51 protein-coding genes (2 of these 51 cut by a window edge) are annotated in these 57,157 nt (G+C 70.8%); 32 read left to right on the forward strand and 19 right to left on the reverse strand.

All coding sequences use genetic code 11. From position 1 onward, the window contains the following. Together ACZ6S0_RS42345 and ACZ6S0_RS42350 are read right to left on the reverse strand one after the other, a co-directional pair. Window positions 1-997 carry the 5' portion of a polysaccharide deacetylase family protein gene (locus ACZ6S0_RS42345; RefSeq protein WP_465924983.1) on the reverse strand. 1,268 nt of this gene lie to the left of the window's left edge, so the window shows 997 of its 2,265 coding nt (coding positions 1-997); it begins with the start codon at window positions 995-997; the stop codon falls past the left edge of the window. A gap of 174 nt (window positions 998-1,171) precedes the next feature. Then, window positions 1,172-2,182, reverse strand: coding sequence for an ROK family protein (locus ACZ6S0_RS42350; protein ID WP_465925066.1), 1,011 nt, complete (start codon window positions 2,180-2,182; stop codon window positions 1,172-1,174). A 97-nt stretch (window positions 2,183-2,279) separates the two neighbouring features. On the opposite strand from ACZ6S0_RS42350, the gene ACZ6S0_RS42355 reads away from it, so the two are divergent. The 6 genes from ACZ6S0_RS42355 to ACZ6S0_RS42380 all read left to right on the forward strand — a co-directional run bounded on the left by ACZ6S0_RS42355 (window position 2,280) and on the right by ACZ6S0_RS42380 (window position 9,430). After that, window positions 2,280-3,488, forward strand: coding sequence for an ROK family transcriptional regulator (locus ACZ6S0_RS42355; protein WP_465924984.1), 1,209 nt, complete (start codon window positions 2,280-2,282; stop codon window positions 3,486-3,488). Between the two features lie 151 nt (window positions 3,489-3,639). Then, the gene (locus ACZ6S0_RS42360) at window positions 3,640-4,677 is read left to right on the forward strand and encodes a substrate-binding domain-containing protein (RefSeq protein WP_465924985.1); all 1,038 of its coding nucleotides are present in this window, start codon (window positions 3,640-3,642) and stop codon (window positions 4,675-4,677) included. After that, window positions 4,674-6,206, forward strand: coding sequence for a sugar ABC transporter ATP-binding protein (locus ACZ6S0_RS42365; RefSeq protein ID WP_465924986.1), 1,533 nt, complete (start codon window positions 4,674-4,676; stop codon window positions 6,204-6,206). The genes ACZ6S0_RS42360 and ACZ6S0_RS42365 overlap by 4 nt, the downstream gene beginning before the upstream one ends. Then, the gene (locus ACZ6S0_RS42370) at window positions 6,203-7,189 is read left to right on the forward strand and encodes an ABC transporter permease (RefSeq protein ID WP_465924987.1); all 987 of its coding nucleotides are present in this window, start codon (window positions 6,203-6,205) and stop codon (window positions 7,187-7,189) included. The genes ACZ6S0_RS42365 and ACZ6S0_RS42370 overlap by 4 nt, the downstream gene beginning before the upstream one ends. Further along, window positions 7,186-8,166: an ABC transporter permease gene (locus tag ACZ6S0_RS42375; protein WP_465924988.1), complete on the forward strand. Its 981-nt coding sequence runs from the start codon at window positions 7,186-7,188 to the stop codon at window positions 8,164-8,166. Before ACZ6S0_RS42370 ends, ACZ6S0_RS42375 begins: the two co-directional genes overlap by 4 nt. Window positions 8,167-8,179: 13 nt before the next feature. Then, entirely contained in the window at window positions 8,180-9,430 is a 1,251-nt protein-coding gene (locus ACZ6S0_RS42380) for a Gfo/Idh/MocA family protein (RefSeq protein WP_465924989.1), read from the forward strand. Between the two features lie 15 nt (window positions 9,431-9,445). Here ACZ6S0_RS42380 and ACZ6S0_RS42385 read toward each other — a convergent pair whose 3' ends face one another. Further along, complete coding sequence (locus ACZ6S0_RS42385; protein WP_465924990.1) at window positions 9,446-10,885, reverse strand: beta-propeller fold lactonase family protein; 1,440 nt, start codon at window positions 10,883-10,885, stop codon at window positions 9,446-9,448. A gap of 136 nt (window positions 10,886-11,021) precedes the next feature. Beyond that, entirely contained in the window at window positions 11,022-12,422 is a 1,401-nt protein-coding gene (locus tag ACZ6S0_RS42390) for an LVIVD repeat-containing protein (RefSeq protein WP_465924991.1), read from the reverse strand. A 134-nt stretch (window positions 12,423-12,556) separates the two neighbouring features. Between ACZ6S0_RS42390 and ACZ6S0_RS42395 the strand changes: the two genes are divergently transcribed. Beyond that, window positions 12,557-13,435: a LysR substrate-binding domain-containing protein gene (locus ACZ6S0_RS42395; protein WP_465924992.1), complete on the forward strand. Its 879-nt coding sequence runs from the start codon at window positions 12,557-12,559 to the stop codon at window positions 13,433-13,435. Between the two features lie 259 nt (window positions 13,436-13,694). Here ACZ6S0_RS42395 and ACZ6S0_RS42400 read toward each other — a convergent pair whose 3' ends face one another. From ACZ6S0_RS42400 to ACZ6S0_RS42410, 3 genes are all read right to left on the reverse strand, one after another. Further along, window positions 13,695-14,858 (reverse strand): TolB-like translocation protein, encoded by a 1,164-nt coding sequence (locus tag ACZ6S0_RS42400; protein ID WP_465924993.1) that lies wholly within the window; start codon window positions 14,856-14,858, stop codon window positions 13,695-13,697. Continuing rightward, window positions 14,779-15,459, reverse strand: coding sequence for a SigE family RNA polymerase sigma factor (locus tag ACZ6S0_RS42405; protein ID WP_465924994.1), 681 nt, complete (start codon window positions 15,457-15,459; stop codon window positions 14,779-14,781). Before ACZ6S0_RS42405 ends, ACZ6S0_RS42400 begins: the two co-directional genes overlap by 80 nt. A 276-nt stretch (window positions 15,460-15,735) precedes the next feature. Beyond that, complete coding sequence (locus tag ACZ6S0_RS42410; protein WP_465924995.1) at window positions 15,736-16,203, reverse strand: MarR family winged helix-turn-helix transcriptional regulator; 468 nt, start codon at window positions 16,201-16,203, stop codon at window positions 15,736-15,738. Between the two features lie 75 nt (window positions 16,204-16,278). Here ACZ6S0_RS42410 and ACZ6S0_RS42415 point away from each other — a divergent pair, with 75 nt between their 5' ends. The 6 genes from ACZ6S0_RS42415 (at window position 16,279) to ACZ6S0_RS42440 (ending at window position 21,761) form a co-directional block, all read left to right on the forward strand. Next, window positions 16,279-17,172 carry an LLM class flavin-dependent oxidoreductase gene (locus tag ACZ6S0_RS42415; RefSeq protein ID WP_465924996.1) on the forward strand — a complete coding sequence of 298 codons (894 nt, stop codon included), beginning with the start codon at window positions 16,279-16,281 and terminating at the stop codon, window positions 17,170-17,172. Beyond that, on the forward strand, window positions 17,165-18,199 hold the full coding sequence (locus ACZ6S0_RS42420; protein WP_465924997.1) for an LLM class flavin-dependent oxidoreductase: 1,035 nt from the start codon (window positions 17,165-17,167) through the stop codon (window positions 18,197-18,199). The genes ACZ6S0_RS42415 and ACZ6S0_RS42420 overlap by 8 nt, the downstream gene beginning before the upstream one ends. Beyond that, window positions 18,196-18,879 carry an NADPH-dependent F420 reductase gene (locus ACZ6S0_RS42425; RefSeq protein ID WP_465924998.1) on the forward strand — a complete coding sequence of 228 codons (684 nt, stop codon included), beginning with the start codon at window positions 18,196-18,198 and terminating at the stop codon, window positions 18,877-18,879. Before ACZ6S0_RS42420 ends, ACZ6S0_RS42425 begins: the two co-directional genes overlap by 4 nt. A 70-nt stretch (window positions 18,880-18,949) precedes the next feature. Continuing rightward, complete coding sequence (locus ACZ6S0_RS42430; RefSeq protein ID WP_465924999.1) at window positions 18,950-19,996, forward strand: helix-turn-helix domain-containing protein; 1,047 nt, start codon at window positions 18,950-18,952, stop codon at window positions 19,994-19,996. 110 nt (window positions 19,997-20,106) lie between these two features. Next, a complete protein-coding gene (locus ACZ6S0_RS42435) occupies window positions 20,107-21,072 on the forward strand; it encodes an alpha/beta hydrolase (protein ID WP_465925000.1) in 966 nt (321 codons plus the stop codon). A 215-nt stretch (window positions 21,073-21,287) separates the two neighbouring features. After that, window positions 21,288-21,761 carry an NUDIX hydrolase gene (locus ACZ6S0_RS42440; RefSeq protein WP_465925001.1) on the forward strand — a complete coding sequence of 158 codons (474 nt, stop codon included), beginning with the start codon at window positions 21,288-21,290 and terminating at the stop codon, window positions 21,759-21,761. Window positions 21,762-22,017: 256 nt separating this feature from the next. Here the strand turns inward: ACZ6S0_RS42440 and ACZ6S0_RS42445 are convergent, their stop codons facing one another. From ACZ6S0_RS42445 to ACZ6S0_RS42455, 3 genes are all read right to left on the reverse strand, one after another. Continuing rightward, on the reverse strand, window positions 22,018-22,833 hold the full coding sequence (locus tag ACZ6S0_RS42445) for an SAM-dependent methyltransferase (protein WP_465925002.1): 816 nt from the start codon (window positions 22,831-22,833) through the stop codon (window positions 22,018-22,020). 94 nt (window positions 22,834-22,927) lie between these two features. Continuing rightward, a complete protein-coding gene (locus ACZ6S0_RS42450; RefSeq protein ID WP_465925003.1) occupies window positions 22,928-23,383 on the reverse strand; it encodes a (2Fe-2S)-binding protein in 456 nt (151 codons plus the stop codon). Between the two features lie 11 nt (window positions 23,384-23,394). Next, window positions 23,395-25,635 carry a xanthine dehydrogenase family protein molybdopterin-binding subunit gene (locus tag ACZ6S0_RS42455; RefSeq protein WP_465925004.1) on the reverse strand — a complete coding sequence of 747 codons (2,241 nt, stop codon included), beginning with the start codon at window positions 25,633-25,635 and terminating at the stop codon, window positions 23,395-23,397. A 586-nt stretch (window positions 25,636-26,221) separates the two neighbouring features. Here ACZ6S0_RS42455 and ACZ6S0_RS42460 point away from each other — a divergent pair. Then, a complete protein-coding gene (locus tag ACZ6S0_RS42460; protein ID WP_465925005.1) occupies window positions 26,222-26,797 on the forward strand; it encodes an EF-hand domain-containing protein in 576 nt (191 codons plus the stop codon). Window positions 26,798-27,373: 576 nt separating this feature from the next. On the opposite strand, the gene ACZ6S0_RS42465 is transcribed toward ACZ6S0_RS42460, so the two are convergent. Then, window positions 27,374-28,435 carry a DUF6461 domain-containing protein gene (locus tag ACZ6S0_RS42465; RefSeq protein WP_465925006.1) on the reverse strand — a complete coding sequence of 354 codons (1,062 nt, stop codon included), beginning with the start codon at window positions 28,433-28,435 and terminating at the stop codon, window positions 27,374-27,376. 247 nt (window positions 28,436-28,682) lie between these two features. On the opposite strand from ACZ6S0_RS42465, the gene ACZ6S0_RS42470 reads away from it, so the two are divergent. Together ACZ6S0_RS42470 and ACZ6S0_RS42475 are read left to right on the forward strand one after the other, a co-directional pair. Next, window positions 28,683-29,276 (forward strand): helix-turn-helix domain-containing protein, encoded by a 594-nt coding sequence (locus ACZ6S0_RS42470; RefSeq protein WP_465925007.1) that lies wholly within the window; start codon window positions 28,683-28,685, stop codon window positions 29,274-29,276. A gap of 133 nt (window positions 29,277-29,409) precedes the next feature. Further along, entirely contained in the window at window positions 29,410-30,294 is an 885-nt protein-coding gene (locus ACZ6S0_RS42475) for a class I SAM-dependent methyltransferase (protein WP_465925008.1), read from the forward strand. A 171-nt stretch (window positions 30,295-30,465) separates the two neighbouring features. Here ACZ6S0_RS42475 and ACZ6S0_RS42480 read toward each other — a convergent pair whose 3' ends face one another. From ACZ6S0_RS42480 to ACZ6S0_RS42495, 4 genes are all read right to left on the reverse strand, one after another. Next, a complete protein-coding gene (locus ACZ6S0_RS42480; RefSeq protein WP_465925009.1) occupies window positions 30,466-32,064 on the reverse strand; it encodes a hypothetical protein in 1,599 nt (532 codons plus the stop codon). A 393-nt stretch (window positions 32,065-32,457) separates the two neighbouring features. After that, a complete protein-coding gene (locus ACZ6S0_RS42485) occupies window positions 32,458-33,120 on the reverse strand; it encodes a bifunctional 4-hydroxy-2-oxoglutarate aldolase/2-dehydro-3-deoxy-phosphogluconate aldolase (protein WP_465925010.1) in 663 nt (220 codons plus the stop codon). Window positions 33,121-33,162: 42 nt separating this feature from the next. After that, window positions 33,163-33,945, reverse strand: a complete 783-nt coding sequence (locus tag ACZ6S0_RS42490; protein ID WP_465925011.1) for a hypothetical protein — start codon at window positions 33,943-33,945, stop codon at window positions 33,163-33,165. Further along, window positions 33,942-34,511, reverse strand: a complete 570-nt coding sequence (locus ACZ6S0_RS42495; protein ID WP_465925012.1) for an SDR family NAD(P)-dependent oxidoreductase — start codon at window positions 34,509-34,511, stop codon at window positions 33,942-33,944. The genes ACZ6S0_RS42490 and ACZ6S0_RS42495 overlap by 4 nt, the downstream gene beginning before the upstream one ends. 144 nt (window positions 34,512-34,655) lie before the next feature. Here ACZ6S0_RS42495 and ACZ6S0_RS42500 point away from each other — a divergent pair, with 144 nt between their 5' ends. Both ACZ6S0_RS42500 and ACZ6S0_RS42505 read left to right on the forward strand, forming a co-directional pair. Continuing rightward, window positions 34,656-34,832, forward strand: coding sequence for an AraC family ligand binding domain-containing protein (locus ACZ6S0_RS42500; RefSeq protein ID WP_465925013.1), 177 nt, complete (start codon window positions 34,656-34,658; stop codon window positions 34,830-34,832). A gap of 66 nt (window positions 34,833-34,898) precedes the next feature. Further along, the gene (locus tag ACZ6S0_RS42505) at window positions 34,899-35,378 is read left to right on the forward strand and encodes a helix-turn-helix transcriptional regulator (protein WP_465925014.1); all 480 of its coding nucleotides are present in this window, start codon (window positions 34,899-34,901) and stop codon (window positions 35,376-35,378) included. A 4-nt stretch (window positions 35,379-35,382) separates the two neighbouring features. Here the strand turns inward: ACZ6S0_RS42505 and ACZ6S0_RS42510 are convergent, their stop codons facing one another. After that, entirely contained in the window at window positions 35,383-36,276 is an 894-nt protein-coding gene (locus ACZ6S0_RS42510) for an alpha-galactosidase (RefSeq protein ID WP_465925015.1), read from the reverse strand. Between the two features lie 352 nt (window positions 36,277-36,628). On the opposite strand from ACZ6S0_RS42510, the gene ACZ6S0_RS42515 reads away from it, so the two are divergent. From ACZ6S0_RS42515 to ACZ6S0_RS42525, 3 genes are all read left to right on the forward strand, one after another. Next, complete coding sequence (locus ACZ6S0_RS42515; protein ID WP_465925016.1) at window positions 36,629-37,540, forward strand: multicopper oxidase domain-containing protein; 912 nt, start codon at window positions 36,629-36,631, stop codon at window positions 37,538-37,540. Window positions 37,541-37,767: 227 nt separating this feature from the next. After that, window positions 37,768-41,688: a ThuA domain-containing protein gene (locus tag ACZ6S0_RS42520; protein WP_465925017.1), complete on the forward strand. Its 3,921-nt coding sequence runs from the start codon at window positions 37,768-37,770 to the stop codon at window positions 41,686-41,688. Window positions 41,689-41,771: 83 nt separating this feature from the next. Beyond that, a complete protein-coding gene (locus tag ACZ6S0_RS42525) occupies window positions 41,772-43,406 on the forward strand; it encodes an OmpL47-type beta-barrel domain-containing protein (RefSeq protein WP_465925018.1) in 1,635 nt (544 codons plus the stop codon). A gap of 191 nt (window positions 43,407-43,597) precedes the next feature. Here the strand turns inward: ACZ6S0_RS42525 and ACZ6S0_RS42530 are convergent, their stop codons facing one another. Both ACZ6S0_RS42530 and ACZ6S0_RS42535 read right to left on the reverse strand, forming a co-directional pair. After that, entirely contained in the window at window positions 43,598-45,115 is a 1,518-nt protein-coding gene (locus ACZ6S0_RS42530) for an alpha-amylase family glycosyl hydrolase (protein WP_465925019.1), read from the reverse strand. Further along, window positions 45,112-45,768 (reverse strand): RraA family protein, encoded by a 657-nt coding sequence (locus ACZ6S0_RS42535; RefSeq protein WP_465925020.1) that lies wholly within the window; start codon window positions 45,766-45,768, stop codon window positions 45,112-45,114. Before ACZ6S0_RS42535 ends, ACZ6S0_RS42530 begins: the two co-directional genes overlap by 4 nt. A gap of 70 nt (window positions 45,769-45,838) precedes the next feature. Here ACZ6S0_RS42535 and ACZ6S0_RS42540 point away from each other — a divergent pair, with 70 nt between their 5' ends. From ACZ6S0_RS42540 to ACZ6S0_RS42550, 3 genes are read left to right on the forward strand one after another with little or no spacing between them, the layout of a single operon-like run. After that, window positions 45,839-46,585, forward strand: coding sequence for an IclR family transcriptional regulator (locus ACZ6S0_RS42540; protein ID WP_465925021.1), 747 nt, complete (start codon window positions 45,839-45,841; stop codon window positions 46,583-46,585). A gap of 9 nt (window positions 46,586-46,594) precedes the next feature. After that, complete coding sequence (locus ACZ6S0_RS42545; RefSeq protein ID WP_465925022.1) at window positions 46,595-47,353, forward strand: SDR family NAD(P)-dependent oxidoreductase; 759 nt, start codon at window positions 46,595-46,597, stop codon at window positions 47,351-47,353. A gap of 21 nt (window positions 47,354-47,374) precedes the next feature. Continuing rightward, window positions 47,375-49,114, forward strand: a complete 1,740-nt coding sequence (locus ACZ6S0_RS42550) for a dihydroxy-acid dehydratase (RefSeq protein WP_465925023.1) — start codon at window positions 47,375-47,377, stop codon at window positions 49,112-49,114. 53 nt (window positions 49,115-49,167) lie between these two features. Here the strand turns inward: ACZ6S0_RS42550 and ACZ6S0_RS42555 are convergent, their stop codons facing one another. Next, window positions 49,168-50,829 carry a CocE/NonD family hydrolase gene (locus tag ACZ6S0_RS42555; protein ID WP_465925024.1) on the reverse strand — a complete coding sequence of 554 codons (1,662 nt, stop codon included), beginning with the start codon at window positions 50,827-50,829 and terminating at the stop codon, window positions 49,168-49,170. 162 nt (window positions 50,830-50,991) lie between these two features. Here ACZ6S0_RS42555 and ACZ6S0_RS42560 point away from each other — a divergent pair, with 162 nt between their 5' ends. From ACZ6S0_RS42560 to ACZ6S0_RS42595, 8 genes are all read left to right on the forward strand, one after another. Continuing rightward, the gene (locus ACZ6S0_RS42560) at window positions 50,992-51,480 is read left to right on the forward strand and encodes a MaoC family dehydratase (RefSeq protein ID WP_465925025.1); all 489 of its coding nucleotides are present in this window, start codon (window positions 50,992-50,994) and stop codon (window positions 51,478-51,480) included. Then, the gene (locus tag ACZ6S0_RS42565) at window positions 51,477-52,322 is read left to right on the forward strand and encodes an HpcH/HpaI aldolase/citrate lyase family protein (protein WP_465925026.1); all 846 of its coding nucleotides are present in this window, start codon (window positions 51,477-51,479) and stop codon (window positions 52,320-52,322) included. Before ACZ6S0_RS42560 ends, ACZ6S0_RS42565 begins: the two co-directional genes overlap by 4 nt. Window positions 52,323-52,427: 105 nt before the next feature. Beyond that, window positions 52,428-53,231, forward strand: coding sequence for an IclR family transcriptional regulator (locus tag ACZ6S0_RS42570; RefSeq protein WP_465925027.1), 804 nt, complete (start codon window positions 52,428-52,430; stop codon window positions 53,229-53,231). A 146-nt stretch (window positions 53,232-53,377) separates the two neighbouring features. Beyond that, window positions 53,378-54,520, forward strand: coding sequence for a CaiB/BaiF CoA transferase family protein (locus ACZ6S0_RS42575; RefSeq protein ID WP_465925028.1), 1,143 nt, complete (start codon window positions 53,378-53,380; stop codon window positions 54,518-54,520). Continuing rightward, a complete protein-coding gene (locus tag ACZ6S0_RS42580; protein WP_465925029.1) occupies window positions 54,517-54,897 on the forward strand; it encodes a cupin domain-containing protein in 381 nt (126 codons plus the stop codon). Before ACZ6S0_RS42575 ends, ACZ6S0_RS42580 begins: the two co-directional genes overlap by 4 nt. Window positions 54,898-54,997: 100 nt before the next feature. Continuing rightward, on the forward strand, window positions 54,998-55,822 hold the full coding sequence (locus ACZ6S0_RS42585; RefSeq protein WP_465925030.1) for a hypothetical protein: 825 nt from the start codon (window positions 54,998-55,000) through the stop codon (window positions 55,820-55,822). A 200-nt stretch (window positions 55,823-56,022) separates the two neighbouring features. Next, a complete protein-coding gene (locus tag ACZ6S0_RS42590) occupies window positions 56,023-56,403 on the forward strand; it encodes a peptidase inhibitor family I36 protein (RefSeq protein ID WP_465925031.1) in 381 nt (126 codons plus the stop codon). Between the two features lie 46 nt (window positions 56,404-56,449). Continuing rightward, window positions 56,450-57,157, forward strand: the 5' portion of a protein-coding gene (locus ACZ6S0_RS42595) for a hypothetical protein (RefSeq protein WP_465925032.1). Its footprint extends 144 nt past the window's final position; the window shows 708 of its 852 coding nt (coding positions 1-708); it begins with the start codon at window positions 56,450-56,452; the stop codon falls past the right edge of the window.

Raw genomic sequence — 57,157 nt, forward strand, 5'->3', positions numbered from 1 at the left:
ACGTGCCGAAGCACAGCCCGGCCGCCCGGATGTCGTCGATGATCAGCGGCAGCGCCTCCATCAGCTCCGGCCCGGCGACGGTGTCGATGGGGCCGTCGTGCAGGAAGATGTTCCGCCGTCCGTCGGCGATGCCCTCGGCGACGTCGGCCCGCAACTGCTCGGCCGGCCGGTCGGGCAGCCAGTCCTCCGCGTCGATGTCACCGCTGACGACCGTGAAGCCCAGCCGCGCCAGCTCGGCGCTGACCTGGGCGTTCGCCGCGAGGAACGGCGGGCGCATGCCGACGAACGGCCGCTCGACGCCGGCCCGGTCCAGCGCCTCCTCGGTGGTCCGCATCTCGGCCTGGAGCCTCGATACGGTGACCTGGTTGAGGTTGGGGTGCTCGTAGGTGTGGTTGAGCACGAGGTGCCCCTCGCGCCGCTCGAACGCCGGAAGCCGCGGGTTGGCGTCGATCCTCATGCCCGTGTCGAAGAACGTCGCGGTGACCTGCTTCTCGCGCAGGATCGCCAGCGTCTGGTCGCGGTAGAACGACGGCCCGTCGTCGAAGGTCAGCGCCACCCGATCGGCGCAGGTGTTCGGGATCGAGTCGTCCTTCGGGCCGCCGGCGGCCGAACGGGCGGCGGCCGCGCGGATGGCGTTCGTCTCTTTCGCGGAGAGCAGGCCGAGGCCGCGGAACTCGCGGGTGGCGCGGACGACGGTGGCGACGAACTCGCCGTGGGTGGCGAACGGCTCCTCCTTCCAGACGGCGTCGAGCAGCGTGCAGCCGTCGTCGCGTCCCGGGTTGGGGATGCCGGTGTCGATACGCGGGGGCCCGAACCAGACCGTGGTCTCGGTGGACCAGCCGGCCGGGCAGGCGTCCGCCGTGGCCGCCGCCGGTCCTGGTGACCCGTCCAGCGCTTGCGCGGCGGGTGCGGCCGACGCCGTCCCGATCAGTGAGCAGGCGGTCGCCACCGCCAGCACTCCCGCCGTCACCAATCGTCCTGTCATCGTCCTGGACATTGCCGCTCCTTCGGGGGGTTGAGGGCATGCCGAGCGAGGGATCTGCTCAGGGAGAATCGAAACTCCGAGCGGATTGCTGATCTCTGTGAAGGTACTCGGGAAAGATTCCTCCCGGAACCCCAAACGGGAGAGAATGGACAGCTTTCTTGTCGCAGTGAGTGGGAACTCTCGGGATCAGGCCACGACGGCGGCGGCCAGCGCTCCGGCCACCGCCGCACGAGCCCCGAACGCACTGGTCCTGACCTGCAGCGAATCCCCCTCGGTCACGGTCAGCCAGCGCCGGGTCGCGGCCAGTGTCTCCGGCCGCGAGCCGATCCCGCCGCCCAGCACGAACGTCGCAGGATCGACGATCGCCCGGACCGCCCGCAGCGCCAGCGCGAGCAGCCGGCCCAGCTCGTCCAGCACCTGCACAGCCGCGCCGTCACCCTCCGCCGCGGCCGCGAACACCTCCGGCGCCGGACGCCGCCGGCCGGCCAGCTCACGGTAGCGGCGCTCGACGCCACCACCGCTGACCTGCTGTTCCAGCGGCCCGTGCACCAGGTTGGCCGGGTCGAACGGGTCCGCGCCGAACGGCAGGTCGGCCACCTCGCCGGCCAGGCCACGGGTGCCCGCGTGCATCCGGCCGCCCAGCACCAGGCCGAGCCCGACCCCGGTCCCGACCGCGACGAACGCCAGGTCGGCGCCGCCGCCCGGCTGCCAGACGTGCTCGCCCCAGGCGGCCAGGTTCGCGTCATTGTGCACCAGGGGCCGGGTGCCCAGACGGACCTCGAGGTCGGCGGGCACGTCCATCCGGTCCCAGCCGGGGATGTTGGGCGCGTGCCCGACCGCGCCGGTGACCGGATCCGGGGCTCCTGGGCAGCCGACGACCACCCGCGACGGCCGCCCCTCGCTGCCCGCGGCCGCCGTCAGCGACGCCACCAGCCCGGCGATCTGGCCGGTCACGGCCGTGCCGCCCCGCGGATCGGTGCGCTCGACGCGATCCAGCAGCAGGTGCCGGACGGGATCGTAGAGGACCGCGTGCAGCTTGGTGCCGCCCAGGTCGACGCCCACCACCGGCTCGGCCTCCGCCCCACGGAACGCCTCGCGGGGCAGGGCCGGCTCGGCGCCGCTCGCCGGCAGCCAGCCGGCCTCGGCGAGCGCCCGGCGCAGGGGGCCGGCCAGGCCGGTACGGTCGGTTCCGGGCATCACCACGGGCGGCGTCTCCAGTCTTCGGCCGGCTGGGGATTGAGTGCTGGGGATGAGTACAGTATCAGCTTGATAAAAAACTCCAGAGGGAGCAGCCATGTCGGGTCCGATCTCCTCGACGGCCAACGCCGGCACCGTCTCGCGGGTGAACCAGACCGCGATCCTCGACGTGCTGCGGCAGAACGGGCCGCTCTCACGGCAGGAGATCGGCGCCCGTACCGGTCTCAGCGCCGCCACCGTGAACCGCCTGGCCGGGCAGTTGCTGCGCAAGGGTCTGGTCGTCGCCGACGGGCACCAGCCGTCCACCGGCGGACGGCCGTCGATCCTGCTGCGCTACAGCGGGCGGGCCCATCTCGTGTCGGTGGTCCACGTGGGCGGCACCCGCACCGAGGGCGCGCTGGTCGACTTCGACGGGGCCATCGTCCACCGGGTCGGGCACCCGGTGGTCCCCGACGTGCTGCACGCCGCCGACCGCGCGACCATCCGCCTGGAGGAGGCGCTGTCCGTCGTCACCGAGCTGGGTGCGGTCGCCGCCGAGCGGGGCCAGCCCAGCCAGGCGGTGGGGGTCGCCGTCCCCGGCGTCGTCGACGGCGCCGACGGGCGCGTGACCTGGGCGCCCGCGCTCGACTGGCGTGAGGTGCCGGTCGGCTCGCTGCTGCACGACCGCACCGGACTCCCCGTCGTGGTCGAGAACGACGCCAACGTGCTGGCCGTCGGCGAGCACCACCGCGGCGCGGGCCAGGGCGTCCAGGACCTGGTCGCCGTCGTGCTGGGCACCGGCATCGGCGTCGGCATCGTCACCGGCGGCCGGCTGCACCGCGGCTCACGTGCGGCGGCCGGCGAGATCGGTTACATGCTGATCGACCGGTCGTCGCTGACCCGGCTGTTCCCCGGCTTCGGCGACCTGGAGAGCCGGGTCGGGTCGGTCGGGCTGGCCAGGCGGGCCCGCGAGCGCGGCATCGCCGGGCCCGCGGATCGGCCGCTCACCGCCGCCGACGTGTTCGACCTGGTCAGGAGCGGCAGCGTGGAGGCGCGGGCGCTGCTCGAGGAGACGCTCGACTACGTCGCGCTGGCCGTCGCCAACCTGTGCACGGTGCTGGACCCGGAGCTGGTCATCGCCGGCGGCGAGATGAGCGAGGCGGCCGATCTCATCACGCCCGGCCTGCGTGACCGGCTCGTCGGCCGGATCCCGCACGTGCCCCGGCTGGCCGCGTCCGCGCTGGGCGACGACGCCGTGATCGTCGGGGCCGCCGAGCTGGCCGCGCGCCTGGTGAGCGACTTCGCCTACGTCCAGGCCACCCGCTGACACGAGCCCTTTCCTGCGGGAAACATCACCGCGAACGGTAGACGGCACCCCTGCCTGTGGGGCACCATTAGGCCACTTATCGCTCGCACTGGATGAAAAGTCGCCGAGAAAGGGTGTGGTTCTGATGCCGAGACCGAGTCGAGGGTGGCGCGTGAGCGCCGCGGCCGGTGCCGTGGCCATGCTCCTGGCGGCATGCAGCTCGGGCGACGGCAGCGGCGGCGGCGCGGCCGCCGACCGGCCCTACACCATCGGGCTGAGCAACGGCTTCGTCGGCAGCGAGTGGCGTACCCAGATGGTCAAGGGCCTGGAGACGGCGTTCGCCGAGTACAAGAAGGAAGGCGTCGTCGACGAACTCGTCGTCGAGAGCGCCGACACCGACGTCAACGGCCAGATCCAGCAGATCCGCAACCTCATCAACCGCGGCGCCGACGCGATCATCGTCAACCCGAACTCCGAGACCGCCCTGGACGCCGTGTTCCGCGAGGCGTCCCAGCAGGGCATCGAGGTGTTCGCCGTCGATCAGGCGGTCACCTCCAAGGACGTCACGAACGTCGTCATCGACCAGGCCGAGTGGGCCCGCACCTCCGCCGAGTGGCTGGCCGGGCAGGTGGGCAAGGGCGGCGAGATCGTCGTCGTCAACGGCGTCGCCGGCCACCCGGCCAACGAAATGCGCTGGAACGCCGCCAAGGACGTCTTCGCCAAGGCCGGCGTCAAGGTGCTCACCGTCGCCGACGGCAACTGGGACCAGGCCACCGGGCAGCAGGTGATGACGAACCTGCTGGCCACCTACCCCGACGTGGACGGCGTCTGGGCGCAGGACGGCATGGCCGAGGGCGTGTTCCGCGCCGTCCAGGCGGCCGGCCGCCTGGACCAGATCAAGGTCTCGGGCGAGGCCAGGGTCGGCTTCATGCGCCTGTGGGACAAGGCCCGGGGCGACGACTTCGAGAGCATCGGCGTCGTGAACCCGCCCGGCGGCGCCGTCTCCGCGTTGCACGTGGCCGTCAACGTCCTCGAGGGCAAGAAGTTCGCCGCCGGCAAGATCAACGGCAACACCGTCACCGTCCCGATCCCCTACACCGTCGACACGTCGACCTTCGACAAGTACTGGGGCGAGGTCAGCGCCCAGGGCGACGCGTACTGCCTGGACGGCTCGCTCACCCGCGCCGAGGCCGCGGAATTCTTCGCGTGAACACGCTGCTGGAGATGACCGGCGTCCGCAAGCGGTACGGGGGCGTCCAGGCGCTCGACGGGGCGAGCCTCACCGCGGCGCGCGGTGAGGTGCACGCCCTGCTCGGCCCGAACGGCTCCGGCAAGAGCACCCTGGACAAGACGCTGGCCGGCACCGTCGTCCCGGACTCCGCCGAGATCCGGATCGACGGCGGCCGGGCGCGCATCCGGGGGCCACGCGACGCGCACGCGCTCGGCGTCGCCGCCGTCTACCAGCAACTGAGCATCGTCGGCGATCTGACGGTGACGCAGAACGTGGTGCTCGGGCTGGAGCCGGCTCGCCGGTTGGGGTTCCTCGACCACCGCGCCGCCCGCGACCGCGCCGCGGGCGCGCTGGAACGGTTCACCGCCGCGTTCTCCGGCCGGCTGCCGCTGGACCGGCCGGCCGGCTCCCTCGGTCCCGGCGAGCAGCAGATCGTCGAGGTCGCGAAGGCGCTGGCCCGCGAGCCCCGGATCCTCGTGCTTGACGAGGCCACCGCGTCCCTGCACAAGGAGCAGGTCGAGGTGCTGTTCGAGGTGGTCCGCGAGCTGCGCGCGGCCGGGGTCCTGGTGGTGTTCACGTCGCACCGGCTGGACGAGGTGTTCGCGCTCTGCGACCGCGCCACGGTGCTCCGCAACGGCCGCACCGTCGGCACCGTCGAGCTGGCGGCCACCGACGAGGACGAACTGGTCCGGCTCATGGTCGGCGACGCGCCGCACCAGGCGCCCCGGCCCGCGAGAGCGCGGCCCGTCCCAGACCGTACGCCGTCGGCGGCGGCTCTCGAGGTACGCGGGCTCACCACCGACCGGCTGCGTGACGTGGGCTTCACCGTCCGCGCCGGTGAGGTGCTCGGGCTCGGCGGGCTGCAGGGGCAGGGACAGTCCGAGCTGCTGCTCGCGCTGTTCGGCGCCGCGCGGATCACCGCGGGGCAGGCGCTGCTGGACGGCCGGCCGCTGCCGCTGGGCTCACCGGCCAGGGCCGCCCGCGCCGGCGTCGCCCTGGTGCCCGGCGACCGCGGGCGGCAGGGCATGTTCGCGCCCCGGCCGATCCAGGAGAACCTCTCGCTGGCGAGCCTGCACCGCCGGGCCCGCGCGAAGCTCGCGCTCAGCGCCACGGCCGAACGACACGCCGCCCGGTCGATGGTCGAGCGGCTGCACATCAAGATCGGCTCCCTGGCCGACCCGGTGTCCACGCTGTCCGGCGGCAACCAGCAGAAGGTCGTCATCGGCAAGTGGCTGCTCGACCGGCCGCGGGTCGTCCTGCTCGACGACCCCACCAAGGGCGTCGACGTCGCCGCCAAGGAGGAGATCTACGCCATCGTGCGCGGCCTGGCCGACGACGGCGCCGTCGTCATCCTCAACTCCAGCGACAACCGCGAGCTGACCGAGCTGAGCGACCGCGTGCTGGTGCTGTTCGAGGGCGCCGTCGCCGAGGAGCTGAGCGCGGAGGCGATCACCGAGAGCCGGCTGGTGTCCAGCGCGCTGCGGCTCGCTCCGGGAGAGTCGCTGTGAACGCCCCGCCCAGGAACAGGGCCTGGCCGCGCGAGATCCGGCTGCCCGGCGCCCAGTTGTCCGGCGCCGCGACGGTGGCGATGCTGGTGGTGGCCGTCGTCGTCAACACGGCGCTGCAGCCGAACTTCTGGAGCGGTTACGCGCTCACCTCGAACTTCGCGACGTTCGTGCCGCTGGTGGCGATCGCCGTCGGGCAGACGATCGTGGTGCTCAGCGGCGGCCTCGACCTCTCGCTCGGCGCACAGGTCACGCTGGCCAGCGTGGTCGCCGTCCAGGTCGTCGACGAGCGACTGGACCTCCTCCCGCTGGCCGTGGCCGCCGCGCTGGGCGTCGGGCTGGCCTGCGGTGCTCTGAACGGGCTCGTGGTCGCGTTGTTGCGGCTGCAGCCGATCGTCGCGACGTTCGCGACCAGCTTCGTGTTCTCCGGGCTGGCGCTGGTGGTGCTGCCGACCCCCGGCGGGTCGGTGCCGATCGAGGTCACGACGGCGTACCGCGCCGCCGTACTCGGGGTGCCGACCGCGCTGCTGGCGATCCTCGTGCTCGCGGTGCTCTGGTGGGTGCTGCGCCGCCACCGCGTGCTGCGCCACATCTACGCCGTCGGCGGCGACGCCGACGCCGCGTACGCCTCGCTGGTGCCGGTCGTCAGGACGCGCGTCTGGGCGTACGTGCTCGGCGGGGTGTTCGCGGCGTTCTCGGCGCTGGCGATCCTGGCCAACACCGGCTCCGGCGACCCGTTCGTCGGGAACGAGTTGACGCTCGCGTCGGTGGCGGCGGTGGTGATCGGCGGGACGGCGCTGGCGGGCGGGCGCGGCGGTGCGGGCGGGTCGATCCTCGGCGCCATGGTCCTCGCGCTGGTCACGAACATCGTGTTCTTCGCCGACGTGCCGACGACGTACCGGCAGCTCGTCAACGGCGTCGTGATCATTCTCGCATTGGCCCTGGCCGGTATCCCGGCGTTGCAGAAGAGGAGGCCGGCGGCATGAGCGCACCGACCGTGGAGGCGCCCCGGCGGGTCCTCGCCTGGCGGCCGGGGCCGGTGGCGCTGGCCGGCGCGGTCGCCGTCGTCCTGGTGATCGCCGGTGAGATCGTCTCGCCCGGGTTCGCCGGGTACGGCCAGTTGGTCAACCTCATGCGGGTGGCGGCGTTCCTCGGGGTCATCGCGATCGGCCAGACCATTGTGATCATCGCCGGCGGCGGTGGCGTCGATCTGTCCGTCGGCAAGGTGGCCACGTTCGCGGCCATCATCGGGTCGCGGATGATGGCCGGCGACGACGGCGAGATCGTGCCCGCCGTGCTCCTGGCCCTGCTGGTCGCCGCGGCGATCGGGCTGGTCAACGGGCTGGGCGTCACGCTGCTGCGGATCCCGCCGTTCGTCATGACGCTGGGTATGATCGGCGTGGTGCAGGGGCTGATCCTCGCCTACACCGGCGGGCAGGCCAGCGGCCGGGCCGCGCCCGCGCTCACGTCGCTGGTCAACGGGCGGGTGATCGCCGACCTGCCCGGTCTGCTGTTCCTGTGGCTGCTGCTCGGGCTGCTCGCCGTCTGGCTGCTGCGCCGTACCACGTTCGGCTGGAACCTGTTCGCCGTCGGGGCCAACCGGACGGCCGCGGAGCTGTCCGGTGTCCGGGTGAACCGTACGCTGATCCTCGCGTACGTGCTGTCCGCGACGTTCGCCGGGCTGGCCGGCATCCTGTTGCTCGGGTACACCGAGTCGGTCTTCCTCGACCTCGCCGACCAGTACATGCTGCCGTCGGTGGCGGCCGTCGTGATCGGCGGGACGCTGCTGGCGGGCGGCATCGGCGGCTACGCCGGCACCGCGGTCGGCGCGATCGTGCTGACCGTTCTGCAGAGTCTGCTCACCACGCTGGACATCGGCGGCGCCGGACGCACCATCGTCAACGGCGCCGTCCTGCTCGTCCTGCTGTCGCTCTACGGGCGGCAGCGACGCCTTCAGAGTTAGGGGTCCTTCCACCATGGAGAACAGCGAACGGCTCGGAGTCGGCATCGTCGGCGCCGGATTCATGGCGAACTTCCACGTCACCTCGTGGACCGGCGTCCGCGACGCCGACGTCGTCGCCGTACAGAGTCCGCGGGGCGAGAGCGCCCAGGCGCTGGCCGACCGCTGCCGCGAGCTGCGGGTCGGCGACGCGCGTGCCTACACCGACCTGCGCGAGCTGGTCCGCGACCCGCGCGTCGACGCCGTCTGGGTGGTGGCGCCGAACCACGCCAGGACGGCCGTCATCGAGACCATCGCCGAAGAGGTCACCTCCGGGCGCGCGTCCCTGGTCGGCGTCGCCGTCGAGAAGCCGCTCGGCAGAAACCTCGCCGAGGCCCGCCGCGTGCTCGAGCTGGTCGAGGGCGCCGGGCTGCTGCACGCCTACCTGGAGAACCAGGTGTACGCGCCCGCCGTCACCCGGGGTCACGAACTGCTGTGGGCCAGGGGCGCCGCGCTGGCCGGCACGCCGTACCTCGCCCGGTGCGCCGAGGAGCACAGCGGACCGCACGCCGCCTGGTTCTGGGACGGGACGCGGCAGGGCGGCGGCGTGCTCAGCGACATGATGTGCCACTCGATCGAGGCCGGCCGGTACCTGCTGACGCCGCCCGGCGCGGACCAGTCGGACTGGCTCACCCCGCTGTCGGTGAGCGCGCAGATCGCCTCGCTGAAGTGGTCGCGCAAGCGGCACGCCGCGCAACTGGCCGAGCGGTACGGCGACGCCGTCGACTACGCACGGCGGCCGTCCGAAGACTACGCCCACGCGACCATCTCGTTCCGCAACGGCGACGGCGAGGAGGCGGTCGTCGAGGCGACCACGTCGTGGAGCTATGTCGGGCCCGGGCTGCGGCTGACGTTCGAGCTGCTGGGACCGGAGTACTCCATGAGCGCGAGCACGCTGAACACCGAGGCGCAGCTCTTTCTCAGCCGTGAGATCCGCTCCCCCGAGGGCGAGGACCTGGTCGAGAAACAGGGCGCGGAGCAGGGTCTGCTGCCGATCGTGTCCGATGAGTCGCTGACCTACGGGTACACGACGGAGAACCGCGCGGTGGCCGCGGACTTCCTCGCCCGCCGGCAGCCGCGAGAGAGCCTGAAGCACGGGGTCGAGGTCAGCGAGCTGATGATGGCCGCGTACCTGTCGGCCGAGACGGGTGAGACGGTGCGCTTCCCCGTGGCCGGCCTGGACACGTTCGTACCGCGGGTGGCCCAGGGGACGTGGCGCCCGGCGTGACCCGGACGGTCGGGCTCAAGGGCGGACGACGACGGTCTGGGCCGCCCGAGCCCGGGCGGAGCCGTTGCAGCGCACCGTGGTTCCGGTGAACACCCGGCTCGACGAGCAGTTCTCGTCGTCGGTGACGGTGACGGTCGCGGTGAACCTCCCCGGCCGCCGGTAGGTGTGGGCCGATACGGGGCCGCCGTCGCGCAGGATCGTGCCGTCGCCGAAGTCCCAGTCGTAGCCTGCGACCCGGCCGTCGGGGTCGGTGGCGGCCGAGGCGTCGAAGCGGGTGGCCTGACCGGCGGGCCGGGCCTCGACGGTGAGGGCGGCGACCGGGCCCTGGTTGGGAAGAACGGCGAGCGAGTGGAACCGCGGAGCCGTGCCGCCGGTGAGGAGCGGCGGGTTCGTGATCGGATCGAGCCGGCCGTCGGACCCGACGGCGAACGCGGACAACTGGCCGGGGCCGGGGTTGCCCGCCACGAGCAGGCGGCGTCCGTCCGGGGTGGTGTCGATGCCGACAGGTCCCTGCCCGGCGAGCAACGGCGAGCCGGCGGCCTCGGTGAGGGAGCCGTCGCCGTTGATCGCGTACACGGACACCCCTCCGGGGTCCTGTCCGGGGTTGTCCTGGTCGCCGGGACTGGCGATGAACAGGTGTCGTCCGTCCGGCGCGATCGCGGCGCCTTCCGCGTTCGTCAACGCGTCGAACGGGCTGCCGGGAACCGGCGTCAGGTCCCCGTCCTCGCCGACGCGGAAGCCGTCGACCTTGGCCTCGAACTGGGTGGCGGCATACAGGAACCGCCCGTCAGGCGTGAACACCATCCCGGCCGCCGAGGGGCTGGTCGGGACCGGGCGGCCCACCCGGTGAAGCGTGCCGTCCGCCTTGATGGCGAAGCGGACGATGACATCGGGTCCTGGCCGGGCGGGCATGCCGTGCCCTGCGTAGAGGAAACGGCCGTCGGGGCTCACCCCCAAGCCCCGCGGAAGGGCGAAACCGGTCCGAACCGGGTCGCCCACGCGCTTCAACGTCCCGTCAGCGTCGACCGTGAAGGCCGTGACCGTGCCGGACATGAGGTTCGCGGCGAACAGCAGCCTGCCGTCGGGCGCGATCGCGAGGCTGAACGGCCCGCTGCCGGCACCGGTCGGTTCGGCCGCCAGCGGTGTCAGCTCACCGCCGGGGCCGACCCGGTAGGCGGCGACCTCCTGGACCGCCCGGTTCGCCACGTAGGCCGTACGGCCGTCCGGGGCGAAGAGGATGCTCGCGGGCCCTGTGCCGTCGCCGGTCCCGACCAGCTCGCCGACGCGCTCCGGCCGGCCGTCGCGGCCCAGCCTGAACGTGGCGATGTCATGGGTGAGCGCGTGGGTCACGTAGAGCGTGCGACCGCTCGGGGCGTCGGCCGCCTCGGCCGCGGGAGACAGCAGCGCGAGGCCCAGGCAGAGGACCGCGGCGAAGGTACGTGTTCGTAACAGCATGACAGGCTCCCGACAGAGGGGACACAACCTCTCATCGGAATCCAGCGCAGCCTGGATCACCAGCGATCGGGACTCGTGCCCGCCCCGCGCAAGCGCCCCGGCCGGCGACGTCACCCACGGCGCGCGTCACGACAGGTCAGCGCGGGCCCACGTAGCGGAGGATCCAGAGCCCCTGGTTCTTGTCGGTGATGTAGATGTGGCCGCGCCGGTCCACGACCACGTCCTCGGTCTGCACGACCAGGTCGCCGGCGGGCAGCGGCCCGTACCGCTTGCGCGGCTCCGGCGGGATGAAGTAGCCGATCTCGCGCGGCAGCCGCGGGTTCGACACGTCGTAGACCCGCAGTCCCGCGTTGAAGTGGGCCAGGTAGAACAGGTTCGCCTGCTTCTCCACGTCCGGGTGGTACTGGTGGTGGTTGAAGTTGTGCGGCCCGCACCAGCCTCCCCTGCCGGCGAAGTCCTGGTACGGCGCCTCTTTCGGCGGCACGGGCGCCGGCAGCAACGACAGCAGGAACGGGTTCGCCGGGTCCTTGATGTCCACGATCGAGGCGTGGTGCGCCGGGCCCTTGCCGTAGGAGATGTCCTCGGAGTTGGCGAAACCGATGCCGCGCTCGGGGATCGGCAGGAACCCGTGCACGCCGAACTGCGCGTGGAACGGCGGGCTGAACGGCAGGTGGCCGACCTGCCGGGGACGGGCCACGTCGGAGATGTCCAGCACGATCAGGCCCGCCGCGCCGTACGGCAGGTAGACGTGGTTCCCGGCCGGGTACGGCGGGCCGTGCAGCGAGACATGCGCGCCGGACCCGCAGCAGAACCCGTGCAGGTGCGAGGGCTCCGGCGTCTGGCCGCCCTTCTCCTGGCCGGGGACCCACCAGCGGCCGGCCTCCACCGGGCGGGCGGGGTCGGCCATGTCCAGGATCACGTAGATGTTGCCGGTGAAGCCCTTCATGTTGGCGGCGAGGTGGGCGTAGCGGCCGCCGTCGTACAGGTTGCGGTGGGTGCCCGTGCCGCCGTCGGTCCTCCAGTGGGTGATCCTGCGCGGGTCGGCGGGGTCGGAGACGTCCCAGATGAGCACACCGTCGTGGAACGGCCCGTCCGGGTCGGGCGCGGCCTCCACCGGGAAGACCTTCTCCACCGCGGTGACCAGGATGTCGCCGCCCAGCGTGACCTGGTTGCCGAGCGTGTTGGTACGCGGCTCGGGCGTGGGAAGGAACTTCAGCACGCGGGCCCTGGCCGGGTCCGTCACGTCGACGACGCTCCAGCCGGGGTCCCAGAAGTGGCCCATGTAGAGGTACCAGCGGCCGGCCTTCTGCCGGATCGCCATCTTGAAGCCGGGGCGCTCGTCGAGGTCGCAGTAGCCGATCACCTCGACATTGCGCGCGTACGCGCCCCTGGGCGGGCTGACCGGCACGTCCCCGGAGGTGTCGCGGCTTTCCGCGTGCGCGGGGCCGCTGCCCAGCGCGGCGGCCAGACCGGCCGCGCCCGCCGCCGTCACCGTGCCGCGCAATGCGGCGCGGCGGGAAATGTTCTGCTCGGACACAGGCTCTCCTCAGTGACCTCAGCGATCTCAGCGAGTGGTGTGTCCAGGCTTGACGATCAGCGAAATGCCTGTCCAATATTTGTTTTCGCCCCGAAAAATACGGATCGGATATTAGTGTGTCTGACCTGCGGCGTATGGAGTACTTCGTGGCGGTCGCTGAGGAGCTTCACTTCGGGCGGGCCGCCACCCGGCTGCACATGTCGCAGCCGCCGCTGAGCACGCAGATCCAGCGGCTGGAAGAGGAGGTCGGGGTCGAGCTGCTCCGCCGTACGAAACGCAGCGTCCAGCTCACGGCGGCGGGCAAGGTGTTCCTGGAGGAGGCGCGCGCCACGCTGCGCCAGGCGCGCCGGGCCACCGACCTGGCGCGCAGGGCCGCCAGGGGCGACCTCGGCCGGCTGTCCATCGGGGTGATCGACTCGGCCCTGTACGCGCTGGTGCCGCCGGTGGTGCGCCGGTTCACCGAGCGATATCCCGACGTGGAGATCACGGTCACCGAGCGGCGCATCCACGAGCAACTCGACCTGGTGGCGCGCGGAGTCCTCGACCTCGGCTTCGTTCACCCTCCGGTCGAGCGCCCGGAACTGGCGGCGGAGGCGGTGCACCACGAGCCTTTCGTGCTCGCCGTACCCGAGGGGCATCCGCTGGCCGGGGCGCAGGACGTGTCGCTGGCGCAGGCGTGCGCGCAGCCGCTGATCCAGCCGCCCAGGGAGCTGAACCCGATCGGTCACGACAGCCTGCTGGCGATCTGCCACCAGCACGGGGCGCACCCGAACATCGTCCGCGAGGCGTCGCCCAAGCAGACGATCATCGCCTTGGTGGCGGCGGGGCTGGGCGCCTCGGTGCTGCCCGAGGCCGTACAGCACTCGGGCTTTCCGGGGGTGGCGTACCGGCCCATCGAGGGCGGGCGTTTCGGCATCACCACCTCGGTCGTCTGGGCCCGCGACGCCCTCGGGCCCTCCGCCCGCCTCTTCCTCGATCTCCTCCTCCAGCCGCCCGCGTCACACCGGGCGTAAACCCCCCTGATTCCTGCCGGACGGCCCTGTGTCTGAGGATCTTGCAGGCCGCGCCCGTCATGGTGAATGCCCTGATGCTTCAGGACGTTCTTGCCGAGCCGGAGTGATCCGCCCTGTTCACCCCGGTCGACCGGCGCGGCCTGACCCCGCCGTTCTGAAAGATTTCGCTCCATGGCGTCCTGGCCGCTGGCCGCTGGCCGCGGTGGGCGGTCAGGACGGCTCTGGCGCATCTCAGGCGTGGTGGCGGCGGTCGTGGTGGTCATCGGGCAACGGCCATCAGGTTCACCACGGTGTACTCCTTACCGCCACCACGCGTCTTGACGACGCAGCCGGTGCTTTGGCCGCACTCTTCGTAAGACTCCTGGTCGGCGTCCCAGTAGACGGTGGTGGACGGCGAGGAGGAGGACGCGCCCACCGTCATGCTGCCGGACAGCGTGCCGACTGACCGGCTGCCGAGTCCGGCAGACAGGCCGGTCGCCAGGTCGTACACCACGGCGATCGGCACCCCGCTCTTGTTCCGATCCGGCTCATACACCTTGAACACCGCGTATCGGTCACCCAGCAGCGAGCGGACGTGGTTCAGGCGCAGCCCCTGAGGCAGGCTCTTGCGCTCGGACCCGTCGACGCGCTGCACGACCACGTGCCCGTCCAGGGCGCCGACGCACCACTGCGCATGACACTGCATCGTCTGCACACCTTCGGGCAGGGTGACCTCGAATGACTGGCCGGTCTCCAGGTTGACGAGACGGTTCTGGTTCGCGTCCGGACGCTCGCCGGCCCGGCCCGCGGCCCACGGCCAGGCAGTCAGGTGAAGCCCGTCGGTGCCGGGTCGCCGCTCGGGGGCGCCACCGCTCAGCGGCATGCGGTAGATACCGCCTTCCTTCACCGACCACACGACGAAGCCGTCGGTGACGGCGATCTTCTCGACGTCGGCGTCGACCTCGCCGACGCGCCGGGCCGTGCCGCCCTGTCTGGGCATGATCCAGAAATCCGCCCAGTCGTCGGAGTCCTGGGGCGTCTCGCCGAACCAGGCGATGTATTCGGAACCCACCGCGAACAGTTGAGGGTAGTACTTCTTCTGAGGACTGGGGAGGGAGCCGAGCACGCGGGTCCTCCCGGAGGCCGAGTCGAACACCTCGAGCCGCCCGGCTTTCTCGAACCGGGATTCCGCGACCAGCAGCACCTCGGTGGCGCTCAGGCCGGTCACCGGTTTCACCTTCCAACCTTCAGAGTTCTTCAACGGGACCTTGATCATCGCTTGCGGCCACAACTCGGCGGCCGACTTCGACTCGGGCACGAACGCCTCGGAGACGGACGGCGAAGGGCTGACCACCACGGCGGGCTCAGGCTCCTTCCGGTCCTCGCCCGACAGGACCGCCGTCACGCCACCCGCGACCGCCACCACTGCCGCCGCCGCGAGCACAACCTGCACCCGCCGCCTGGTACGCCTGGCGCGCCGCCGTCTGGCCACGCCCTCGACGAGATCGCGGCGACTCACCTGATCGGCGGCTGCGCGCAGGGTCTGGATCAGATCCTGTTCGTCTCTCATCGTGCCTCCTGAAAAGCATGCTTGATAGCTTGTCCAAGGCGCGAGCGGCCTGGCTGCGTACGGTCCCCCGGGAGACGCCGAGGATCTCGGCGATCTCCTGGTCCGGCAGGTCCTCGTAGTAGCGAAGAACGATGACGGCTCGCTGTCTGCGGGGGAGTTCCTGAAGCGCGGCCCACAGAGCGGCGTCGCTGTACTGGTCGAGCCCGCCACGCTCGGGGACCGCGGCGACCAAGTCCTCACGGTGACGACGACGCCACGATTTGACGTGCAGCCTGACCATGATCGTGCGCACGTACCCCTCGGGGTCGTCCTTCTTACGCACCCGGAACCAGGCATCACCCAGCCGTGCCAGCGCCTCCTGCACGAGATCCGCCGCGTCCTCGGAGTTGCCGGCAAGCACGTAGCCGTAGCGGAGGAGCGCGTCCCCCCGCGCCTGGATGAACTCGTCGAAATCTTCCACGAACCCAAGGATCAATAAGTGTGCCTGCCTGTTGCACGCGACCAGTAGACCGCCGGACACAGACCAGGGCGGGCTCGCCGCCAGCGACCGGACACTGCTGCCCGATCACGCTCTCGCCCCCCTGGACAGGGCCCCGATCTCGGCTGCCTAGGCAATCCGTTGAACATTCCGCCCGCCAGGACCACTGGAACCCGCATCGCGGGCCGACGGCTGACAGCCCACCTCATCCAGGACGAGCGCATGGGCGCGCCCGAGCCGGCCGCGCACGCCCAGCCGTGGCAAGGCGGAGCCTCATCCATGCGACGACGTCATATGTGCGCGGAGTGCCGCGGCCAGGTCGCCCGCCGCCGCGACCTGCTCCGGCGTCAGCGCGTCCACGAACAGCTCCCGTACCGCGCGCAGATGCGGAACCGTGGCCCGGCGGAAGGCGTCCTCCCCTGCGGAAGCCAGCACCACCTCCGCCCCCCGGCTGTCGGTGGTGCAGTCTTCGCGCCCGATCAGCCCGCGCTTCTCCATGCGCCCGAGGTGGTGTGACAGGCGGCTGCGTTCCCAGTGGATGTGCGCCGCGAGGTCGGAGGAGCGCATCCGGTTGCCCTCGGCCTCGCTCAGCGCGAGCAGCACGGCGTAGTCACCGGGCGAGAGCGCCGACTCGCTCTGCAGCCGCGAGGAGAGCACGGACCTGAGCGCCTCCGCCGTCTCGATGTAGTCACGCCATACCCGCAGCTCATCGACCGTGGGCAGGCTGCGCTTCCGCGTCATCGCACCCTCCTGATTGACATGTCAATCACATCATACATAATTGACATGTCAATCACATGGGCCGCTGGAGGAACCATGGAGTTCGGACTCAACTCGTTCGGGGAGGTGGCCGGCGACGGCGAAAGGGTGCTCAGCGACGCGGAGACGGTCCGGCTGATCGTGGAGGAGGCACGGCTCGCCGAAGCCTCAGGACTGGACGTGTTCAGCGTCGGCGAGCACTACCGCGAAGGCCACAACGATTCGGCGACGCTCGTCCTGGGGCGTGCCTCGGCGACCGAGTCGTTCCCGCTGTTCGGCTACGACCTCGCCGACTACGAGCAGCTCTTCGAGGAGAAACTCGACCTGTTCATGCGGCTGCAGCGCCAGGAGAACGTCACCTGGTCCGGCACCGTCCGCCCACCTCTCACCGAGCAGCGGCTGCACCCCAGGATGCGGCCGGGAGGCATCCCCACCTGGATCGGCGTGGGTGGCAGTCCGGGCTCGGTGATGCGCGCCGCCCGCTACGGGCTCCCGCTGATGCTCGCGATCATCGGAGGGCGTCCGCAACGCTTCTCCGGCCACGTGGAGCTCTATCTCAAGGCACTGGAGCAGTTCGGGCACGCCGTACAGCCGGTCGGGCAGCACTCGCTCGGCCTCGTCGCCGACACCGACGAGGAGGCCGTCGAGACCTGGTGGCGGTACTGGGAGCCGGTCGTCACGGCGCTCGCCCGCGAACGCGGCTTCTACCAGCCCGACCGCGATCGCTTCGAGAAGGAGCTCAAAGGCGGCGCGCTGTTCGTCGGCTCGCCCGAGACGGTCGCGCGGAAGATCGCGACGGTGGCCCGCGAGCTGCGGCTGAGCCGCTTCGACCTCAAGTACGACATCATGCGGCTGCCTCGCGAGGCTCGCGCGCGCAGCATCGAACTGCTCGGCCGCGAGGTCGCGCCGCGTGTCCGGAAACTGCTCGCGAAGGAGCCCGCCCATGTCTGACCTCGTGTTCGGCCTCGACACCTTCGGCGACCTGCCGGAGGACGACGCCGGGAACCTGCTCTCCCATCCCGAGGCGATCCGGCAGGTCGTCGACGAGGCGGTACTGGCCGACGAACTGGGCGTGGACGTGATCGCGCTGGGCGAGCACCACCGCCCGGAGTACGCGATCTCGAGCCCGGAGACCGTGCTGGCCGGCATCGCCACCCGGACCAAGCGCATCCGGCTCTCCTCTGGCGTGACGGTGCTGAGCTCCGACGACCCGGTCCGGGTGTACCAGCGCTTCGCCACCGTGGACGCCCTCTCCGGCGGGCGCGCGGAGGTCATCCTCGGGCGCGGCTCGTTCACCGAGTCATTCCCGCTGTTCGGCTACGACCTCGCCGACTACGACGCGCTGTTCGAGCAGAAACTCGACCTGTTCGTGAAGCTGCTCGACGAGCGGCCGGTCACCTGGAGCGGCACGATGCGCGCCCCGCTCCAGGACGCCGACGTCTTCCCGAAGACCGCCGCCGGGCGGCTGCCGACCTGGGTGGGCGTCGGCGGCTCACCGCAGTCGGTCGTCCGCACCGCCCAGTACGGCCTGCCGCTCATGCTGGCCGTCATCGGCGGCCCGCCGTCCCGCTTCGCCCCGTACATCGAGCTGTACCGGCGCGCCGCCGAGCAGCTCGGCACCACCGCGCATCCGGTCGGCATGCACTCGCCCGGCTTCGTCGCCGACACCGACGAGGAGGCGCAGGAACTGTTCTGGCCCCGCTACCGCGTCCTGCGCGACCGGATCGGCGCGCTGCGCGGCTGGCAGCCGATCCGCCGCGAGGAGTACGACGCCGAGATCGAGCACGGCTCCCTCTACATCGGCTCGCCCGAGACCGTCGCCCGCAGGATCGCCCACGCGGTCGAAACCCTCGGTGTCGGCCGCTTCGACCTCATCTACACCGCCGGGTCACAACCGGCCGGCGCACGGATGCGCGCCGTCGAGCTCTACGGCACCAAGGTGATCCCGATGGTCCGAGACCTCCTGGAGAACACATGAACGAAACCATCGCCATCCTCGGCGCCGGCAAGGTCGGCACCGTGCTCGCCAGGCTCGCCCTGGCCGCCGGATACAAGGTGCTCATCGCCGGATCCGGCGACCCCGCCAAGATCGCCCTCACCGTCGACGTACTCGCCCCCGGCGCGCTCGCCACCACCGCCGCCGACGCGGCGGACCGGGCCGGCCTCGTCATCCTCGCCCTCCCCCTCGGCAGACACCGCGAGGTGCCCGTCGCGCACCTGAACGGGAAGCTCGTGGTCGACGCGATGAACTACTGGTGGGAGGTGGACGGCGTCCGCGACGACCTCACCGGCCCGCGCACCTCCTCCAGCGAGATCGTCCAGGCGTTCCTGCCCGGCTCCCGCATCGTCAAGGCGTTCAATCACATGGGCTACCACGATCTCGAGGACGAGGCCCGCACCGCCGGCGAACCCGGGCGCAAGGCCCTCGCGATCGCGGGCGACCACCCTTCTGATCTCGCCGCTGTCGCCTCCCTCGTCGACGCCCTCGGCTTCGATCCGGTCGTCGCCGGACCGCTCGCCGAAGGAGACCGTCTCGAACCCGGAACCGACCTGTTCGGCGCCAACGTCGACGCCGGCGAGATCCGCGCCAGGCTCGGCCGCTTCCCGGAGTCCGAGCGCGGCAAGATCATCGCCCGCGTGCGGGCCGCGAAACAGTGACCGCGGGCCGCACCCCGGACCGCCCGGCCCGCGCATACCCTGTCGTCAGGTCGGTCGGTTGGAGCACGTGATGAGAGAGCTGGTCTCGCAGGTCGCGGCGGTGGATCTGGCCGCCGCGGAGAGCCTGAAGGTGATCGGGCTGTTCGACGCCCTCGTGGAGAGCCGCGCGCCGCTGGAGGGGCTGGTACGAGCCGCCGCGGCCTTCGCCGCCTCACCCGCGGGCCTGCTGCACCCCGACCGGCAGGTGGCCATCCGCGTCGACGCCGACGGCGGCAGGATGGGCAGCACGACCTCGCAGGCGGAGATCGAATCCCGCTGGCTCTCCCGGCCGGCCCAGGGCGGCGCTCTGGTCTGGGTGGAGCGCGCGGGTCCGGCCACCCCCCGCGATCTGCTGCTCCTGGAACGCCTGGCCGTGGCCGTGCACCTGTCGCTCGACCGGCTGAGCGGCGGCCTGCCCGACACCGCCGCGGCCGTCGCCGTACTGCTGGACGCCACCGCGCCGGAGGAGGTCAGGGCCCGCTCGGCCCGGTCGCTGGGGTTCCCGGCCACCGCGCACGCCCGCGTCCTGCTCCGCCCGCCCGGCCCGCGCGGGGCCGCGCTGCCCGCCCGTACGGCCATCGTCCAGACCCCGGCGGGACCGGTACGCGCGACCGTCGCGCCGCTCACGGAGAAACCTCCGGCGGACGGCCGGACCGGCGTCGGCGCGCCCTCGCCGGTGACCGCGCTGCCGCCCTCGCTGCGGGGTGCGCTGGCCGCCCTCCAGCTCACCTCGGAGCAGCACCCCGTGCTGTCGGCCGACGACCTCGGCCTGCTGGCCTGCCTCGACCCCACGCCCCCGCTGAACCGGGCGCTGAAGGAGGCCGTCGCGCGGATCGGCCGGGTGATGGCCGAGCCCTGGGGCGCCGACACCCTGCGCGCGCTCGCGACCACCGACAGCGTCCGGGCCGCCGCCGGGCTCTGCGCCGTGCACCACTCGACCGTACAGGCCCGGTGCGAGCAGATCTCGGCCCGCCTCGGCTACGACGTCCGTGGGGCGACCGGACGGCTCCGGCTCGCCCTCGACCTCACCGCCCACTGCCTGACGACCACCAGGTTCGGCTACGACGAGACCGGCTGACCGCCATATGGCGGGTGACCGTACGAATCCGCGCCGCGGTGGCGGTCACGACCGTGCGGCCACGGGAGCAGACTTGCCGCATACCACCGGATGTCCGCCTGGAGGCAGCCATGTCACGCGTACGACCGCCCTACGACCCCGAGCTCGCCGCCGCCCTCGAAACGTCCGGCCTCGCCTCCGCCCTGGACCTCGGTCTCGATCGGATCGCGGAGATCCGCGCGAACACGCCGTCCTTCGGCAGGCCCATCGAGGAGATCGTCGCAGCCACCGGCCTGGAGCATGTCGAGCTGACCGTCCCCGGCCCCGAGGGCGCACCGGAGGTGACACTGTCGGTGGTCCGGCGGCCGGGCGCGGCGCGGGCGACGCCCTGCGTCTACTACATCCACGGCGGCGGAATGATCCTCGGCGACCGGTTCGTCGGGGCCGAGGCGTTCCCGCTCTGGATCGAGCGGTTCGGCGTGACCGTCGTGACGGTGGAGTACCGTCTGGCGCCCGAGCACCCGCACCCCGCGCCGGTCGAGGACTGCTACGCGGGACTGGTCTGGGTGGCCGAACACGCCGCCGAACTGGGCATGGACGCACAGCGCATCCTCGTCATGGGCGGGAGCGCGGGCGGCGGCCTGGCGGCCGCGGTGGCGCTGCTCGCCCGCGACCGCGGCGGCCCGCACCTCATCGGTCAGCTCCTCCTGTGCCCCATGCTCGACGACCGGGACCAGACCGTCTCCACTCTCCAGTACGACGACGTCCTCATCTGGAGCCGGCAACACAACGCCATCGGCTGGACGGCCCTGCTCGGAGACGCCAAGGGCACCGCCGGCGTCTCGCCCTACGCCGCCCCGGCACGCGCCACGGACCTGTCCGGCCTCCCGCCCGCCTTCATCGACGTCGGCTCCGCGGAGGTCTTCCGCGACGAGGACGTGGACTACGCCTCCCGGATCTGGGCGGCGGGCGGCCAGTGCGAGCTGCACGTCTGGGCCGGGGGCTTCCACGGCTTCGGCCAGTTCGCCCACACCACGGTCAGCCGCGCCGCCCACGAAGCCGTCCTGAGCTGGATGTCCCGCACCCTCGGCTCCTGACCACGCTGAACGGCCCCGCGCCGACCTTGCCGGGTTCTCCCCTCCGGCCAGGTCCGAAGGGTGTCGCTCAGGAGAGCACTATCTGCGATAGTGTCGCGCCGTCCTGGGAGAACGCTCCGCCGTGGTGGTTGTCCCGTCTCACCTGCACGAGGCAGCCGGCGCTCCGGGCGTCCGGCTCATCCGGGCTCGTTTCACCTGCAGACGGAGGATCAGAGATGGGTGACGTTCTCGCCGTTGACGAAGCCGGGAACCTCCTGACCGCGTTCTATCCGTCCGCGGAGGCGGCTCGCTTCGACGACGGTCCCATGCCGCTGGCGCTGGTGGCGGTGTGGCGCGGTGAAGAGCTACTGCTGGCCTTCAACCGCCGGCGTCGATGCTGGGAGCTGCCCGGTGGCATGATCGACCCGGGCGAGACACCACGCATGGCGGCCGTACGAGAATTGCGGGAAGAGACCGGCCTGAACGTCGCCGACCTCGTGTTCGCCGGACACGCGCGCTTCCTGCTTGGCCCCGAGCGGCGCGTCGAATACGCGGCCCTCTACACCACGCGCACCAGCGCGCGCCCGGACTTCACCCCCAACGAGGAGATCAGCGCGACCTGCTGGTGGGACGGCATCCAACCTCTTACTGACCACGTCCAACCGCTGGACGCCTATCTGGGAGAGCTGACCAGGGCCAGGTGGCTGTGACCACGCCCTTCCGGAACGAAGAGACTCGATGCGTCTCATGCCAACTGGGGCGCCGCAGGCAATGTCCTGGTTCGCGCGGACGGGCCGCCCGATGCGCGCCTGATCGACTTCGAGTTCGCCCGGTTCACGCGTACGGCGAGTGACGACAGCCGTGCCCAGCTCGTCTCGACCCTGGAGGCCGCGGCTTCCACCGCCCGGGAACATCATGCCCTGATTCTCCGCCGGAGGCGCCGGCAGCGGCCCGGTGCGGCGATCGTCAGGGGACGCGTCCGACGCCGCCGAGGAAGCCTGCGCCCCCCGGGCCGCTGATCGACAGTTGCCCTGGGCCGTCGGCGCGCCAGACCGCCGGCGCCACCAGCCCCGGCTCCAGCAACTCCAGCCCCTCGAAGAAGGACGCGATCTGCTCACGCGAGCGCGGTGCCAAGCCACCCGACGTGGTCCCTCGATAGATCGCGCGGCCCTTGCCGACGTCCTCACCGTTGAGTTCGCCCGCCGTCACGTGGGAGAGGATCAGAAGGCTGCCGGAGGGAAGAGCTTGACGGATGTCACGCGCGATGCCGAACGCCTCGTCGTCGTCGGGGATGAAGTGCAGCACGGAGACCAGCAGCACGGCCAGAGGACTGTTCAGGTCGAGATGCTGGGTGATCTTCGGATGACCGAGAATGGACTTGGGGTCGCGCATGTCGCCGTTGACCACGATGGTGCCCGGCGTCGTCGCCAGCAGGGCGCGAGCATGCACGAGCACGATCGGATCGTTGTCGACGTAGACCACCCGAGAGCTGGGATCGGCACGCTGCGCCACCTGGTGGACGTTCTCCTGGGTCGGCAGCCCGGTGCCGATGTCGAGGAACTGGCGGATGCCGAGTTCGCCGACCGCGCGTACGGCGCGACCCAGGAACGCCCGGTTGTCTCGCGCGATCTCCTTCGCATTGGGCGAGATCTTGATGATGCGCGCGGCAGCCTCGCGGTCGGCGGCGAAGTTGTCCTTGCCGCCGAGAAGGTAGTCGTACATCCGGGCGACGCTCGGCACGCTGGGATCGATACCTGCTGGAGCCCGTTCCTGCTCGGTCATGCGACTCCTAGTCTGACAAGGACGATGATCTCCACCACCTTACCCACGATCCACCCAAAGATCATTCGGGCCCACAAAGGCCGCACCAGGACCACTACATCTTCGCCGCCGCGCTCTTGATCGCCTCCCGGATCCGGAAGTACGTGCCGCAGCGGCAGACGTTCTGGATCGCGTCGATCTGGGCATCAGTGGGATTCTTGGTCTGCCGCAGCAGCGCCACCGCGGCCATGATCTGACCCGGCTGGCAGAAACCGCACTGCGCGACATCCTGCTCCAGCCACGCCTCCTGCACCGGGTGCAGCCGATCGCCCTCGGCGAGCCCCTCGATCGTGGTGACCTCCCTCCCCTGGGCCTCGGACACCGGGACGACACACGGGTTGATCGCCTTTCCATCGAGGTGGCTGGTGCACGCCTTGCAGACGTCGATGCCGCAACCGTACTTCGGGCCCGTCACGCCGAGCCGGTCACGCAGCACCCACAGCAGGGGCAGGTCGGCCGGCGCCTCGACGGCGACGGCCTTCCCGTTCACCGAAAAGGTGTATCGGGGCATCTCGTGGCTCCTCAGCGAGGGAAAGGGGTGAAGTCGACCTCGAAGTCGATCGGAAAACTGCGCGGCTTGGTGCCGGTGGCCCGCGCGTAGGCGTTGGCGATGGCGCCGACCGCGGCGGGCACGCCCAACTCGCCCGCGCCCCCGGGCTCGCCGCTGGCCGGCATGATGAAGATCCGCACATCGGTCGGAGAGTCCTGCTGCCGCGCGTAGTGGAACTGCGAGTAACTGCCTTCCAACGGCAGCCCCTTGTCGATGTGCAGGCCCGCGCGCAAGGTGGTGGAGATCGCGTCGGTCAGACCGCCGAGCAGTTGCGCCTCCAACCCGCGCGGGTTGATCGGACGGCCGACGTCGGCCGCGATGACAGCCCTGACCACCCTCGGCCGGCTCGGATTCCGCACGTCGATCTCGACCAGGCAGGCGGTGCAGGACTTGTACTCGTCGTGGAACCCCACGCCCTGCGCACAGCCCGCCGGCATGTCGCGGCCCCAGTTCCCCTCCTTCGCCACCTTGTCGAGCACGGCGCGCTGCCGGGCGGTCTTGAGGAACTCACGGCGGAAGGCCACAGGATCCTTGCCCATCTTCCGCGCCAGCTCGTCGACGATGATCTCCTCGGCACCCCGGGTGTTCGCCGACCACACCGACCGCCAGCTCGCCGTGTGCATTTTCAGCGGCACCTCGTTGAGCGACTCCGTGACGACGCCGAACCGGTAAGGAACCTTCACCGTCAGATGGAAGACCGTCTTGGCGAAGCTCATGTTCCCGGCCACCGGCAGCCTGGTCGCGGCGGCGGTGAGAAACTCACCGACGCCGTGCCGGAAATCCGTCTCCACGGCGGCCACCCTGTGCTCGTACGTCAGCACCTTGCCCCGCGTGTGGGTGACACGGATCTTGTGGTGGCTCGCCGGACGGGCACGACCGTGCCGCATGTCGTCCTTGCGCGACCACATCAGCTTGACCGGCCTGCCCATCGCCTTCGAGATCCGCGCCGCCTCGACCACCGCATCCGGGAACAACTTGCGGCCGAACGAGCCGCCGCCCTGCGTCACGTGCACGGTGACCTGCCGCTGCGGCAGGCCGAGCGCCGCGGCGACGTCCTGCTGCGCGAGGATCGGCGACTTCAGACCTGCCCAGATCTCGGCCCGGTCCTTGCGCACATCGGCAATCGCGCAGTTGGTCTCGAGCGGCGCGTGGCTGACGAACGCGAAGTCGAACTCCGCCTCAATATGGTCGGTCAACGGCGGCACCGCGGGAGGCGGCGCCGCGGCCCGCAGGCGCTTGCGGATGTCGGCGTCGGACAGGGCATCGATCGTCCCGGCCTTCCAAGTGACATCGAGCGCCTCAACGGCGTCGATCACCTGCCCGAACGTCTCACCCATCACCGCGACACCAGTCGGAATGACGGCCAGGCCGATCACACCGGGCATGCCACGAACGGCAGCCTCGTTCCGCACCGACCGCACGGTACCGTTGATCGTCGGCGGACGCCGCACCATCGCCGGCTTGGCGCCCGGCACGTCGACGTCGAGCGCGTACCGCAGTTGGCCGGTGACCATCGCGCGGGCGTCCACACGCGAGGTCGCGGTGCCCACCAACTTGTGCTCCGACTCCGGCTTGGGCCTGGCCGTGATCCGGGACAGGGGAAGTTTCGCCGCACGGGTCGTGAGCGAGCCGTACGCCGCTCTGCGCCCGTCCGGTGCGACCACCACGCCGTCCCGGGTCACCAGGCGGCCGGCCGGCACGTCCCACAACTCCCCCGCCGCCGCGACCAGACGCGCCCGCGCGGCGGCAGCGGCCTTGCGCACCGGATCGTAGAGCGAGCGGATCGAATTGGACCCCCCGGTGAGCTGGTTCAGCAGCAGTTCGGGCCGTGCGTCAGCGAGCCGGACGCGCACCTTGCGCAGCGGAAGGTCCAGTTCCTCCGCGACCAGCATCGCCACCGCCGTGGTGATGCCCTGGCCGACTTCGGCCCTGGGCAACTCGACCTGAACCTCGCCGCTCTCAGTCACCTCCAGGACCAGCATCAGGTGCGCGGTCGGGGTTCCGGCGAGGATGAGCGCGTCGCCGGCGTCCAGGAGGTCGGCGGGTTGCGGAACGATCGAACCGGCTTCCGCGGGAGCCGCCGTCGCGCCGAGCGCGAGCGTCAGGGTAGGCGCGGCGACCAGGACTGTCAGAAAGCGGCGCCGGTCGACCGCGTCGTCCTCGTGCCGGGTGGAACTCGGGGCAGGACCGCCCATCTGATCCCTTCTGAACATGATTACTACCCTTCCTGACAGGAAGAGAAAAGTCGGAGAGATCGGATAGGTTACATCGGCAAGCCCCGCACCCGCCATGCGTTGACGGCAGAACGCTCGCCAAGATCGAAAGTCGGCATCTCGGGGGACGCCCGCCCCATGGCCATGTCCTGGTCGACCTCGATCTCGACCGCATCCGGACCCGGCCGAGGCGCGGACGGCGGTAAGCGGTTGCACGGACTGGGCCTCGATACCTATCAGGGACCGGCCTTGGCCCAAGGGCCCCAAGCGGCGAGGTCGCCTGCCACCTCGACTCGGCTCGGACACCACCGTCCCGGCCCGTCCTGCCGACTCAGCCGGGCCTCAAGGCGGCGTCCGCCATGGCGACCCGCCAGGCACATTTTCTCCGCCGGACCTCCGTAAAACGTTTCTTCCAGGGGAAACACATGAATTTGCCTGAGGCGAAGGGCGTATATCCGGTTGTTCGTAATCCCGCCACAAAAGCGCCCTAACGTGCGCTCACCCGACCGTCGAGACCAGCGGCGATGGCCATCGCCGACTTGTTCTTACAGGTGATCGAGGTCATATTTCTTGTGAGGGAACTACCTTGACCTTCGGAGGGCTCGTGGAAATCACGCCGTTCCTGGACCGCAAGCTGGCCCGTCGCTTCCGCACCTTCGACACCGACGGCGACGGGTTTGCCGAACGCGAGGATTTCGAGGCGTCGGCATCTCGCATGATTGCGGAGTTCGGACAGGAGCTGGGCTCGCCGACCGCGCAGCGACTGATGACGCTCTCGCTTGGCCTGTGGCAACACCTCGCCGACGTCGCCGATGCCGACGCCGACGGTCGGATCAGCGAGGCCGAGTACAAGAAGGCGTTCGCCGCCGGGTTGCTGGAGACGCCCGAGTCGTTCGACGCGAACTACCGCCCGTTCCTTGATGCGATTATGGCCATCGCCGACTCGGACGGCGACGGCAGACTCACCGAAACCGAGCAGATCCGCTGGACCGGCTCGCTCATGGGGCTTCAGGAGGAACACGCTCGCGAAGTGTTTCGGCGCCTCGACGAGGACGGCGATATCTTCATCACCACCGAAGACCTGCTTGAGGCCATCCGCGAATACTACTTCGACGATGACCCCGATTCGGCAGGAAGCTGGCTCCTCGGCCCGCTCGACTAACACACCCAAGGAAGCCTGCAGCGCTCAGCCCATACCCGACCTTTCCGTTCGAATCGGCCCGCAGACCAGAACCCTCGGGCACCAACTCGTTCGTCCGAGGGGCGCACCATCTGGCCCTGGGGCTCCAGCCCGCTCATCTCTCCCCGCTCATCTCTGGAGTGAGGCGTGGCGACGGGAAGACCGGACACTAGTTCGGGCCGCTAGACGATGTGGAGCTGACCTTCGAGCTGATGGTGGGCGTCATGCAGTCGGCGCTGCGTCGCGTGGTGAGCGACCCCGAGCCGGCATGCTCTAATCACGGCCCTAGGAGCGGTTTTTGGGGACGTGTGCCGGGGCTGTGACGTTAAGGGCGGCAATTGAGAGCTTCCCCATCCCATCGCCTTTACAAAGTAGATTTCCTGCGAGTAGACAGTGGCCACCTGTCAGGCCCGGTAGATACACACCGTCTCAACGAGCCCTTGGCGGGCCCGGCGGTGGCTGCTGGTCCCCCGCCGAGGACATGGTCCAGGCGCAGGTCGGGCAGGGAGTGGGCAACTCACGAGAACAGAGCCGTCGTTGCGTCTGTCCAAGGCATACCTATTTGAACGGTTGAGGAGCGCGGGTGGACGATGAGACCCGCCCTTCGGCGATCATGGTTTTGATCTGGGCACGCAGCGCCGGCCACATGTCGCCGAGGATCGTGGGCGCGTTGACGAGCGCATCCAGGCGATCAGGCCAAGTGCGTCCCGGCATGGCCTCGTCCAGAGCCCGGGCCGCCCAGAAGCGGCGCGAAACAGGATGGTTCTCCGCAAGAACCGCTCCTTGCTCGTCACGCCTATCTCCCATGAGCCGGGCCAGGAGCGGCGTCAGGCCGGCCCCTGCCCGCCTTGCATCACCGCCGCCGGTGACGAGGCGGTCGAGCGCCTCCCTGACCATCGGTTCATCCGCCAGGCCGGTCGCCGTGACGTAGGCGTTGACGACGCGATGGATCACCGCGGTCTGTACGGGTTCGGGTGCCAGGCGCAGCCGAACGTCCAGATCGGGATCGACGCCACCCAATGTGCTCGGAGCACGCGGGTCATCTGGGATGGTCTCCTCCAGCAGCAGTCGTGGCGCGCTCGCGTCAGGCAGATCCAGTCTCACTCCGGTGACGGCTTCGACGACGGCCATTGCCGCCGCCTGCCATTCGCCAGGTTCGGCCGCCGCCTCCAGAACCGTGAGCTCTGTATCAAGTACGTGCGGAGTCTTACCCCATCGCTCACCGGGAAACTTCGGGTCCAACGCGGTGACAATCGTGCCGTAGGCGGCGTATGTCAGCCTGGCCGTCCCGTTGACGTTCCAGAAAAGGCTCATCGCGCGGGCTCCGTCACTCAGCCACCGCAACACCTCCGGACGGTTGCCCTGGTAGCCGTTGTTCTCGTAGAGGATGAACGACGTGTCGTCGTGGCTGATGTAGAAGGCCCCTTCGTAGTCGGATTCGTCCACATAGTCGTCGGGCTCGGGCTCCAGGTCCTCGGCCCGTCCGCCGAGTCGTTCGGCGAGGGCCTCGACGGTTAAGGGAGAGTCGATCGGCTGTACGACAGTCCAGCAGGTGGCCTGTGCGAGATAGGGGTTGCGCTGCAGGAAATCGGCATACCGGCGCTGCGTCTCGTCAATCACTGGGGCAGTATGTCCACCCTCACCGACAATTGGGCAGAGCGCATGAATGTGTTTGCCGATGTTCAGGCCGGAGCGAGGTCGAGCGGCACCTCGCCGAGGGCGGTGCACACTGCCATAAACAGCGGTGTTACGTCTTTCTGTACAGACACGTCCTGGCCCCCTCTCCTTCGTGCATGGCCGTAGCCGATCCGGGCCATCTACGTGCGACGATTGGCCCGTCTTGCATCAGGAGCATAGGATGTTGCCTATGGAGCAAGTAGACGCAGACCTGGACAGCCTCGTACGCAAACGCATCCGCGCCCTGCGGGTCGCGCAGGGCTGGTCCCTGGAAGAGCTGGCCACCCGTGCCCGCCTCAGCCAGTCCTCGCTGAGCCGCATCGAGAACGGCCAGCGCCGTCTCGCGCTGGATCAGCTCGTCACCCTCGCCCGCGCCCTGGACACCTCCCTCGACCAACTGGTCGAGACCGCCACCGACGACGTCGTCACCAGCCCGATGGTCGACGGCGCCCACGGCCTGATGCGCTGGCCCATCAAGGGCGATCCCGGCATGACCGTGATGCGTCAGCGCATGACCGAGCCGCCGCCTGACAATCCCGCCCGTATGCGCGCCCACCCAGGCCGCGAATGGCTTGTCGTCCTGTCCGGCACGGCGATCCTCATGCTGGGCCACCGCCGCTTCCGTCTCGAGGTCAACCAGGCCGCCGAGTTCCCCACGATGATGCCGCACGCCATCGGCGCCGAAGGCGGACCGTGCGAGATCCTGGGCATCTTCGACCGCGACGCTCGACGCGGACACCAGCGCGAGAACGGCGACGGCGATGCCCGAGGCGGCCGCGACTGACGACACGAAACCCGCCTGGCGCGGCAGCGCGCGCAAGGGTAAGCCTTGCGCGTCCGGCAGCATCAGCGGCCATCATCTTGCGCAAGACGAAAGGAGTTATGTCGAGCACGCATGATTGTCTTAACGTGGCGCCATGCCCCAATCTCACCCGCACACCCCACGCCCTGGCCACCACAGCGCCCAACTCGGCCACCACGACCAGCAGCATGACATCGACAGCCAAGAAGAGATCCTCGACCTGGACGCGGAAGTCCTCGCCGAGCACATCACCGCCATCACCGAGTGGCTGCCCCTGACGACCAGCCCGCGCCATGTCGTGGACGTGGGCTGCGGCACCGGAGCGGGCGCCTTCGCCCTCCTCGACCGCTTCCCCGAGGCGCGCGTCATAGCCGTCGACACCTCCCCCCGACACCTGGAGCGCCTGGACGAGAAGGCGCGCGTCCGCGGCATGGATGACCGCGTGCGCACTGTGCATGCCGACCTCGACGACGCCAACTGGCCCGACCTCGGCACGCCCGACCTCGTATGGGCGTCGGCCTCGATGCACCACATGGCCGACCCCGACCGCGTCATACGCAACATCCACGACCTGCTCGCGCCCGGCGGCCTGTTCGCCGTCGTCGAACTGGCCGGCTTCCCCCGCTTCCTGCCCGACGGCGCACCCGAGGACCGGCCCGGCCTGGAAGACCGATGCCACGCCGCGACCGACCACTTCCACGCCGAACACGTGCCCCACCGTGGCGCCGACTGGGGGCCGATGCTGACCGCCGCCGGATTCGCTCTCGACGGCGAACGCACCGTCACCGTGAACATCGAGGGCTCCCGCAGCGAGGCGATCGGCCGCTACGCCCTCGCCGCCCTGCGGCGCATCCGTGGCGCCGCCATCGAGGCGCTCTCGCCCGAAGACCTCGCCGCGCTCGACCGACTGCTCGACACCAGCGGCCCTCACAGCATCCTGCGCCGCGGCGACCTCGCAGTACGCACCGAACGCACCGTCTGGGCCGCACGCCGCAACTGACCTCACCGGCTGCTCAGACTTGCTCGCCGACGGGAGGGAAGGCGGGGAGGTCCGGGCGAAGGTCGTAACGATCCGGGCCGCCAGGAAGTCAGCGCGCACCGTTACGCCCCTCCTCGCTCAAAGCGGTGCGGTCCGCTTCGCCGCCGAGTTGAACGCCTGCGCTCGGCGAGGTCAGCCGCGCGGGCGGTGGACGACCTTGTCCGTCGAGCGGCCGGGATAGACGACGAGCAGGTGCTCCTCCAGTGGCGCGTCGGGGTCGTTCTCGTCCCATGGCAGCGTGCGGGCGTAGATCCGCAGGCGGTAGTGGCCTGGACCGGCGACGGCCAGGTCGGGCAGCGGTCCGGCCGCCCCGCTGCCGCCGCCCTCGGGGTAGGTGGGCACGACCAGGCGGCCGCTGCGGCTGGCGATGCCCACCTCGACCACCCGGTCCCAGCCGGTGAGCCGGAGCGGCGGGGCGCGGTTGAATACCTTGACCGTCAAGCACATCGCCGCGTCCCCGCTGGTCACGATGGCGGCGCTGCTGCCCACGACGTCGATGAAGCCGTCCTCAACGGCGTCGAAGATGTCGGCGACCTCGTCGTCGCCGCCGTAGATGTCCCCAGGATCGCCTGCGCTGTCGTCACGGTCGTCGAAGACGGCATAGCCGCCGCCTTCAGACAGCATGTACGCGGCCGTGCCCTGCCGCCTGGCCCGCGCCCTGGGCCACGGGTCGGCGCACCGGGCGTTCGCCTCGGCCTTCCACGCGGCTTCCTGCCGGTCGCGCTCGGCCTGCCGGCGATGGGCGTCGGCGTTCTGGCGAGCGACGATGCCGGGGCACAGGTACTCCAGAGCCGCGGCCAGCTCGATGGTGCCCGCCGTGCCGCCCGCCCGCTCGTGCAGCGCGTTCCGTTCCCGGTCGCCGGGCAGCGTGCACAGCCGCGAGCCGTAGGCGAGGACGCGCTGGTCGGCCAGGTCGTCGGGGAACATCGAGTCCGCCGCGAAGGTCTCACCTCTGGCCAGGCAGAGGAACGACCGCCGCCGTTCCCCGGGCTCGAGGCCGGCCGCGGGCCGGAGCCGGTCGCGGCAGCCCTCGTCCGCGGACGTGTAGGTGAGCCGGGCGTCCCCCTCGGCGCCGACCACGGCCATCGGCAGCACGAGCACGACAACGACGGCGAGCAGCCGGGGCCTCCGCCCGGTTCCTGGCACCGCGACGCCCGGCCCGGGCGCGGCGAGCTCGTGCGCGGTACGCGCCGCCCACACGACGATCAGCCCGTCGAGCGCGTGCACCGTTAACGACAGGCCGTCGAACGCCGCCCGTCCGGCCTGGAGCAGCGAGTAGACCTGCGGGACGAGCAGGGCGGTCCAGCCGATGGCGACCGTGACGGCGCTGAACCGCCCGTCGCGTCCCTGCCCGGCCATGATCATCGCCTTGCAGCCGAGGGTCGCCATCGCCACCAAGAACGACGGCGTCAGCAGCGGGACCTCGGCGAACTGCCGCAGCGCCGCGGCCAGGACCCCGATCAGGCCGAGCCCGAGAGCGATGATCCGGAACCGGGCCGATACCCCGGCCAGGGCCCGCACCAGCAGGACCATGGTGGCGGCCCACACGGCCCAGCTCGCGGCGTACCCCGCGAAGTCGGACACGTCCTCGAGGAGTTCCCAGAGCAGCAGGTCGCCGGCCACGTCCGCGTAGAGCAGGCGCCGCAGCCACACCACATCACGCGGCAGCGCCCCAGCGCGCGGCGCGGCCGGACCGCGCAGGATCTGCCACAGCGCCCACGCGTTGAGCACGCCGATCGCCGCCGGCAGGAGCCTGGCCCCGTCGTCCCACGGCCAGAAACCCGCCGCCGCGACGACGACGAACCACCGCCCGCCGTCGTACCAGGTGGCGACGGCGGCGGCAGTCAGGTAGAGCGCGACGACGGCGGCGGCCGGACACCCGAAGCGGTAGCGGGCGACGGCGGCCCGGAGTAAGGCTACGATGCGGATGATCTTATTGGACCGGACGCGCCCCGGGGCCTGGTCAGAACAGGACGGCGGCCACCCGGCGGTCTATACACGTGACTGGACAGCCCGCTCCCCGCGCCCTGTCGCCCGTGCTTCCAGCGCGTTGGTGACGATGTCGCGGACGCCTGGATGCCGTCGCCGAGCCGGAGGCGGCGGGCGCGATGTCGCGGACGGCGTTCACAGCGCCGACCGGAAGTCCCGGATCCGGGTGCGCAGTGCGGCGAGGTCTCCCCCGGCGGGGGCGTCGCCGACCAGCGGCGAGCCCACTCCGACGGCGACCGCGCCCGCGGCCAGATAGTCGGCGGCCTCGGCCGCCCCGACCCCGCCGACCGGTACGAACACCACGTCGGGGAACGGGTCGCGCAGCGCGCGCAGGTGACGTACGCCGCCGAGGGACGCGGGGAACAGCTTGACCGCCGTGGCCCCGGCGGCGAGCGCGCCGACCACCTCCGTCGGGGTGAGCGCACCGGCCAGCACGGGCAGGCCCAGCGCGTGCCCGGCCGCGACCGCCGGGCTCACCGCCGGAGTGACCAGGAAGGACGCGCCCGCCTCCGTGGCCGCGCGGGCGTCGTCCTCGGTGACGACCGTTCCGGCGCCGAGGCGGGCTTGCTCTCCCAAGGCGGCTCGCGCGTCCCGGATCACCTCCAGTGCGCCACGGGTGACCAGGGACACCTCGATCAGCTCGACGCCTTCCTCGGCCAGCGTGACGACCGTGCGAAGCGCGGCGCCGGCGTCCGGGCCGCGGACGATGGCGAGCAGCCGGTGGGCGGCCAGGGCCGCCAGGAAGGCGCTCTGTCCGGCTGTCGACGCGGCCGTGTCACGGCCATGAAAGGAGTTCATCAGCACGTCCGTTCCGCGGCCAGTACGAGCCGCCAGGTCAGCTCACCGGACAGAGGGACCACCGCCGCCTCGCCGGGGCCGGCTTCCGCCAGGTCGAACACCGCACCGAGCATGGGTACCATCCCGATGCTGCGATACGGCGTTTTTTCGGGAAATCCTCTGAGATTGCGCCACAGAGCGGTGCCGACCGGGGACTCCCAGCGGCGCCTCCAGCCGCAGGTCGAGGACGTCGGCCTGGTCCTCCACCCGTACGGCGGCGCATCGCAGCACGGCGCCCACGGCCGTGCCGTCGTCGGGGCCGAACCGGTCGAGTTCCAGCCCGAGCGGCGCGGGCCAGTGCCCGTCCAGGTGGGCGGCGCCGTCCGGCCAGGCGACATCCAGCAACGGCGCCGCCTCGGGGAAGATCCGTACCGGGGTCTCGTCCGCCGCGACGAGCCGCGCCTTCTCGCTGAGGTCGAGCAGGGCATGAGCGGCCCAGAGGAACCTGAACCCCGGGTCGGCGGACAGCCGGTAGCTCGCCACCACCGCCCCGGCCTCCTCGCCGATCGCGCGGGTCAGCTCGAACCCGTCGCAGCTCACCGCGCTCCGCGCCGGGGTGCCCGTCCAGGGGCGACACCACACGTCACCGTGGTCGGGCAGCCCGCGGACGGTGGGCACGCACTCCTCGAGACCACCGGCGTCGACGAACGCCATCCCCGGGACGACCGTGGACCTGGCGGGATCGTCCCGGGACCACAACCATTCGCGGCCGCCTCCGGACAACGACGTCCACCGGCCTCCCCTGGCGAGGTCGAAGCGCGCCGACAGGGGAATCGTCGTCGTCACCACTCGGCCACTCCCCCGTCGTCCTGTCTCCAGACCGGATTGCGCCACGCGTGTCCTGCCCGGTCGGCGCGCCTGACCGCGGCCTCGTCGATCTCCACCCCGAGTTCGGGCGCCTGCGGACGGGCGACGTACCCCTCGGTGAAGTGGAAGACGGCGGGGTCGGCCACGTAGTCGAGCAGGTCGGCGCCCCGGCTCTCCCGCAGCAGCCCGGCACAGGCGTTGACCGCCAGATACGTGGCCTTCAGGTTGACCGAGAGCTGCCGGTCCCAGTCGTCCTCCGACATTTCGTGCGCCGGTGCCCGTACCACCGTGCTGGCGTTGCTGTGGAGCACGTCCAGCCGCCCGAACCGGGCCCGCGCCGTGTCCGCGACCCGCGACCAGGTCTCGGCGGCGGCGACGTCCCCCCTGATGGCCAGCAGGTCGGGCCGGTCGGAGCTGTGGTCGACCAGGTCCACCGCGATCACGCGTGCGCCGTCGCGCAGAAAGCGCTCCACCACCGCGGCGCCGATGCCGGAGGCCGCGCCGGTCACCACGGCGACCTTGCCCGGCAGCAATCCTCGTCCCATGATCTCCACTCTTGTCGCTTCATCGAATCACGCTTCGGACGCGACGCTGATCAGCGGGGTGCCTGGAGGACGGCACCGCACGAGAGGACAGCGTTGTCGTCCTCGACAGTCAACACCCGGACGCCGGTCGCCGCGGATCACCTGATGAGACGGCCCGCCCCGATCGAGGAGACCATCCTCATCCTGTGCGCGGCCGGCGTGGGATGGGCGAACATCGGGGCGGCGCAGTACCGCGTGGGATCGAACGCGGCCCTGGTGATCCCCCGGAGGACCCCGCACGCGTACGGCGCCCCCGCTGACAGCCCCTGGACGATCTGGTGATGCCACCTGCGCGGCACCGACCTGCCCGAGCTGATCGAGGCGATGGGCGCGGGCCCGTCAAGACCGGTGGTCTCCATCCGGCGACTCGATCGGGCCGTCGCCCTGCTCGACGAGATCGTGACCATCATGGAGCGGGACCATTCACCGGCCAGCCTGATGGGCGCCGCGGGCACAGCCTGGAAACGGCTCACCCAGATCGTCGCCGACCGCGCCATGCCCGCGCCCGGCGACCCGCTGCAGCGCGCGATGGCCTACCTGGCCGAGCGGCTCGGCAGCACCGTACGCGTCGCCGACCTGGCCGCGCTGGTCGGCGACTCGCCCTCCCATCTGCGCGCGCTGTTCCGCCGCGCCACCGGCGGCGGGGTGCTCGCGCACCACACGGCCCTCCGGATGGCGCAGGCGCGCAACCTCCTCGACACCACCGACGCGAGCATCGCCGACATCGCCCGCGAGGTCGGCTACCCCGACCCGTTCTACTTCTCGCGCCACTTCAGACGGATGCACGAGGCCAGCCCCACCGAATACCGCAACCGCGCGAAGGGCTGAGCGGCTACCGTCCAGCAGGCGCGCCCACCACCCGCAGCAGCACCGACCGGTCCACGTCCAGGGACGGCGCTTCGAGGCCGACGAGCCGCAGCACCCGGCCGGGCAGCGTGACGCCGGAGTCCTGCCACGGCGGGAGCACGGCCCCGGCCGCGGGCGCGGATCCCGGGTGGACCGCCACGACCGTGTAGTGGCAGGTGTCGTCCAGGCCCGGCAAGCGGATCCGTCCCGGCGGCCAGGTCACGGGGCGCTCGACGACGCTGAAGGCGGCGGTGAGCAGATCGGTCTCGACTCCCAGGTGTCCCCACAGCACCTTCTCCGCGCGATAGTCGAGGGGATGGGTCCGGTGGGTGGTGTGCGACTCCTCGGCCCCGATGTGCGTCCCCTGCATCTCCGGCGGGACCAGCAGCCCCGTCCAGCGCTGGATCTCCAGCCGCTCGTGCGGATCGTCGCAGTCGCTGGGCCACGCCCGGTCGGTGAACTCCAGCACACCGAGGTCGACGCGCCCGCCTCCGCCGGCGCACGATTCGATCTCCAGCCCGGAGCACCTGCCGGGGCCGCCCGGTTGACGAAGATCTCCAGCGGTGGCCCGTCGCGGGACTGGGCCACTTCCGACGCGACGCCCAGCACCTTTTGCATGAGCTTCGACATAAGCCCTGGATCGCTGTGCGACGGGATCGGAGCGGCGGGGCGCCGTGTTCGGTCCCTGCGAGCGCTCGGCATCTCCACGCTGTCCGCCCGACGGCCAGGGTACATGGGCCGCAAGCGGTAAGCGCGCCAGGCGGCGGGGGCGGCGTGACGGCGGGGGGCGAGCCGATGACCGGCGCAGACGGTGACGGGCCGTCAGCAGGAGGGCGGACGAGCGGCTGCGGCAGGGGTTATGGGACGCGGACGCGGGCATGCCGGTAGTTCGATCTTCATCTCACCGTAACAGCCGCATCCACCTTTGGCCAGACATGAGCGGAAGTTCCGCGGCTTTCAGCGCTACTCATTGACATTTCGCCGAAAAAGGCGCGTACTTCGATCGACTGTCGATTTTACTACCTCCCCCACAACATCACCGATCATGACGCGACCGGTCCAGGCCAAGACCCACGTCGCGCGCGAACGCAGTGTCCCGAGCACTCGCAAGTCACCCTCACGCAAGCGTCACCGATTGGGGAACCATGACCGAGGTAGGCAGCGGCACGGCGAAAAGCCTGCTCTCCCGGCGTGCCTTCACCACATCCGCGGCGGCTGCCGCGTTGGCACCATTGGTCACAGCGAATCAGAGCGCCGCGTCGCCCCAGGCCGGTACGTCCGGCACGACCGTGGGCGCGGTCCGCCGCATCACCCTGTACGCCGAGCGGCTGGAGGACGGCCAACTGGGCTACGGCCTGGAGCCCGGCAAGGCCACGATTCCCGGGCCGCTCATCGAGATGGTCGAGGGCGACACGCTGGAGATCGAGATGGTCAACAACCTGGACGTGACGGCGAGCCTGCACGTCCACGGGGTGGACTACGACGTGGCCAGCGACGGTACGAGACTGAACGACAGCGTGGTCGAGCCAGGGGGCCGGCGCACCTACATCTGGCGCACCCACGTGCAGGGCAGGCGCGGGGGCGGCGCCGGCATCGAGCCCGGCAGCGCGGGCTACTGGCACTACCACGACCACGTGGTGGGGACCGATCACGGCACGGGCGGCATCCGGAAGGGGCTGTACGGCCCGCTGGTGGTCCGGCGGAAGAAGGACGTCAAGCCGGACAAGACGTTCACCGTCGTCTTCAACGACATGACGATCAACAATCGCCCCGCGCACGGCGCGCCGGAGTTCGTCGCCAAGGTCGGCGAGCGGGTGGAATGGATCGTGATCACCCACGGCGAGCTTTACCACACGTTCCACATCCACGGGCATCGCTGGGCCGATAACCGCACCGGCCTGCTGGAGAGCCTCGAGGACCAGAGCCGGATCATCGACACCAGGATCACCGGGCCCGCCGAGTCGTTCGGCTTCCAGGTGATCGCGGGCGAGCGCGTCGGCCCGGGGGCGTGGATGTACCACTGCCACGTCCAGAGCCACTCCGACATGGGGATGGCCGGCATCTTCACGGTGACGGACGCGGACGGGAACGTGCCGGGTCAACCGGGCGGCGGCCACTCGGGCGGCGGCCACTCGGGCCACTGACGGCCGCGCCGACGCCCTCCGCGACCGGATCCGGTCGCCCCATGCCGTACGAACACGGCCCCACGCAGACGTCGACACCCCGGACCGCGGCCGACCCCCGAACTCGTCCGCGAATGGTCCCGAACCACCCTCGATCCCAAGGAGCAATGATGGGTCGAACAGGCCATTTACCGTCCCGACCACCCGCCTGGCGACGCGTACTGATCACGATCTCGATTGCCGTCCTGGTGCTCGGACTGGCGCCCCCAGCCGCCGTACCGGCCCAGGCACAGGCACAGGCACAGGCCGCCGCCCCGGCCGCCAAGAAGCCCGCCGTCAACGTGCTGGTCTTCAGCGGTCAGGCCGCGCAGCAGGACGACCCGGTGCGCGCGGCCGCGACGGCGATCAGGGAACTGAGCAAGAAGAACGGGTTCTCCGTCGAGGAGGCCCAGGATCCGGCGGTCTTCACCGCCGACAACCTGGCGCGGTTCCGTGGCGTGGTGTTCCTGTCCGCCAACGGCGTGAGCCTGGACGAATCGCAGCTCGCCGCCTTCCAGGCGTACATCAGGGGCGGCGGCGGGTTCGTCGGCGTCCGCGACGCCGCCCGCGCGCAGGTGGACTCGGCCTGGTTCACCGAACTGATCGGCACCCGTCCCGTCGGCGCCCTCCCCATCGCGGAGAAGGTGACGGAGTCCGCGGCGAGCGCGGAGAACCCGCCGAACGAGACCAAGGACAAGGTCTTCGACGGGGACAACGACACCAAGTGGCTGGCCAGGACGCCGACCGCGTGGGTGCAGGGCAAGCTGGACAAGCCCGTCGCGGTGGCGCACTACGCGCTGACGTCGGCCAACGACTCCCCCGGCCGGGACCCGAAGGACTGGACCCTCCAGGGCTCACAGAACGGGACGACCTGGACGGATCTCGACAAGCGCAGCGGGGAGACCTTCCCCCAGCGGTTCCAGACCAAGGAATACAAGTTCGAGAACACCACGGCGTACCAGTACTACCGGCTCAACGTCACCGCGAACAGCGGTGAGCCCCTGACCCAGCTCGCCGAGCTGCGGCTGTTCGGGCCGGACTCCGCGCCTCCTCCCGTGCCGAAGGAGCAGAAGGCCGTCGTCGACATCCTCGACCGCGACCATCCGGCGAACGAGGGACTTCCGCTCACCCTGTCGCGGACCGACAAGTGGCTGAGCTGGAACCCCAATCCGGTGGGCAAGGTCCACACGATCGCGCAGGTCGAGGAGTGGACCTACAACCCGAGCATGAACGGCAACGGCCCGTTCCACCCGGTCTCCTGGTGCCGTGACTACGACGGCGGCCGGTCCTTCTACACCGGCATGGGCGGCACCGCGGCGAGCTACACCAGCGACAAGCAGTTCCGCACGCACCTCGCCGGCGCCATCCGGTGGGCGACCGGCATCGTCCGGGGCGACTGCCAGGCGACCATCGCGGCCAACTACGCCACGGAACGGCTGACCACGCCGAACGCGCAGGGTCAGCTCGACCAGATCGGCGAGCCGCACGGCCTGACCATCGCGCCGAACGGCAAGGTGTTCTACATCGGCAAGGCGGCCTGCGCCACCGGCCCGATCCCCGACTGGAACGACCCGAAGGTGGGCCTCGGCTGCGGCACCATCCACCAGTGGGACCCGCGGACCAAGCAGGTCAAGCTGCTGACCACGCTGCCCGTCATGGGCAACCGCGGCAGCGGCGACGAGCTGGTCAAGAACGAGGAGGGCCTGGTCGGCATCACCCTCGACCCGGACTTCGCGGAGAACGGCTGGATCTACGCGTACTGGATGCCGCACGCGTCGATCGACCGGGACAGGCGCATCGGCAAGCGGACGGTCTCCCGGTTCGACTACGACTCGCGGACCCAGACGATCGACCAGAGCAGCCGCAAGGACCTCCTGCAGTGGGACACCCAGATCCACAGCTGCTGTCACGCGGGCGGAGGCATGACCTTCGACGAGGACGGCAACCTCTACATCGGCACCGGTGACAGCAACTCCTCCGGCGGATCCGGCGGCTACTCCGGGAACAACTGGACCCAGGACTACAAGGGCACCTCCTTCCAGGACGCCCGCCGTACCTCCGGCAACACCAACGACCTCAACGGCAAGATCCTCCGCATCCACCCCGAGCCCGACGGCACCTACACGATCCCCAAGGGCAACCTGTTCACCGGCGAGGAGGAGGGCGGCGGCAAGACCCGCGCGGAGATCTGGGTGATGGGCGTCCGCAACATCGCGCGGCTGCAGTGGGACAAGGAGAACGACTGGATCACGGCCGGCTGGGTCGGTCCGGACGCCGGCGGCCCGAGCGAGACGTGGGGACCGGCGAAGTACGAGACCGTGACAGTTCTCACCTCCGCCGGCAACCAGGGCTGGCCGTACTGCATGGGCGACAGGCAGCCCTACCGCGACCGCGGCAACAGCGACGCCACCCAGCCCGCCGAGTGGTACGACTGCGACAACCTGAAGAACACCTCGCCGCGCAACACCGGCCTCGTCGACATCCCTCCGGCGCGCGACAACATGATCTGGTACTCGCCGCAGGGCGGCGGCCCGGTCTACCCGAAGCGGCAGGACGGCAGCGGTCTCCCGACGTACAAGCAGGGCGAGGAGACCTTCACCATGCCCTACCTCAAGGGCGGCGGCCAGGCGGTCATGTCGGGCCCGACCTACCACCGCTCCCAGACCGACACCGACAGCGGGGTCGCGTGGCCGGAGTACTGGGACAACAAGTGGTTCATCGGTGACCAGTCCAACGGCAACAACCGCATCGCCGTGACCGTGAACCCGGAGACCGCCCGGGACGCGGGCCGGCCGGCGTTCGCCGAGGACCTGCGGAACATCATCCCGGGCGGCGGCGGCGCCAACCAGCTCCAGTCGTGGATGGACGCGAAGTTCGGCCCCGACGGCGCGCTCTACCTGCTCGACTACGGCAGCGGCTTCTTCAGCCTGCACGCGAACCAGAAGCTGGTCCGCGTCACCTACAAGGGCGGCCCGGCGACGCCGGACCCGGACGCCGCCGTGGGGCGTCCCGCCCGGCAGAACGCCGATCCCAGGACGATGACGTTCTCCAGCGCCAAGGCCGGCGGCGTGGCGTGGGAGTGGGACTTCGGCGACGGCAGCGCGCCGTCGAAGGAGGCCGCCCCGACGCACACCTACGCCGGCTTCGGCGCCTACGAGGCGACGCTCAAGGTCACCTACGCCGACGGCGAGCAGGCCACCGGGAAGATCCCTGTCACGGTCGGCTGTGCCGCGCCCGACGCCCGGCCGACGGTGCAACTGCTCGACGCCTTCACCGGCGTGCGCAACAAGGCGGCCGGCGGCGGCTGCACGATCAACGACCTGATCGACGACGAGCGCGACTGGAAGAACCGCAACCAGTTCGTCCAGCACCTCGACACGGTCGTGCGGCAGTTGCTCAAGGACGGCGTCGTCACCGCCCAGGAGGCGGAGGCGCTGCGCACCGCCGGCGCGAAGTCGGAGGTCGGGAGGGTGAACGGGTACCAGCCCGTGTTCGACGGCACGGCGTCGTCGCTGCTGGGCTGGAGCCAGGCCCCGTCCGGGCGGTTCGCCCTCCAGCCGGACGGCACGATCCGCAGCTCCGGCGGTCTGGGCATGCTGTGGTACTCCGACAAGGCGTACGCGGACTTCTCGGTCCGGCTGCAGTTCCGTGACAGCTCGCCCGACCCGCACCGCGCCAACAGCGGCGTCTTCGTCCGGTTCCCGGACCCGAGGACCCCGCTGGAGCAGCGTCCCGCGGGAAGCTGCGGCACGGTCGGCGCGGCGCGCACGTCACCCGCGTGGGTCGCGATCTTCTGCGGCCACGAGATCCAGATCTACGACGGCGACACGGGCGAGCCGCAGAAGACGGGCTCCGTCTACAACTTCTCGCCCAACGGCCTGAACCGGGCCGGGGCGACCCCGAAGGGCCAGTGGAACGACTACGAGGTCCGGGTGGTCGGCCAGCACTACACGATCATCCGCAACGGCACGGTGATCAGCGAGTTCGACAACACGCCGGGCAAGGCGTCGTCCCGCGCCGGTGACCCGCCCACGGACCTGCGCCAGTTCATCAGCGGGTTCGTCGGGCTGCAGAACCACGGCAACAACGACGTGATCGACTTCCGCAACATCCGCGTGCGCGAACTCTAGGACGGTACGCCGGCCGGGTGCCGGGCCGGGGAGCCTTCCCCGCGCCCGGCACTCCACCCCAGCTCGGAAAGGTGCATCGACACATGCATGCCGGATCTCTCCCCTCCCTCGTGATCAGAGCCTTACGGCGGGCGTCCGGAGCGGTGACGGCGCCGCGCCTCGCCGTGGTGCTGCTCGCCGTCGCGCTTCCCGCGCTCTTCCTGTCGGCGGTCCAGGCCACCGCGCAGCCCCGTACGCAGCTCACCGCAGCGCAGGCGGCGGACCAGGTGCTCACCTGGACCGCCGACGACAGCATGACCGCGTACAAGTCGGCGCCGGAATCGGCGACGGCGGGGCCCGCCACCATCGTCTTCGAGAACAGCGCGGCCACCGGCAACACCACCGGCATGACGCACACGCTGACGTTCGACACCTCCACCCCCGGCTACAACCACGACGTCAGCCTCAACATCATCGCCAGCCCCTTCGACGCCGACGGCGGCCGGCACGTCGCCCAGGTGAACCTCACCCCCGGCAAGTACCGCTTCTACTGCGTGATCCCCGGTCACGGCCAGATGACCGGCGAACTCGTCGTCACCGAAGGCGGGGGCGAGGACACGACCGCGCCGCAGGTCTCCGCGCAGGTGGCGGGCGACCAGGACGCGGACGGCAACTACGTGGGCGCGGCGACGGTGACGGTCACGGCGAGCGACACCGAGTCCGGGGTCGACACCGTGGAGTACGCGCTCGACGGCGGGGAGTTCGCGGCCTACTCGGCCCCGGTGTCGGTCAACCAGGTGGGGGCGCACACGGTGCGGTTCCGGGCCACCGACAAGGCGGGCAACACCTCGCCGGTGGGCTCGGTGGCGTTCACGGTGGTGGCTCCGCAGGAGGAGGACACCACTCCGCCCGAGGTCAGCGGGGTGGTGACAGGTGACCAGGACGCGGACGGCAACTACGTGGGCGCGGCGACGGTGACGGTCACGGCGAGCGACGCCGGCTCCGGGGTCGACACGGTCGAGTACTCGCTCGACGGCCAGCCGTTCGCGGCGTACACGCAGCCGCTGTCGGTCAACCAGCCCGGCGCGCACACGGTGACCTTCCGGGCCACCGACAAGGCGGGCAACACCTCGCCCGTGGACTCGGTGGCGTTCACGGTGGCGGCCTCGCAGGAGGAGGACACCACTCCCCCGCAGGTCTCGGCGCAGTTGTCGGGCCAGCAGGACTCGGCGGGCAACTACGTCGGCTCGGCGACCGTGATGATCTCGGTGAGCGACACCGAGTCGGGGGTCGCCACGGTGGAGTACTCGCTCGACGGCGGGCCCTACACCGAGTACCCGTCCCCCGTGTCGGTCAACCAGGCGGGCGCGCACACCCTGTCGTACCGGGCCACCGACAAGGCCGGGAACACCTCTCCGGTGGCGACGCTGAGGTTCACCGTGGTGGCTCCGGAGGACGACACCACGCTGCCGCAGGTGTCGGCCGCGCTCACCGGCACCCAGGACTGGGCCTGGAACTACGTCGGCTCGGCGACGGTGAAGCTGACGGCGAGCGACGTCGGCTCCGGGCTGGACACCGTGGAGTACTCGCTCGACGGCCAGCCGTTCGCGGCGTACACGCAGCCGCTGTCGGTCAACCAGCCCGGCGCGCACACCCTGGCGTACCGGGCCACCGACAAGGCGGGGAACATGGCGGTGGGCACGGCCAAGTTCATGATCGTGAAAGCCGGCGGCGAGTAGCGCCCGCCGCCGGGCAGGGGTGACGGCCGCCCCGAGAGGCGAGTTCGCCGGCGAGGCTCCCCAGGGCGTTCCCCCGCCCTGGGGCTGCGCCGAGAGGACCTGGCAGCCTTGTCCGGTGAGACGGACGCCGAGAATGAATGCTCGCCCGAATGCGCCGCAGTCCCGCGGTGGGCTTCGCGGCAGAGACTCGATCAGGTGGAGCTGGTGATGCGTCCCTCGTGCGGGAGCATCAATCCGCTTGTTCCCGGGTGGGTGGACAGCAGCGGTTCTCCGGGGATCCGGAGGTCGAGGGCCGAGCCGGTGAGGTTGAGCGTGATCAGCAGTTCTTCGTCGGGATGGACGCGCCGGTAGGCGAGCACACCTTCGGGGGCGGGCACGGGCTGGTATGACCCGTCCCTCAGCGCGGCGTGTCCGCGGCGTTGCGCGAGCAGGGCGCGGGTGAGGTTGAGGAGCGAGCCGGGGTCGGCCCTCTGGGCGGCGACGTTGACGGACGGATCGCCCAGCGGCAGCCACGGCCGAGCCTCCGGCGGGCTGAATCCGGCGTTGGGCCCTGCGGTCCAGGGCATCGGGGTGCGGGCCGGATCTCGTCCCTCCCAGGGGTCGCGTGCCTGGTGCGGGGGGATCGGCACGTCGGTCATGCCGAGTTCGTCGCCGTAGTAGAGCACCGGTGTGCCGCGCAGGGTGAACAGCAGCATCAGCGCGACCCGTATCTGGTCGCGGCCGAGCCGGGTGGCCATGCGGGAGAGGTCATGGCTGCCCAGCACCCAGTTGGGCCACGCGTGCCCGGGCAGCGCGCCGTCGTAGGCGGTGACGAAGGTTTGGAGGTCGCGCGCCCGCCAGGGAGTGAACAGCAGCCAGAAGTTGATCGGCAGGTGCAGCATGTCGTCGTTGCCGTAGTAGCCGGCCAGCCGGGGAAGAGGGAGCCGGTACTCCACCTCGCCGATCAGCACCCGCCCGGGATAGCCGTCCGTGAGGTCGCGCAGTTCCCTGAGCAGTTCCAGGGTGCCGGGCTGGTTGAGCTGGTAGCGGGCCAGCGCGGGCTGGTAGGCACCGTGCCCGTCGAGTGGCTCGTCCCTGAAGTGTTCGTCTTTGAGCAGGTAGTCCACCATGTCGATGCGGAAGCCGTCGACGCCTCGATCCAGCCAGAACCGCATCACCCGATGCATCGCTCGTCGCACGTCAGGGTGGCGCCAGTTCAGGTCAGGCTGCTCGGGCAGGAACGAGTGCAGGTAGTACTGCCCGGTCCGCGGGTCGAGGGTCCAGGCCGGCCCGCCGGTGACCGCGCGCCAGTTGTTGGGTGGCCCGCCGCCTGCCGGGTCACGCCAGATGTACCAGTCGCGCTTGGGGTCGTCCGCGGACGTGCGGGACGCGGCGAACCACGGGTGGTCGATGGAGGTGTGGTTGGGCACGAAGTCGAGGATCACGCGCAGCCCGCGTCGGTGTGCTTCGGCCAGCAGCCGGTCGAAGTCGGCGAGGGTGCCGAAAAGCGGGTCGACGTCGGTGTGGTCGGTGATGTCGTATCCGAAGTCGCGTTGGGGCGAGCGGTAGAACGGCGACAGCCAGATCGCCTCGGCCCCGAGCCAGGACAGGTAGTCCAGGTGCGCGGTGATGCCCGGCAGGTCGCCCACGCCGTCGCCGTCGCTGTCGGCGAACGAGCGGGGGTAGATGTGGTAGATCGCGCCGTGCTTCCACCAGGTGGTCGCCGTCACAGGACGCCGTACCGCTGGAAGGCGTCGGTGAGCGAGCCGCTCTCGGCCACCGCGGCGCGGAAGGATGCCTCGGTCGCGCGCTTGCCCGCGACCAGCTCGGCGACGCGGACCATGGCTTCGGCCGGTACGACAGCGACCCCGTCCAGGTCGCCGACCAGTACGTCGCCCGGCCGGATCGGCACGCCGCCCAGCGTGACGGGCTCGCCGTGTTCGACCACGTCGAGCCGGCCCTTGCTGTCGTAGGGCACCGTCCCCCGGCTGAAGATCGGGAAGCTCCCGCCCGCCAGCGTTGCCGCGTCCCGTACCAGGCCGTCGGTGAGGGCTCCGGCGACGCGGCGCGCGTGGCAGGCGGTGGTGATCAGTTCCCCCCATACGCCCGCCGCGTCGGACCTGCCGGTGGCGAAGACAACGATCTCGCCCGCTTGGACGTGGTCCATCGCGCGCAGCAGCCCTTGGTAGGGCACGGCGGGCCGGGTCTCGCGGGCCGGCTCGGCGCGCAGGCAGAAGGCCGGGCCGAGCAGCGTGTGCGACGGCGCGAGGGGGACGACCTCCGGGGGCAGGCACTGGTTTCTCAGGCCGAGATGGTCGAGTGCGTCGGCCGCGAGCGCGCTCGAGACGGTCGGGAACAGATGACGGAGGGAGGGATGTGACATACGGGGAGTGTGCCTGCTTTAATCTCATATATGCAAACAAACCTGTTGCACTATATGAGACAGAAGTAAGGTGTCCGGCTCTTTGGAGCGCGCCCTCGACGCCTTGGAGCTCCTGGCCGAGGGCCGCGAGACGACGCTGGCCGGGCTGGCCAAGCGGCTCGGCGCCTCCCGCGCCACCGTGCACCGACTGCTTGCGGTGCTGCAGGAGCGCGGTTACGTCCGGCACGTGACGCAAACGCACGAGTACCGGCTCGGCCCGGCGCTGAACGATCTGATGGCACGCTCGGACTCCGGCTCGCTGATTCCCCTGGCCGCGCCGGTGCTGGCCGAGCTGTCCGGGCTCACCGGTGAGACGATCAACCTCGCGGTGCTGCGGCGCGGGCGCATCGTGTGGGCCGACACCGTGGACGCCGTGCACGCCATCCGGCTGACCACGACGCTGGGCGAACGGGTGCCCCCACACGCCACCGCGATCGGCAAGGCCATCCTGGCCGCGTTGCCGGAACGGGAGTGGGGCGCGCTGCTCGGGCAGGAGCCGTACGCGCGGCCGACCCCGTCCACCTGCACGACGCTGGCGGAGCTGCGCCCCGCTCTCGACGAGGCGCGCGCCCGTGGCTACGCACTGGACGAAGAGGAGTCCGAGCTCGGGGGCATCTGCCTGGCCGCCGCCGTACTCGGCCGCGCCGATCGGCCGATCGGCGCGATCTCGGTGTCGGCGGTGGCGGCCCGCCTGCCCAGAACGCAGTGGCCACAGGTCGGCGAAGCGGTCCGCGCGGCCTGCGCGCGTCTGTCGACGTGGATCAAGACCAACGAGTGAGGAGGACCATTGCGTCTGGCAGGAAAAGTAGCGATCGTCACCGGCGCGGCCGGCGGCATCGGAGCGGCGACCGCGGCCAGGTTCGCCGCCGAAGGCGCCTCGGTGGCCTGCGTGGACCGACGCGCCGAGGCGGTGGAGGATCTCGCGCGGCGGATCGGCGCCAACGCGTTCGCCATCGCCGCGGACGTGGCGTCCCCCGGCGACAACGCGCGAATGGTCGAACAGACCGTCCGCCGCTTCGGCGGACTCGACATCCTGCACGCCAACGCGGCGGTGCAGATCATGGGCCGGATCGAGGACACCGGCCCCGAGCAGTGGGACCACCTGCACTCTGTCAACCTCCGCGGCGTCTACCTCGGCGTACGGGCCGCTCTGCCGGCGTTGCGGGAAAGGGGCGGCGGCTCGATCGTCATCACCGCGTCCCTGCTCGGCATCGTGGGCGACCCGGACATGCCTGCCTACGGCGCGATGAAAGGTGGGTTGCGGTCCATGACCCGGGCGCTGGCCGCCGCCCACGGGCCTGAGGGCATCCGCGTCAACACCATCTGCCCCGGCGATGTGCAGACCGAGTTGCTCGACGACTTCTTCGCCTTTCAGCCCGACCCCGACGCCGCCCGCGCGCGGCTCGCCGAGCGCTACCCGCTGCGTCGCTTCGCCTCACCGGAGGACGTGGCAGCCGCGGCGCTCTTCCTGGCCTCCGACGACGCCGCCTACGTCACCGGCACCGACCTCGTGGTCGACGGCGGCCTGCTGGCCCGGATCTACTGAACCCCGAAAGGAGCCGATCACGTGTCGTTGCGAAGTGCCGCCTGGTTCGCCGGCGAGGACCTTCCGGGCTTTCTGCACCGGGCCTCACTGCGCGCCACGGGGCTGTCCCAGGCCGCACTGTCCGGCCGGCCGATCGTCGGCATCGCCAACTCCTGGTCGGAGCTCGTAAGCTGCAACGCGCACTTCCGCGGGCTCGCCGACGCCGTACGGCGTGGCGTGCTCCAGGCGGGCGGCCTGCCGCTGGAGTTCCCGACGATCTCCCTGGGCGAGAACCTCATGAAGCCCACCGCGATGCTGTACCGCAACCTGATGGCCATCGACGTCGAGGAAAGCCTGCGCTCCTATCCCTTCGACGCGGTCGTGCTCCTGGGCGGCTGCGACAAGACCATCCCGGCGCAGCTCATGGGCGCCGCCTCGGCCAACGTACCCGCCGTGATGGTGCCCGGCGGCCCCGCCGCACCCGCCGTCTTCCAAGGACGGCGGCTCGGCGTCGGCACCGATCTGTGGCGCTACACCGACCGGCTGCGCGCCGGGCAGATGAGCGAGTCGGAGTTCGCCGAACTGGAGCAGGCGGCCATGCCCGGAGTCGGGCACTGCACCGAGATGGGCACCGCGTCCACCATGGCCGTGCTCGCGGAAACCCTCGGAGTCGCGCTGCCCGGCTCGGCGGCCATCCCCGCCGGGGACGCGCGGCGCTACGCCACCGCGGAGAACGCGGGCACCCGGGCCGTGTTCCTCGCGCGCTCCGGACCGCGCCCGCGCCAGATCGTCACTCGCGCCGCCTTGCTCAACGCGGCCACCGTGCTGGCCGCGATCGGCGGATCGACCAACGCGATCGTCCACCTGCTCGCGCTGGCCAGGCGCAGCGGGGCGCCGTTCTCGCTCGACGACCTCGACGCCGCCGCGGCGCGTACGCCGTTGCTCGTCAACGTCCGGCCCGCGGGAGAGCACCTGTTCGAGGACTTCTTCCGCGCCGGCGGCGTCCCGGCCCTGCTGCGCGAGCTGGAGCCGCTGCTGCACACCGACGTTCTCACCGTGACGGGACACACGATGCGGGAGCAGATTCGCGCGCCCGTCGCGCCCGACCGCCGTGTGATCGGCACACTCGACGAACCGTTCGGCGCTCCCGGCGGCCTGGCGGTGCTGCGCGGCAACCTGGCGCCCGACGGCGCGGTCATCAAGGCGGCGGCCTCCTCCGGCCGGCTGCTTCGTCATCGCGGGCCTGCGATCGTGTTCGACAGCGTCTCCGACCTGGCCGCGCGCGTCGACGATCCCGCGCTGCCGGTGACCGCCGATTCGGTGCTCGTCCTCCGGAACGCGGGTCCCGTGGGCGGGCCGGGCATGCCGGAATGGGGGCAGCTCCCGATTCCGGCGAAGCTGCTGCGCGAGGGCGTCACCGACATGGTGCGCGTCTCGGACGCCCGGATGAGCGGAACGGCGTACGGGACCGTCGTCCTCCATGTCGCCCCCGAGTCCGCCGTGGGCGGCCCCCTGGCGGCCGTCCGCGACGGCGACCTCATCGACCTCGACGTCCCCGGGCGGCGTCTGCACCTGGACGTGGACGACAGTGAGATCAGGCACAGGCTCCTCGACTCTCCACCCCGGACGTTCACCGGCTCGTCCGGCTGGGCCCGCCTCTACACCGGGCATGTGCTGCAGGCCGATCAGGGCTGCGATTTCGCCTTCCACGAGCCGGAAACCGACGCCGGCACCACCCCGCTGCCAACGGGCCTGCTGAGCGGATGGCACGGCGGCTGGTAACCCGATTTCCGGGCAAGAGATCCCCGGCCCGGGTGCGTCCAGGCTCAGGACTGTCATCGGTGTTCCACCCGTATGGTGATCCTGGATGGATGTTCGGGGTTCGCGTAGTGGATGGTCTGGTGGGCCTTGGTCATGGCGGTGCCGGTGGCCAGGGGCTCACCGGTGCCGAGGTTGCGAGCGTAGAAGGGGTGAGCCCCGCTGGCGATCTGTAGACGCAGCCGGTGCCCTCGCTCGAGCCGGTGGGCGACGGGTCCCAGGTTCAGGACGAGGTGGAGGGCGGAGCCGGACGCGGTGAGCGCATCCGTCTTGAGCCGCAGGATGGTGTGGGCGATGGCCAGTGAGCGGCCGTCGGGTTGGACGTCGGTGATCCGTGCGTAGAAGTCGGTGTGCGGGATCGAGGAGTTGACCCAGAGGTCTGCGGTGACCTCGCCCAGGAGGGTCAACGGTGAATCGAGTTCGTCCCCGGTGTAGACGAGGACGTCTTCGCGCGACTCAAGGGCGCGGTTGTCGGTGTCGGCCAGGATCTCGACGGGGGCGAAGCTCGCGAGGGCGACGGCGGGGGTCGGGTCGGCAGGGTCGTAGGTGTAGTGGTCCGCGGAACCCGTGGCCGCTCCGTTCGGCTCGATCCGCCGCAGGGCGCCGTCGGCCGCCAGATACCAGTGCTGGACGGTGGTTCCGGGGGCGGGCCAGGTCGGCAGTTCGCGCCACCCGGAGCCCGGGTTGACGTGGATGGCGATCGGTGCCGGGGCCTCGCGCGCCGGGCCGGCCTCGTCCCGCATGTGCCGGTCGAACCAGTCGCGGGTCTCGAGGCTGGTGCGGATCGGGTCGGTCTGGTGGCTCCACGGGCCGGTCACGATGCGGTCGCCGGTGCGGCCGGCGTGCAGGCGCAGGAAGTCTGCCCACAGGTAGGGGCGGTGGTAGTCGTACCAGCCGTCGATGAGCAGGGTCGGGGGCAGCGTGCCGTCCGTGAGCAGGTGGCTGTGGTCGAGCGGCGCCCAATGCGGGTCGTCGCCCTCGTAGCGCAGCCGCTCTTGGTAGAACGGGAGTCGCCGGCCGGCGAAGGCTTCGTCGGCGGCCGAGAGCGGCAGAGTGAGGAACGCCGGGTCCGCCCCGACATCGCCGGACATCGCGGCCAGCGCACCCGCGGCGGCCTGCGGATCGGTTGGCCGGGTGGCCTGCGTACCGGCCCAGGGCAGTGCGATGTCGAGGCCGAAGGTTCCGCCGGGGTACCACGCGGAGACCCGGTCCGCGCTGTAGACGCTCACAACCATCGCCCGCAGTCCTTCGGGGTGGCCCGCCGCGGTGGCGTAGGCGGTGAAGCCCATGTAGCTGGCGCCGAACAGCCCGAGGGCGCCCGCGTACCAGGGCTGCTGTGCGATCCAGGAGGCGGCTGCCGAACCGTCGGCCTTCTCGTGGAAGTAGGAGGAGGTGCCGCGGGTGTCCCCGATGACGCAGTGGTATCCGTGCGAGGCGAAGTAGATGCCCTGGGCACCGAACAGTCCGCGGCCGTACGCGGTGCGCATCAGCAGGACAGGACCGCTGGGCCGGTCAGCGGGGTGGTACAGGTCGGCGCCCAGGGCGACACCCAGGGCGACGCCGTCGCCGGAGGGAATCTCGGCACTCTCTCGCACGACCGCGTGGGGCCCGAGCGGGCCGGCGCCGAGCGCGGCGGCGTGCAGATCGGACTCGGTGACAAGCCCCTTGTTGGGTGACACTTCGGGCTCCCGTCGCAGATCGGGTCGCCACCCCTGCCCACCAGCCCCAGCGCGGCTTCCCGGCCTATGGCGCGGTCGGGGTGATCGTTTCCCCAACTGTAACAGAGTGTCCCTTATAGGGGTACTTTTGAACGCTATTGACGTTCAAAAGAGGAGGGGTTGATGGAATCGACCGTCCGGCGGATCGAGCAGAGAGGGCTGTGGTTCGAGGAACTCGACCTGGAGTGCGTGTACGTCCACCGGCCAGGGCGCACCCTCACCGAGGCCGACAACGTCCTGTTCACGACCTTGACGATGAACACCCAGTCCCTGCACCTGGACGCGGCATGGAGCGCCGCCCAGCCCTTCGGGCAGCGGCTGGTCAACAGCATGCTCACGCTCGCCACGCTCGTCGGGCTCTCGGTCGCCCAGTTGACCGAGGGCACCGTCAGCGCCAACCTGGGCTTCGAGCGGGTGGACTTCCCCCATCCGCTCATCCACGGCGACACCCTCTACGCCCAGACGCGCATGCTCCACAAGCGCCCCTCCCGGTCCCGGCCGGGCGAGGGGGTGGTGCGCTTCGCGCATACCGGAACCAACCAGCACGATCAGGTGGTGGCCGAAGCGGTGCGGGTGACCCTGGTCCGGCTGCGCCCTCAGGGGCGTCCGTGACGGCCGACCTGTTCGCCAACGGCCCGGCCTGGCTGTTCTGCCCGGCGGATCGTCTCGAGCGCTACGCGAAGGCGGCGGCCGCCGCGGACGTGGTCATCATCGACCTCGAAGACGGAGTGCCGCGTTCACGCCGCCCGCGGGCACGCGAGTGCGTCCTCGAAGCCGCCGACGACCTCGACCCGCGCTCGACCGTGCTCCGCGTCAACCCCGTCGGCACCGACGATCACGACGCGGACCTCGACCTGCTCTCCCGCCTGCCACTGCGGGCAGTGATGCTGGCCAAGGCCGAGCACCCGGATCAGCTCACCGCGTTGCCCGGGAGGCAGGTCGTCGCACTGTGCGAAACACCCCGGGGCGTCCTCAACGCGGGCGCGATCGCGTCCGCCGACAACTGCGCCGCACTGATGTGGGGCGCCGAGGACCTCGTGGCGGCGATCGGCGGGACCTCGAGCAGACGCGAGGACGGCGGCTACCGCGGCTTCGCCCTGCACGCGCGTGCGCACGTGCTGCTGGCCGCCGCCGCGGCCGGGAAGCCCGCCCTCGATGCGGTCGTACTCGACATCGGTGACGAGGCGGGCCTGACCGAGGAGGCCGCCGACGCCGCGGCCTGCGGATTCGCCGGCAAGGGCTGCATCCACCCCCGCCAGCCACCCCTGGTCCGAGCCGCCTTCCAGCCCACCGCCGGGCAACTTGAATGGGCTCGGGCCGTACTCGAGGCGGCCGAGCGCCAAGGGACGGAAGGCGGCGCGTTCGCGTTCCACGGGCAGATGGTCGACGATCCGGTCCTGCGCCGGGCCCGCCACATCCTCGCCCGCGCCACGCCCTCGCCCGCACGGGTGTGAACAACCGGACCAATACCCTGGCCGTGTGCCGCGGCGAACGGCACCCGGCCAGGGCGTGAACGGGCCGAGCACGAGCGTGGAGCCGAACGAGGGAGTCGAGACGACGTGGGCGAGCAGCAGCCGACCAGCAAGCGCGAACGCAACCCCATGGGCGCATTGGCGAGGGTGCTCGCGGCCCTGGCCGAGATGGACGAGTCCTCGATAGGCATGCGCGAACTCGCCCGCAGGCTCGGCACCCCGCCCAGTTCCCTCCAGCGCACCCTGGAGGGGGCGTACGAGACCAGCCTCGTCGCCTTGGCCGGCCCCGGGCAGTGGGAACTGGGCTGGGAGTTTCACCGGATCGCCGCCCTGGCCCAGCGCAAGCAGCCCTTCCGCGCCGCCGCCGACATCCTCGAGACGCTGCGCGACGAGACCGGCGAGACCGCACTGCTCACAGTCTACGACCCCGCCCGCAGGACGCGGATGTTCGTCGCCGCCGCCGAGTCCCGCCACTCCGTACGCTTCGTCCCGCGGCTCTTCTCCTGGATGCCCGCCCACGCGGGAGCCAGCGCGCTGGCGATCCTCGCCTTCCGCCCCGAGGACGAACGCCGCGCCCTCTACGACGCCGGGCTGGCCGCCCTGACCGCGACGACCACCACGAGCCCCGAGGACCTCGAGGCTCGCCTGGCCGATATCAGGCGCGACGGCTACGCGTTCAGCTTCGACGAGGTCAACCTCGCCGCCGCGGCCGTCGCCGCCCCCGTACAGCTCGGCGAGGTCACCAGCAGCGTCGCCGTCGTCGCCCCGCGCCAGCGATTCGAGGAAGTCCCGCGCACGGAACTCGCCGCGCTGACCGTCCGCGCCGCCCGGCATCTGGCACGCCGCCTCGGCGACCCGGGCGGAGCGCTCGCGGCCGACGCCAAGGCGTGACCCCACGGAGCTCTGGCCGGACACTCTTCCGAGATGTACGCTTAGAGCGTTCAATTGAACGCTTATAAGCTGGATGTCCGCTCCCGACTGGCGCGCTCGCGTTCGGGCCCGCGGCCCATTCCTGGCCTCGCGACGAGAGGACAAACATGGCCGGACCGCTCACGGGGCTGCGAATCCTCGACATCACGTCAGTGATCATGGGGCCCTACGCGACCTCGCTGCTCGGCGACCTCGGCGCCGAGGTGATCAAGCTGGAGACGACGGACGGCGACGTCGGACGCAGGCTCGGCCCGTCCCGCCACGCCGGGATGAGCGCCCTCACACTCACCCTGCACCGCAACAAGTCCAGCGTCACCTTCGACCTCAAGACCCCGGAAGGGCGCGAGCGACTGCGCGAGCTGATCCGAGGCTGCGACGCGGTGGTCACGAACCTGCGTCCCGCGTCGCGGGAACGACTCGGCGTGACCTACCCGCAGGTACGCCGGCTCAATGCCTCCATCGTGCTGTGCACGGCCCAGGCATTCGGTTCGAACTCCACGCTGCGCGACGCGCCCGCCTACGACGACATCGTCCAGGCAGCCTCAGGTCTGTGCGACATCTACCGACGCGCGGACGGAGAGCCGAGGTTCGCCCCGTACGTGATCGCGGACAAGGTCTGCGGGCTCACGATGGTCTACTCCCTGCTGGCCGCGCTGTTGCATCGGGAAAGGACCGGTGAGGGCCAGTGGGTCGACGTTCCGATGGTGGACACCATGGTCTCGTTCAATCTCGTCGAACACCTGGCAGGGCACACCTTCGTGCCGCCGCGGGCGCCACTGGGCTGGAACCGCACGCTGGTTCCCGGACGTCGTCCGCACCGGGCGAAGGACGGCTGGATCTGCGTGATGCCCTACTCCGACCGCAACTGGCGAGACTTCTTCGCGCTCGTCGGGCGGGAAGAGCTGATCCAGGATGAAAGGTTCGCGACGAACGGCGCGCGCCACGACCACATGGCCGAACTGCAGGAGCTGCTGGCGTCCCTCGTCCCCCGACACAGCGTGGGCGAGTGGGTCGAGCTGTGCGGGCGGCACGAGATCCCGGTGCAGGAGGTGTTCGACCTGGACCATCTCGAGGATTCCCCCTATCTCACCGAACGCCGGGTCCTGCGGCGCCGGACCCATCCCTCCGAAGGGCAGTACCTGAGCGTCCGCTTCCCGGTGGACTTCTCGCTCACGCCTGTGGCCACGCCGCGGCCCGCGCCCCGCCTGGGTGAGAACGACGCCGCGACCTGGAAGGAAGAACGGCCATGACCACAGTGATCCGCCGCTACGCGGCCCTGACGCCGTACTCGCCCCCGCATCACTCGCGCACGACGAACCGGCGGATCCTCGGTCCGGCCGACGGCGTCGGCGACCTCCTGGTGGTGCGCGGCACACTCGAACCCGGTGGTGGCGCGGACCCGCACCACCACGAACACAGCGATCAGATGATCTTCGTGATCGCCGGGCGCTGCCGGGTGCGCGTGGGCACGGCCGACGAAACACTCGACGCCAACGACACGGCCTTCCTGCCGCGGACGATCCCGCACACCGTGGAAGTGCTGGGCGACGTGCCACTCGAACTGCTCATCACCTACCTGCCCGCGCTGCGCGAGGACGACACTCATCCGGTGGAGCCGCGAGGATGACGGACAGCGCACCCGACTCCGACCGTTCGCGAGTTGGCGCCTCGTCAGGGGGTCTCAGGCGTTCCTGATTCGTGATCTGGATCCAGGATGATCACGGCTCATGAAGCAAGCGATCCTGGGCGCCGCCGTCGGCGCCACCTTCCTCATGACCGCCACGCCCGCCGTGGCTGCTCCCAAGGACCCGCTCGCGGCGCTGCGGGCGCAGCTCGTAGCGGGCAAGGGCGTGTCGTTCTCGTTCCGCATGCACGGCGAGTCCGCGCCCTTCACCCAGACCGGCCGCCTGCGGTTCGGCAAGAAGGGCATCGCGGCCTCCGACATCACCGGCAAGTTAGCCACCGACGACGACGAGAAGCCGGCCGACGACTTCGGCGGCGGCGAGGACCCCAGCGCCTTGGCCACCGCCATGGGCAAGCCGGAGCGCACGATCCGCATCGACCGGACGTCCTACGTCAGCGGCGGCCCGATAAGCGCGGGCCTGCCCGAGGGCAAGACGTGGTACAAGCAGTCGCCGGGTTGGACGAGCGGCATGACCGCCCTCTTCGGCGGCTTCGTGAACGCGGCCGACCCGAGCACGCTGAAGGTGCTGCTGGCACGCTCCAAGCGGAGCGGGTCGACGTACAAGGGGTCGATGAGCGTCACGGACCTGCTGAAGTCCTCGGACTGGTCCCGCGCCACCATGTGGTGGAAGCTCGACTCCGGTGTGAAGGTGAACTGGACGCTCGTCGTCGGCTCCTCGGGCCTGCCGGTCAAGCTGACCACGCGGCTGGAGAACAAGAAGACCGGCGTGAGCAAGACCGCGATGGAGATGCGCTACACCAAGTGGGGCGCCAAGGTGTCGGTCAAGGCTCCGGCCGCGAGCGCGGTGACCACCAAGCTCGATCCGGAGAAGGCCGCACTGCAGCTCCCCCCGGCGCCCAAGCGCTGATCACGGCCTCGTAGGACGCTCGGACCAGCGCGGGAGGCCGTCCCCCGTGCGGCCTCCTCGCCGAGGACAGCAAAGCGTAACTAAGGGCAGTCTGGTGTATTTGGTGAACCGTGTCAGCAAATGGACCGAATACGCGAAATCGACCAGCGCGCATCGCTATGCTATGGGCGCGACCAAGATCTTCTCAGGATGAGGTGGACATGAGGCGACAGACCATCCGCAAGGCCGGCGTCGTGGCGTTGGCCGTGACCGGGTTACTCGGCATCGGCCTGCCCGTCCAGGCCAACGCCGAGCAGCTCGCCAGCTCCTGTCTCGGCAGCTTCTGCCTGTACGAGGACGACAACTACGCAGGCGCCGAACAGGAGTTCCTCTTCACCTCCAACGGGTGCGCCAATGCGGGCGCCCTGAACAACAAGGCCAGCTCCATGAGGAACCCCTCGGCCGGGAGGATCCAGTTCTACAACAGCGCCAACTGCGCCGGCTCCTACGGATACGCGGCGGCCCCGAGGTCGACGGACAGCGACCTGACGAACAACGGCTTCGACAACCTGACGAGCTCCGTCAAGCGCGTCAACCCGTAGCGCCTCCTGGGGCTCGGCTCCACCCAGGCGGAACGGAGGAACCGACGTGCCTGTTCGGCTGTGGGGAGCGGTCGCGGCCCTGCTGACCGTGGTGACGGCCTGCTCGACGACGGCGGGAACGAACCCCCCGGTGCCGGCGCCGGGGGTGGAGGCACGCGAGCTGTCCCTCCCCTTCGACAGGTACAACTTCTCCACGGCGGACATCATGATCCTTGAGGCCGCCGAGGATCTCCTGGTCCGCGACTGCATGCGGAAGCGGGGCATGGAGTGGGAGGTGGTGCCGCCGGGCGCGGCGGACGACCTGGAGCCGCCCAACCGCCGCCGCTACGGTGTCGTCGAACCGGAGATAGCCCGGCTGTACGGCTACCATGTCGCTCCGGACCGCCCTTCCGTGGCCCGGCGTGCCGAGGCACGTGAGAAGCGTACGAAGGGCCTGTCGGCGGCGGAACGGCAGGCCGTGCACGGCGAGACGGATGGCTGCCTGCGGCAGGCGCGAAGCCATGTCGAGCAGGGGGCGCCTCCGGTCGACACGGCGCTGTTCAACAAGCTCATCACGCAGACGTTCGAGCAGTCCCGGCGCGACCCGGAGGTGCTCGAGGTCTTCCGGTCCTGGAGTGGCTGCATGCGGGCCGAGGAACTGCGCTATTCCGACCCGCTCGCCGCGGTCACCGATCAACGGTGGCTGAACGATGGCCCTCCCACGCAGGAGGAGATCCGCACGGCACAGGCGGATGTGCGGTGCAAGGTGAAGACC

Source organism: Nonomuraea sp. NPDC051298, assembly GCF_055586305.1.

Excerpts from the sequence above, each read along its gene's own strand:
- ACZ6S0_RS42350 (WP_465925066.1), bottom strand. The coding sequence starts at position 2,182 with ATGCCCGGAACCGACCGTACCGGCCTGGCCGGCCCCCTGCGCCGGGCG.
- ACZ6S0_RS42355 (WP_465924984.1), top strand. The coding sequence starts at position 2,280 with ATGTCGGGTCCGATCTCCTCGACGGCCAACGCCGGCACCGTCTCGCGG.
- ACZ6S0_RS42375 (WP_465924988.1), top strand. The coding sequence starts at position 7,186 with ATGAGCGCACCGACCGTGGAGGCGCCCCGGCGGGTCCTCGCCTGGCGG.
- ACZ6S0_RS42380 (WP_465924989.1), top strand. The coding sequence starts at position 8,180 with ATGGAGAACAGCGAACGGCTCGGAGTCGGCATCGTCGGCGCCGGATTC.
- ACZ6S0_RS42385 (WP_465924990.1), bottom strand. The coding sequence starts at position 10,885 with ATGCTGTTACGAACACGTACCTTCGCCGCGGTCCTCTGCCTGGGCCTC.
- ACZ6S0_RS42395 (WP_465924992.1), top strand. The coding sequence starts at position 12,557 with ATGGAGTACTTCGTGGCGGTCGCTGAGGAGCTTCACTTCGGGCGGGCC.
- ACZ6S0_RS42410 (WP_465924995.1), bottom strand. The coding sequence starts at position 16,203 with ATGACGCGGAAGCGCAGCCTGCCCACGGTCGATGAGCTGCGGGTATGG.
- ACZ6S0_RS42415 (WP_465924996.1), top strand. The coding sequence starts at position 16,279 with ATGGAGTTCGGACTCAACTCGTTCGGGGAGGTGGCCGGCGACGGCGAA.
- ACZ6S0_RS42420 (WP_465924997.1), top strand. The coding sequence starts at position 17,165 with ATGTCTGACCTCGTGTTCGGCCTCGACACCTTCGGCGACCTGCCGGAG.
- ACZ6S0_RS42425 (WP_465924998.1), top strand. The coding sequence starts at position 18,196 with ATGAACGAAACCATCGCCATCCTCGGCGCCGGCAAGGTCGGCACCGTG.
- ACZ6S0_RS42430 (WP_465924999.1), top strand. The coding sequence starts at position 18,950 with ATGAGAGAGCTGGTCTCGCAGGTCGCGGCGGTGGATCTGGCCGCCGCG.
- ACZ6S0_RS42435 (WP_465925000.1), top strand. The coding sequence starts at position 20,107 with ATGTCACGCGTACGACCGCCCTACGACCCCGAGCTCGCCGCCGCCCTC.
- ACZ6S0_RS42440 (WP_465925001.1), top strand. The coding sequence starts at position 21,288 with ATGGGTGACGTTCTCGCCGTTGACGAAGCCGGGAACCTCCTGACCGCG.
- ACZ6S0_RS42445 (WP_465925002.1), bottom strand. The coding sequence starts at position 22,833 with ATGACCGAGCAGGAACGGGCTCCAGCAGGTATCGATCCCAGCGTGCCG.
- ACZ6S0_RS42450 (WP_465925003.1), bottom strand. The coding sequence starts at position 23,383 with ATGCCCCGATACACCTTTTCGGTGAACGGGAAGGCCGTCGCCGTCGAG.
- ACZ6S0_RS42455 (WP_465925004.1), bottom strand. The coding sequence starts at position 25,635 with ATGTTCAGAAGGGATCAGATGGGCGGTCCTGCCCCGAGTTCCACCCGG.
- ACZ6S0_RS42470 (WP_465925007.1), top strand. The coding sequence starts at position 28,683 with ATGGAGCAAGTAGACGCAGACCTGGACAGCCTCGTACGCAAACGCATC.
- ACZ6S0_RS42475 (WP_465925008.1), top strand. The coding sequence starts at position 29,410 with ATGCCCCAATCTCACCCGCACACCCCACGCCCTGGCCACCACAGCGCC.
- ACZ6S0_RS42485 (WP_465925010.1), bottom strand. The coding sequence starts at position 33,120 with ATGAACTCCTTTCATGGCCGTGACACGGCCGCGTCGACAGCCGGACAG.
- ACZ6S0_RS42495 (WP_465925012.1), bottom strand. The coding sequence starts at position 34,511 with ATGGGACGAGGATTGCTGCCGGGCAAGGTCGCCGTGGTGACCGGCGCG.
- ACZ6S0_RS42500 (WP_465925013.1), top strand. The coding sequence starts at position 34,656 with ATGAGACGGCCCGCCCCGATCGAGGAGACCATCCTCATCCTGTGCGCG.
- ACZ6S0_RS42510 (WP_465925015.1), bottom strand. The coding sequence starts at position 36,276 with ATGCCCGCGTCCGCGTCCCATAACCCCTGCCGCAGCCGCTCGTCCGCC.
- ACZ6S0_RS42525 (WP_465925018.1), top strand. The coding sequence starts at position 41,772 with ATGCATGCCGGATCTCTCCCCTCCCTCGTGATCAGAGCCTTACGGCGG.
- ACZ6S0_RS42535 (WP_465925020.1), bottom strand. The coding sequence starts at position 45,768 with ATGTCACATCCCTCCCTCCGTCATCTGTTCCCGACCGTCTCGAGCGCG.
- ACZ6S0_RS42560 (WP_465925025.1), top strand. The coding sequence starts at position 50,992 with ATGGAATCGACCGTCCGGCGGATCGAGCAGAGAGGGCTGTGGTTCGAG.
- ACZ6S0_RS42575 (WP_465925028.1), top strand. The coding sequence starts at position 53,378 with ATGGCCGGACCGCTCACGGGGCTGCGAATCCTCGACATCACGTCAGTG.
- ACZ6S0_RS42580 (WP_465925029.1), top strand. The coding sequence starts at position 54,517 with ATGACCACAGTGATCCGCCGCTACGCGGCCCTGACGCCGTACTCGCCC.
- ACZ6S0_RS42585 (WP_465925030.1), top strand. The coding sequence starts at position 54,998 with ATGAAGCAAGCGATCCTGGGCGCCGCCGTCGGCGCCACCTTCCTCATG.
- ACZ6S0_RS42590 (WP_465925031.1), top strand. The coding sequence starts at position 56,023 with ATGAGGCGACAGACCATCCGCAAGGCCGGCGTCGTGGCGTTGGCCGTG.